Here is a 55,261-nt window from a genome sequence, read left to right on the forward strand (position 1 = left end):
GCTGATTTCGACGCTGCTGCAGGACTTCCCGGTGCCGAGCCTGATTATCCTGATCATCGGTCGGCTGCTGCTCGGCGTTGCACAGGGTTTGATCGGCGTCGGCACCATCAGCTGGTGCATGGGCCAGGTCGGCGTGGAGCACACGGCAAGGTCGATCGGCTGGAACGGCATTGCCTCCTACGGCGCGATTGCGATTGGCGCACCACTGGGCGTGGTGATGGTTGCCGACTACGGCTTTACCAGCCTGGGCATCGCCCTCTCGGTACTGGCGGCGGCCGCTCTGGTGATCATCCGTAATAAACCCTCGGTACCGGTGGTGCGCGGCGAACGGCTGTCTTTTTGGGCAGTATTCGGGCGCATCGCACCGTATGGGGCCAGTTTGAGTCTGGCGTCGATCGGTTACGGCACGCTGACCACCTTCATCACCCTTTATTACCTCAACCGTGGCTGGAGCGGCGCCGCGTATTGCCTGACGGTATTCGGCGTGTGCTTCATCCTGTCGCGGTTACTGTTCATTTCGGCGATCAGCCGTTTTGGCGGGTTCAATTCAGCGATCGCCTGCATGAGCATCGAAACCCTAGGCCTGGTGCTGCTGTGGCTGGCACCGTCGACCGCGTTCGCCTTGATCGGCGCGGGTCTGGCCGGGTTTGGCCTGTCGCTGGTGTATCCGGCGCTGGGGGTCGAGGCGATCAAGCAGGTGCCCAGTTCCAGCCGTGGCTCGGGGCTGGGGGCTTATGCAGTGTTCTTTGATCTGGCACTGGCGATTGCCGGGCCGTTGATGGGCGCGGTGGCGTTGAACCTGGGATATGCGTGGATTTTCTTCAGTGCGGCGCTGTTGTCGGTGCTCGGGCTGGGGTTGACCTTGTTGCTCAAGCGCCGGGCGATGAGCTGAAAAACGAAATCAAAAGGTCGTCCGATCGCGGCCCGAGCCTTCGGCAGCTCCTACAAAAATCTACTGTAGGAGCTGCCGAAGGCTGCGATCTTTTGATCTTTGATCTTTATTGGTCCGCGGTCTGCATCCCCGCCCGGCTCGGCCTGCCCAGCGTGCGCGAGAAAAACTGTCCGGCCTCGGAAATCAGGTTGCGGTGGATGTCTTCGCGATCCACGCCATCAGCGTCGGTGCACAGCGCCGGCATGGCGCGGATCTGCTCTTCGTTGCACGGCGCCATGAACACAAAATGCCCTGCCCCGGCCAATAACTTGAAGTCCGGCGCGGTTGGCAGTTTGCGCGCCAGCGCCGCGGCGTTTTTGTCGAACGCCACCAGTTTGTCGCCATCGCCGCTGTACAGCAGCACCGGCACATGCACGTCTGCGAGGGTGTGACGACCAAATTTGAGGCTCAGCGGCGCCATCAGCAACAGCGCATGCACGCGCGGATCAGCCACCGGTTGCAAGTCATCACGATCGACGATCAGTTCGCCCTGAGTGTTGCAGGCGTCACGGTCGTCCGGGCGCTCCTGACAGTAACGGCGCAGGCGATCCAGATCCGGCTGCGCGCCAGAGAGAATCAACGCGGTTTCGCCACCGGCCGAATAGCCGATCACCCCAACCTGATCGGCGTTGACGAACGGCGAGAGCATCGGGTCGCCGAGGGTGGCGGTGATCGCTTCGGAAATCTGGATTGGCCGCCCATACAGATTGCTCAGGGTACCGAGGCGGCTGTGGTCTTTGGAGTTGTCGCCGGGATGAATCACCGCGACCACCACAAAGCCCTTGCGTGCCAGCGAGGTGGCAAGGTCATGCAGCGCCAGCGGCGTGCCAGTGTTGCCGTGGGACAGCATCAGCATCGGGAAGCGGCCGATCGCGACCTTGGTGTCGGCGCCCGCCTCGACGGTGTAGCCCTCAAGCAGGCTGCTGTGCTCGCGGTCGCTGGAGGGATAGAAGGCGATGGCGCGCATCGGTTGCAGATCCAGCGGATCGAGGAATGTCATCTCGTGGTAACCGACACTCCAGACAGGGTGTCGCCCGGGCGCGGCATGCACTGAACCGAGGCTGCCAAGCAGGCAAATCAGTAACGTTGCACAAAGACGCATCATCGGATGGCCCACCCTGTGTTACTCAATCGAAAGATCCTTTGTGTTCCGACACGCCCGTAACCCTGAGGTTCGGTGATCCGGCGTGGCGTTGCACTCAGACGTTGATCGTTTGACTGCATAACCCGGGCCAGATTATGCAACAGTCTGAAACAAAAAACTCCGCACCTGGCCCTTGCAGAACCAGAATACAGAGTTTTTTGAGGCGCTACCTGAACGGCAGCTGGTCTTTACGCAATGCTTACGCAGCGGCGAACAGTTGCTCGGCGATCTTCGCCTGAGCGGCGCTCATTGCGTTGTTGCGCACTTCATCACCGTAGGCCAGACCTTCGGCACGGACGATTTCGATGTCGGTGATGCCGAGGAAACCGAGAACCAGCTTCAAATATTCTTCGTGGGCGATGCCGCTCGCCTGACCGGCATGGATGCCACCGGAGGTGGAGACGATCACCACTTTCTTGCCACCGCACAGGCCTTCAGGGCCGGCTTCGGTGTAGCGGAAAGTCTGGCCGGCAACGGCGACGCGGTCGATCCAGGCCTTGAGCTGGGTCGGCACGGTGAAGTTGTACATCGGCGCGGCGATGACGATGGCGTCGGCCGCGATGAATTCGGCCAGGGTCGAAGCGCTCAATTCGGCTTCGTGCTGTTGCGCGGCGTCGCGCAGTTCAGCGGTGGTACCGGCAGCCACCAGAGTGGTCGACGAGAAGTGGCTGATGGCGTCGGCGGCCAGGTCGCGGTAGGTCACCACGGCCGCAGGTTCTGCGGCTTGCCAGGCTTTGACGACCTGGCTGCTCAGCTGACGGGAAGCGGAGTTGTCGCCCAGAATGCTCGAATCGATGTGCAGCAGTTTCATGTGGAATCTCCTGGAAAGAATCGCCGGCGGCGACGGAATGGAGACAATCCTACGGAAGAAACCAATAGCTGATTAGCCGCCGACAATGCGATAGTTCGTCCCACTGATAGAACGGTGGGCTTTTCATGCAGGACCTCAACGATCTGTACTATTTCGCCAAGGTGGTCGAGGCCGGTGGCTTTGCGGCAGCCGGCCGCTTACTGGGCATTCCCAAGTCGCGGTTGTCGCGGCGCATTGCCGAGCTCGAAGAACGCTTGGGCGCCCGCCTCCTGCAACGCACTACGCGCCAGTTGAACCTGACGGCTGTTGGCGAGCGCTACTTGCGTCACTGTCAGGCGATGTTGCTGGAAGCGGAGATGGCCGACGAAGCCGTTGCCAGCATGTCCAGTGAGCCGCGCGGGCGCTTGCGGGTATCGTGTCCGACCGGGCTGGCGCGAGAAATGTTGCCATGGGTAATCAGCGAATTTCTGGGCAAATTCCCCCAGGTGCAGCTGGAGGTGGTGCTGCTCAACCGCCGCGTGGATCTGGTCGCCGAGGGCTTCGACGTGGCGCTGCGCGTACGTGAACTCGGCGATGAGGATCCATTGCTGGTCACCCGCCGTCTGCGTCAGGCGCAAATGGTGGTGGTGGCCAGCCCGGCCTTTGTCGAAGGCAAGACCATTGCCCACCCGCAGGATCTGAAAAACCTGCCGGTACTTGGCGCGCTGGAAGCCGACCGCATGGTGCACGTGCGTTTGCTTGATCAGCAAGGCAATAGCATCGAGCTGAATATGGAAGCGCGCCTGGGCATCGATGACTTTATCGTGCGCAAAGCCTGCGTACTCGCCGGCCAGGGCTTTACCCTGCTGCCGATGATGTATTGCGAAGCCGACCTTGAAAGCGGCGCGCTGGTGCAACTGTTGCCCGAGTGGTCGTTGCCCGGTGGCTGGTTGCAGGCGGTGTATCCGCATCGGCGCGGGGTGATGCCGGCGGTGCGGGCGTGGATCGACCATCTGGTCGAATCGTTCAATGCGTGCGGGGAGCGGCTGTTATGAGCAAGGGAAAGATGAACGAAGCGGATGTCGCCGCCTTCTGCCTGGCCTTGCCGGGCGCGCGGGAGGATTACAAATGGGGCGGCGTGCGGGTGTTCTCGATTGCCGGCAACAAGATGTTTGCCTTGCAGGGGCTGCGCGGGGATTCACTGGCTTTCAAGGTCGACAAGGATCTGTTTCTCGGCCATTGCGACCGCCCGGGTATTCACCCGGCGCCGTATCTGGCGCGGGCACAGTGGATCATCATGCACCCGCCCTACCCGCTGGGCGCCGAGGAACTGCAGGGATTGCTGACGCGTTCGCATCAGTTGGTGGTGGGCAAATTGCCCAAAAAAACTCAAATCGGATTACTGCTCTGAACCCGATCCCTGTAGGAGTTGCCGCAGGCTGCGATCCTTTGATCTTGCTTTTTCAAGATCAAAGTCAAAAGATCGCAGCCTGCGGCAGCTCCTACAGGGGGATTTGCGGTGATTCAGAAGAGTGACAGCAGGTTCGAACCCAGAAACAACTGGTCGATCCAGAACACCTGATGCAGCGCCACAATCACCCAGAACAGAATCTGGAACGACACCTTGCGCGTCTTGTGCCGGAACACTTGCTGGGCAATCAGCGCACCGGGCCAGCCGCCGGCCAGTTCCAGCGCATGCAGGATGTTCTCCGGCGTGCGCCAGGCATCGGCGCGGGCCTTGCGCTTGTCTGCCCAGTACATGAAAAACGCCAGCACACTGACAACCCCATAAGCCGTCAACGGCACCAACGAGATGCCGCGCAGCCACATCGACAGCGAGCCGAACAGCGGCAGCGCGCAGACGATCAGCAGCACTGCCAGTTTCAGTTTCAGATGCTGAATGCCGCCGCCCGACGGGCGTCCATCCGGGCGGCGTGCGCGGGAATCACTCATGGTTTGGCCGCCGACCAGTCCACCCAGCCGAACTGCCAGGTCGCCAGAATCACCAGACCGAAGACGATCCGGTACCAGGCGAACGCCGCGTAGCTGTGGCTGGCGATAAACTTGAGCAGACCGCGCACGGCAATCATGGCGAAGATAAACGCCGTGATGAAGCCGATGGCGAATACCGGAAAGTCAGCTGGCACGAACAGGTGGCGATACTTGTAACCGGAGTACACCGCCGCACCGACCATGGTCGGCATCGCCAGGAAGAACGAGAACTCGGTCGCGGTCTTGCGCGACAGTCCAAACAGCAGACCACCGATAATCGTCGAACCGGAACGCGAGGTGCCGGGAATCATCGCCAGACATTGGGCGAACCCGACCTTCAGCGCATCTTTCCAAGTGATCTCGTCCACGCTTTCGGCGTGCACTTCATGCTGGCGGCGCTCTGCCCACAACATGATCACGCCGCCCACCACCAGTGCGGTCGCGACGGTGATCGGGTTGAACAGGTACTGGTGAATCAGGTCGGCAAAAATCACCCCCAACACCACCGCCGGCAGAAACGCGATCAGCAGGTTGGCAGTGAACCGTCGCGCACTCGGCTGGGTCGGCAAGCCAATCACCACATCGAGAATCTTGCGACGAAACTCCCAGACCACCGCGAGGATCGCGCCGAGCTGAATAATGATGTTGAACGCCATGGCCCGTTCGCCGCCGAAGTCGAGCAAGTCGGCAACAATGATCTGGTGTCCGGTACTGGAAATGGGCAAAAACTCCGTCAGCCCCTCTACAACTCCAAGAATCAGTGCCTGCAAGGCGATCCAAAGATCCATCAGTCCCCCAAAGAGCGATGCACGCTGGCATGCCCCGATAATATTTTTACGTTCACTGCGATCAGCGTAGCTGTTTATTGCTGTACCGATTCCGCGCGCACAGCATCCACACGAAACGGTCAAAATTCCGTGAAATATCAACTTGGATTCAGGTTTTCGCGCGCGGGGCCGAAATCCTAACAGACAAGCCTTAATAGTGCTGCGGCGTTATACGACTTGGGTCGCGTATGCCCGACCACTCAAACGTGGTTGGATGCTGGCGTTGATTTATTACAAGAAAAAGAAATCGGAGTGGCAGCGTTATGAACAGCTTGCGCAGTGTGTCGATCAGCCGACGCTTGTGGCTCATTTTGATTGTGGCCGTGGTCATGTTGTTGACCTTGGGTGTGTTGATGCTCAAGCAGATCCACGATGACCTCTACCACGCCAAGGCGCAGAAAACCCAGCACGTGGTGCAGACCGCGAGCGGCTTGCTGAGCTACTACCACGACCTGGAAACCGCCGGCACCCTCACCCGCGACGCCGCACAGAAGCAGGCACTGACCGCCATTCGCGGCCTGCGCTACGACCAGAGCGACTATTTCTGGATCAACGACCTCATCCCCGTGATGGTCATGCACCCGACCAACCCCAAGCTCGAAGGCCAGAACCTCTCGGCGATCCGCGACCCGGACGGTTTCGCGGTGTTCAACGAGATGGTCGCGATCGCCAAAAGCAAAGGCGCAGGCATGGTCGATTACCGCTGGCCCAAGCCCGGTGCCAGCGAACCGGTGGCGAAAACCTCCTATGTAAAATTGTTCGAGCCGTGGGGCTGGGTGCTCGGTTCGGGCGTTTACGTCGATGATGTGCAGAGCGAATTCCGCGGTCAGTTGATCAAGGCTTCGGTGATTGGTTTGGTGATCGCCGTGATCATGGCCTTGCTGGTGATTTTGATTGCCCGCAGCATCGTCCGACCGTTGCAGGAAACCGTGAACGCCATGGCCAACATCGCCAGCGGCGAAAGCGATCTGACCCGCAGCCTCGACACCCACGGCCAGGACGAAGTCACGCAACTGGCGCATCACTTCAACGCCTTCACCGCCAAGTTGCGCCGGGTCATCGGTGATTTGCAGGTTTCGGCCAGTGCGCTCGGCCAGTCGTCCAGTGAACTGGGCAACGACGCGAACCAGGCCCAGCAGCGCAGCCAGCAGCAATCGCAGCAGATGGAGCTGGTGGCGACCGCGATCAACGAAGTCACCTACGGCGTGCAGGATGTGGCGAAGAATGCCGAGCATGCTGCCGCTGAAATGCGCGATGCCGAAGCCCAGGCGCAGCAGGGCCAGATCAACATCGACGGCAGCCTGCAACAGATCGACAGACTGTCCGGCACCATTGACCAGGCGGTCGAAGTGATCCGCACCCTCGCCGCCGAAAGCACGCAGATCGGCAGTGTGCTGGAGGTGATCCGCTCGATTGCCGAGCAGACCAACCTGCTGGCCCTCAACGCGGCCATCGAAGCGGCCCGTGCCGGTGAACAAGGCCGGGGCTTTGCGGTGGTGGCCGATGAAGTGCGACTGCTGGCGCAGCGCACGCAAAAGTCGACGGCGGAAATCCAGACCATGATCGAGCGCCTGCAGAACCATTCCGAAGCGGCCGTGAAGGTCATCGGTGACAGCAGCAAGGCCTCGCAACTGACCATCGAGCAGGCGGGACTGGCCGGCGCGAGCCTGAATGCCATCGGCCAGGCGCTGCGTAATCTCAACGGTCTGAACGCCTCGATTGCCAGCGCCACGCTGCAACAGGCGCATGTGGTCGAGGACATCAACCAGAACGTCACACAGGCGGCCGGCCTTTCTCACAGCACTGCGCTGGCGGCGGAGCAGTCAAGTGCGGCGAGCGTGAAGCTGGGGCAATTGAGTGAACAGCTGAACCAGCTTCTGCGCCAGTTCCGCGTCTGACCTAACCCCCTCTGTGGGAGCGAGCTTGCTCGCGAAGGCTTGGTGTCAGTCGATAGAGTCGTTACTGATAAAACGCTTTCGCGAGCAAGCTCGCTCCCACAGGTGGGCCAGGTGCCCCGTCAAAATCGGCAAGGCTCGCTCCCACAGGTTTTTGGGTACAATCCGCTCCCTCCTCAACTCCCTCAAGGAACCCCCATGTCCGGGCTTGAACTGTTTGCCGCCGCCCTCGGTGTGATTGCCGTGTGGCTGACGGTCAAACAGAATCCATGGTGCTGGCCGATCGGCCTGGTCATGGTGTTGCTGTACAGCTGGATTTTCTATGACGTGAAGCTGTACTCGGACATGTTGCTGCAAGTGATTTACGCCGCGCTGCAAGTCTACGGCTGGTGGCAATGGACCCGCGCCGGGACAATGCATGACGGACGCGACGTCACGCGTCTGGATCGGCGCTCGATCCTGCTCGGTCTGAGTGTGGGCGCACTGGGCAGCCTGCTGCTGGGCGCGGCCATGGCGCACTGGACCGACGCCGCACAGCCATGGCTTGATGCCGCACTGACTGCTTTCAGCCTCGTCGCACAACTCTGGATGGCGCAGAAACGCCTGCAATGCTGGGCGCTGTGGTTCGTGCTGGATGTGATTTTCGTCGGTCTGTTTCTTTATAAGGGCTTGTACCTTACCGCCGCGCTGTATGCCCTGTTCACCCTGATTGCGGTGCAGGGCTGGCGGGAATGGCGCGCCGATCCGGCGTTGCAGCGATGAAGGTGGTTGTCCTCACCGGCCCGGAATCCACCGGCAAGAGCTGGCTGGCCGCTGGCCTACAGGAGCACTTCGGCGGCCTGCGGGTGGACGAATACGTACGCTGGTTCATCGAGCAAAACCCTCGTGATACCTGCCTCGACGACATCCCCGCTATCGCTCGCGGGCAGTTGCAGTGGGAAGATCAGGCGCGGACGCAGCAACCGCAGTTGCTGATTCTCGACACCCATTTGCTGAGCAACATCCTGTGGAGCCAGACCCTGTTCGGCGACTGCCCGACATGGCTGGAGCCCCAGCTGCTGGCGCGGCATTACGACTTGCACCTGCTGTTGTCGCCGGAGCAGATCGACTGGACGGATGACGGCCAACGTTGTCAGCCCCAACTGAGCGCACGCCAGGCGTTCTTTCAGGCCACCCGCGACTGGCTGGAACAGCACAAGCAGCCGTTGCAGATCATTCAGGGCGATTGGGATCAACGCCGCGTTCAGACCTTTGAAGCCGTCGCCCGGTTATTGGCTGATGGATCCATCGAATAGCTCCGTTCAGGACGAAAGTGTCCATTCCTGAAACACCTCCCTGCGCGCAAAGAGGCCAGTTCAGTGGCCTTCATCATTTTGTCAGGACATCTGTTTCGCCAGTGAAACAGTCCCCGGCAAACCCTTGTCCCAGAGCTTTGCGCCGCCATGCAACCCGTGGGCGTCTGCACGACTGTTTCAGCGTTGAAACAGCTTTTGTATCAACCCTGCGCGGCCCATCGCCAACCCGTTGAAAATCAACAACAACTCAAAAGCGGCACAGCTTTCGCTCTCTCCTTCCCAACGCTGACAAGAGCCAGCCCACTGAAGAAGGAATTGCCGCCGTGGGGAATTTCAATAAAGGCCTGACCTGCCTTCTGCTGATTGGATCAGCCGCCAGCACTTTCATCAGTTTCAACGTTCAGGCCGAAGGCAATGGCGTGATCGTTCTCAACCGCGATGTCCAGCCCATTCCAATCGGACGCAGCGGTGGCAAAGACCCCTATCCCACCACGGTCAATGCCAACCCTTCCGATCGAATCCATCAAGCAATGACCAGCACCGAACTCAGTGACGGTGAGTTCGCCAGTGTCGCCAGTGGCGCTTCGATCCGCAGCAACATGATCACGCCGAACTCGGACATGCCCGGCATGAATGTGCTCACCAACCCCAACGGCCTGCCAGGCATGAGTGCCGGTCATGGCGGCGGCGGTGGCGGCACGATCTCCAACACGATCAATCGCTCGTTGAGTACCGGTCTGGCACCGCTGACCCGCATGGCTGGAGGTCAATGAGATGAATCGTTCCCTGCTGCTGCTTGCTCTCTTCGGCTGCGCCAGCGCCATGGCCGCCGAGCCCGGGTCAGTCAACAACGCCGACATTCAGGACACCGGTGTGCAGTACCGCGGCAACTTCAACGTCAACCAGGCCGCTGGCGACCAGATGCAACAGACCAATACCAAAGCGATCGCCATCGGCACCAACGCTAGCGCCACAACCATCGTCAGGCAAAAGCTGGATACCCCAGCCAACCCGTCGATGAACGCCAGCGCCACCATTGGCGGCACCTCTTTCAGTAATGGCAACGGAATCCTGGGCGTGAACCAGGGTGCCGGGGCCAACAACCAGATGGCCAACGTGACGCGCGTCAGCATCAGTGCTGCCCCGCAAAGCGTTGACGACAGCGCCCTGTCGCAACAGAACGTGGCGCTTTTACCGAGCTCAGGAGCAACTGGTACCTCACCCGGCAGTCGCCAGGTCACGACAAGTGATCAGGCCTTCACCGGCAGCCGAGGGGTAATCCAGGTGAACCAGAGTGCCGGGGTGGGGAACCGTATGGCTAACACCCTGAGCATCCGGGTCGCTGACTGACCCAAACAACAAAAGCAGTGCAATTAGAAAGTACCAACACTTAACCAACTAATAAGCACGATGGAGAAACACCATGAAAACTACAATGGCTCTCAAACCACTGGTTTTCGCACTTGCAGCAGTAATGGCAATGGCGGCTCAAGCAGGCGGTAATGATCATGGTAACAATGGTGGTCACGGTCACAACCCTCCTCCACCAAAAGGCCCTACCCTGGAAGAACTGCTGCAAATCGGCGCAGGTGCCGGTGCCGCAGTACTCGACGTGCAGAACAATGCCGACAACACCGTCCTGAACCAGGGCACTCAAAACAACGCCGGCATCAGCGGCTCGCTCAACGGCGCCAACGGTAACGTCGGCGCAAACAACGTGGCCGGTGACGGCAACCAGCAAGACAACGCCGCTGCACTGGCAACTGCCGACGAAAGCTTCATCTTCGGCTCTGCGGTGTCCGCTTCCAGCGCCACTCAAGTCAACAGCAACAACGCCGTTAGCAACTACTCCGCCACCAACAACGCTAACATGAACAATGTCGGCAACAGTGGCTCGGGTAATATTGGCGTGAACAACGCTGCCGGCAACTTCAACCAACAGAAAAACAACCTGGCAATCGCTGTGTCCGGTGGCCGTGTAGCGCAAGCCGCTGCCGCTGCCAACCAAAGCACTACCGGTCTGCAAGTCGGCAACAACGGCACTCAGACCTTCAAGAAAGATACCCTCACTGGCACCGTCGCCGCCGTCGGCGTGTTCGGCGCCGTGGGCGAAGCTACCATCAAGGGTGACAGCCACGGCGGTGGCGGTTACGGCAATGACGACAGAGGCCATGGCGGCAATGGCGGTAGCAAAGATCAAAAAGCTACCTTCGAAGCTGTCGGTGCCTTCGGCCTGGCGGGTGTGACCACTCAACAAGTGCTGACCCCAGACGGCTGGAAAAACCCTGTCACCAACACTGCCAGCATGACCAACGTAGGCAACAACTGGTCGGGCAACGGTGGCTTCAACAACGCCTCCGGTGTGGGCAACCAACAAAGCAACTCGCTGTCCATCGCTGCAGGTTGCAAAGCCTGCATGTAATCGCGATCGAAACGAAAGCCCCGGAAACGGGGCTTTTCCTCAGTCCGCAAAGGCGTATCGATCATGCGTAAGACTGCCTTTATCGCCCTGCTTTGCCTGTCCGGCCTGACCCAGGCTGCCCAGATGCCCGTCGCTGCCCTGCCCGGCGGCGTACTCGTCTACAAAAACGTGCAAAGTATCCGTGAGCGCAAGTTTGCCGACATTGTCGAACAGAAAACCGATTTCAGCTGCGGCGCCGCCGCACTGGCCACGGTATTGCGCCAGGCCTATTGGCTCGACGTCGATGAGGAGCACATCATCAAAGGCATGCTGGTCAACGCCGACCAGGACCTTGTTCGCACTCAGGGTTTTTCCATGCTGGACATGAAGCGCTACGTAGAAAGCATCGGCATGCGCGCCAGGGGTTACAAGATTCCACCGGAGAAGCTCGACGCAGTCACAATCCCGGTGGTGGTACTGTTGGAAATTCGCGGCTACAAGCATTTCGTGGTACTGCAGCGTTCGGACAAGGATTGGGTTTACATCGGAGATCCCGTCTTAGGCCACAAACGCTACACCCATGATGACTTTGTCAAAGGTTGGAACGGCATCGTCTTCGCCATCGTCGGCCCCGGTTATGACAAAACCAATGCATTGCGCTCACCACCGACCCCGCTGACGGCCAAGAACAAGCTGGATAACTTCAACCCTGTCAAAGATGCTGAATTGATGGACTTCGGGTTCATACAGAGCGACTTCTTTTAATCGCCGATTATAAAGAATGGGGCTGGATGTCCCGGGAGCAGCAGATGAAAACCTCATACTGGCTGGCCGCCGCCTGCCTGGCAGCGAGCGCGTCAGGCTATGCCAATGCAGGGTTCAAACCTATCGAAATCCAGGATCAGGAGCTGTCACAGCTTCGAGGTCGTTACGTCATGCCGGGGCGGATCATCAGCTTCGGCATTGTCATGAGCAGTACCTGGCGCAACGCCAGCGGTGATCTGATCGGCGCTGCGACGTCGATGCAAATCCAGGCCGCCACGATCAAACCGGAATTTTATGTCTCGACCATCAAGGAACAGGGCAACGGCAGCACCCCGACGCCGGGTACTGGCAATGTGATTGGTGGTGCGGCACTCAACAGCAGCCAGGGCGTAACCCAAAGCGTACGCGCCGCCGGCGACGGCAACACCGCCAACAACAACGTGGCGATCAACGTAAAAGAGGCCAACACCCCTCCTCCACTGGCCCCTGCACAAGGCCAGGCCCTGATCGCCGGGCAAACCATCGGTGCCAGCAATGCCGCTGGCAACGTCGCCGTTTCGGCCAGCAGCAGTGGCGTGCAAATGGCGATCCAGGCCTCGGGAAATCAGGGCACTGCCCTGCAACAAATCGCCCAGGGCGGCCTGCTGCAGAACACACGCCTGCTGGGCAGCGCCAACGTGGTCAACAACATGACCCAACTCAATGTTGTACTTAATAATAACGGCATCAGCCCCGGCGCACTGGACTGCAACCTGACTCAACTCAGGGCACTACGCAATATCGGATATTGAACTACGCTGAGTCTCGATCATTGGGCTTAAAGGGACGGCTTATTCATGTATCGATCAGTATCACTGCGTGCCGCTGTATGTCTGAGTACTCTTCTACCTGCGGCGATGCTGCAAGCAGCACCCGACGCAGATGTGGAGACCCTGAAACAGGAACTTCTGGAGCTGAAGCAACGATACGAAGTACAACAAAAGGCCCTGGCGGTGCTCGAACAAAGGGTCCGTCAGGTTGAAGATCAACCGGCAGCGCCGCAACCCAAACGGCTGGCCAAGTCGCCGTCTGACATGAAAGGCAATCCAAGAGTCGCTACCAGCACCGGCGCGCCCGGGACTGGGGCGGCAGCAGCGTCGGGGGGCGCAGCAGGGGGTAGTGGCGCGTCTTACGGCCAGTCGCTGGCCGACGATTCGCAACCGGCACAGAGTGTGTCCAACCTCTACGACGAGGCCAGCGGCTTCTTCGGTGGTGGCAAGTTCAGCTTTGAAACCGGTGTGACCTACTCGCGTTACGACACCCGGCAGCTGATTCTCAACGGCTTCCTCGCACTGGACTCGATCTTTCTGGGCAACATCAACCTCGACCGGATCAAGGCCGACACCTGGACGCTGGACCTGACCGGCCGCTACAACTTCGACAACCGCTGGCAGTTCGACGTCAACGTACCGGTGGTCTACCGCGAGTCGACCTACCAGTCCGGCGGCGGCAACGGTGGTGCGTCGAACGTCACGACGGAACAGGATGTTTCGCGTGATCCAACCATCGGCGACGTCAACTTCGGTATCGCCTACAAGTTCCTCGACGAGTCGGTCAACACCCCGGACGCCGTGGTCACCCTGCGAGTCAAGGCGCCAACCGGCAAGGATCCGTTCGGGATCAAATTGCGCCAGACCGATGCCAACTCCAACCTGTTCGTGCCTGATACCTTGCCCACCGGTAACGGCGTCTGGTCGATCACCCCCGGGGTTTCGCTGGTCAAGACGTTCGACCCGGCCGTGTTGTTCGGCAGCCTGTCCTACACCCACAACCTGGAGGAGTCGTTCGACGACATCAGTGCCACCGTCAATCAGAAAACGCCAGGCAAGGTCAGCATTGGCGACAGCTTCCAGATCGGCGCCGGTATCGCGTTTGCACTCAACGAAAAGATGAGTATGTCGTTTTCGATGTCTGATCTGGTGCAACGCCGCAGCAAACTCAAACCCGATGGCGGGGATTGGCAATCGGTGGTGTCCAGTGACGCCAACGCGGGTTACTTCAACGTCGGCATGACCATTGCCGCCACGGACAACCTGACCATCGTACCCAACCTGTCGATCGGCATGACCCCGGATGCCCCGGACTTCTCCTTCAGCCTGAAATTCCCGTACTACTTCTAACGCGAAAGATCGCAGCCTGCGGCAGCTCCTACAGGGATTACAACTGTAGGAGCTGCCGCAGGCTGCGATCTTTTGATCTTTGGTTTCTAGCGAATCTGATGTTTGTGCAGCAGGCGATAAAACGTTGGCCGGGAGACCCCAAGCACTTTCGCTGCGACGCTGAGGTTGTCGCTGTGCCGGTTCAATACATCGCACAAGGCCTGGCGTTCGGCCCGGGTCTTGTAGTCTTCAAGCGTGCCCATCGGCGTGGCGATTGAGTGCTGACTGATCAACCCCAGATCCCGGGCTTCAATTTGCCGCCCCTCCGCCAGCACCAGACCCCGTCGCACGCGATTGGCCAGCTCGCGCACGTTACCCGGCCAGTCGTGCTTGCCCATGGCGATCAACGCATCCTCGCTGAAGCTGCGTGGACGGCGGCCGGTTTCATGACTGTAGAAATGAGAAAAGTGGTTGGCCAGCATCGACAGATCACCGTGTCGCTCGCGTAATGGCGCGGTCACCACTTGCAGCACATTGAGACGGTAATACAGGTCTTCGCGAAAACGTTTTTTCTCGATGGCGGCTTCCAGGTCGACGTGGGTGGCCGCGAGGACGCGCACATCCACCGGAATCGGCTGGCTGCCACCGACACGCTCAATGTGTTTCTCCTGCAGGAAACGCAGGAGGTTGGCCTGCAACTCCAGCGGCAAATCACCGATTTCATCGAGAAACAGCGTGCCACCGTTGGCCGCTTCGATGCGCCCGACCTTGCGCTGATGGGCACCGGTAAAGGCACCTTTTTCGTGGCCAAACAGTTCGGACTGAATCAAGTGTTCGGGAATCGCCCCGCAATTGATCGCCACAAACGGCTTGCTGTGGCGCTGGGACTGGCGGTGCAGCGTGCGCGCAACCAGTTCTTTGCCGGTACCGCTTTCACCGCGAATCAGTACCGGGGACTCGGTCGGCGCCAGTTTGCTCAACAGTTTTCGCAGTTCGCGGATCGGCTTGCTGTCGCCGAGCAACTCGTGTTCCGGCTGATCGACATGAATCGTGCCTTGTCCACGCAAGCGCGCCATGCCGAACGCGCGCCCAAGGGTCACCTGGACCCGCGAGACATCGAACGGCAATGTATGGAAATCGAAAAACCATTCGCAGACGAAGTCGCCAACGTTCTGCAACCGCAGGACCTCCTGATTCAACACCGCGATCCACTCGGTGCCGCTGCGGCTGATCAGTTCCTTGACGGCTTCCGGGCGCTCGAGGTGAAAAGGTTGCAGTCTGAGCAGGCCGACGTCGCATGGCCGATCGGCGGCATTTTCCAAGGTACAGCTGTCGACATCCCAGCCGACCGCGCGCAATCCGGGTAACAGGCGGTGGCAGTCGTCACAGGGGTCGACTACCAATAAACGTCGTAACGCTGGCGCTTCGATCATGACTGTTCCTTGGCGCCAAATTTAAGGAAATTATTGTAAAAACAGTCATTTGGCAGACCCGACTGTAACATTAGCAAGAAATTGACAGGGGCTTGTATCGATTGCTTATAGGCGTACAAGCTAAAGAGTTATAAGAAGCCGGGTTATTAGTTAGCTATCGAGTTGCTCTCTTTCGCCAGGCTTTCAAAAACTGTCGAAATCTTGAGCATAAGCAATAAAGTTGAAATTTCTCCGTTTCGTGTGTGACCTGCTTCGGGGTTGCGTGCATCAGTACAAGTAACCAGCCGAACGGTAAGCCCAACCGACGGCACATCACTTGATTGGGCACGACAGAGAGAAGACCCCATGACCGCCCCGCTCCGTATCAACGAAGCTCTTTTGATTGCCAACCACGCATTTAAACCTTTCCAGTGCGTGGCCTGGGCCCCACAAGACGGCAACGGCGAACTGAACCTGACCGTCATCGACCGTACCAACTCGCACATCGGCCGCAAGCAGATTCCAAGCAGCGCTTACTCCGATCCGGCGCAACTGGAACAACTGCTGCAGCAGGCACGCGCCGAACTCAGCGAAGAAGGTTACCTGTTGCAATCGTGGTCGATGCCGCACTGATCAGAAGGTAATGCGGACGACTTCCAGTCGTCCGCCCCGCTCTTTTTATTGATCTATTGCTGTTTATCTCCAGTACTTTTGTACAACTTTCCTTAAAGCGTCAGGCGACACTGCTTGGCAGGCTTTCATTTGGTTCAAAAAGACACTGTTCTGGCACAGTGCGACCCTCCACCTGTTAGTTATGTCAGTTGTACTTCGGCGTATTCAGGGATTGAATGTTTCGCTCATGCAGTTACCCGCCCGATTCGGACCTGGTCAACTTGCAAGGAGAAGCATGCATGTCCCCCGAGAACGCCATTGCGCTCCCGCCGCCAAAGACTAACGCCGGGCAACTCGACAGAGATTTTGCCCACTTCGGCATTGCTCAAGTGTATTTCGCCGGCAGCGTGTCGAGCATGACTCAAGGCCTGGCTCTGGATTCACAAGGCCGGGTGTTGGTGGCTGCCAAGATTGGCACTGCCGATGGCAGCCGTTTTGGGCTGGCGCGAATGCTTCCCGACGGTTCTGCCGATCTCGGCTTCGGCGCTCAAGGCAGTGTGATCGGCGAATTCGCCCCCGGATTCGAAGCCATGGGCGCAAAGGTGCAAGTGTTGCCAGACGGACGCATTCTGCTGGCCGGTCTGCATTATGAGAACGCTCACCGCACCCTGCCCGCCTTCGCCCGATTCACGGCTGACGGCTTGCCCGACCCATCGTTTGGCGACAATGGTCGACAAGTCGTGCGCCTGCCGGGTGACCTGTCCGTCGGCTCTCGGGATAGCTGGCTTCCGCCCGGCGTGCCGGGGGCCGAAGCATGCGACTTCGCGGTGCAGGACGACGGGCACATTCTGTTGATCGCCAATCACCACTTCGAATTGGCCGACCATGCCGGCATGCTGATTCGTCTGACTCCAAACGGCACCCTCGATCCCGGCTTCAATGGCCGTGGATTCGTGATGATCCGTCACCTGCTGCTCAACACCTGGCTCAACAGCCTGCTGCTGCAAGAGGATGGGCGCATCATCGTTGCCGGCGCCATCGACTTTCCTCAGGAAGGTCTGGTGGCACGTTATCTACCTGACGGACGTCTGGATGAGCGCTTCGCGGTGGACGGTTTCCTCGCCTTCAAGGCCCACGGACAAAGCGCGATGGTCAGTCAGGTGCTGCATTCGATGGAACACCTGCACTGCTTTGGCAGCAGCCGCGACCCGATCCGCTGCATGGCGCTGAGCCTGCACCCCAACGGTCGCCCGGAGTTGCGCAACAATGCCGGCCACCCGCATCTGCTGGAGATCGGCCCCAGTGGCTGCCAGTGGAGCGCGGCGCAGTGCATGACCGATGGCCGCATCATCGCGGTGGGCGCGACGATTGGCGGTATCGAGGCCGATTTCATCGTCGCGCGCTATCTGGCCGACGGTCAACTCGACCGCGAGTTCGGTAACGGCCACGGCTGGTTGCGCACGCGACTGGGACGCAGCCTGGATATCGCCAACTCACTGGCGGTGCAGGCCGACGGACACATCCTGGTCGGCGGCTATTCTCTGGACGGCAACTACCGGGCCATGGTTGCCCGCTATCTGAATCAATAATCCCCCGAGACTTGAACTTGCCAGTCACTTGCGGCACTTTGCGCGCTTCTTAATACAAGGAGCAACCGATGTCCGGTTCACTGGCCCAGGCCTTCGCGCATAATTTCCTCGGGCATTCGCCCCGCTGGTACAAGGCGTGCATCGTCGGGTTCCTGATCCTCAATGCCGTGGTGCTATTTACCGTCGGCCCGGTCGCCGCTGGCTGGCTGCTGGTGATCGAATTCATTTTCACTCTGGCCATGGCCCTCAAGTGCTATCCGTTGATGCCCGGCGGCTTGTTGTTGATTGAAGCCCTGCTGCTGAAGATGACCACGCCGCAGGCGCTATACGATGAGTTGGTGCACAACTTCCCGGTGATCCTGCTGCTGATGTTCATGGTCGCAGGCATTTACTTCATGAAGGATCTGCTGCTGTTTCTGTTCTCGCGGCTGCTGCTGGGCGTACGCTCCAAGGCGATTCTGGCGCTGATGTTCTGCTTCCTCTCGGCGTTTCTGTCGGCGTTTCTCGATGCCCTGACCGTGACGGCGGTGATCATCAGCGCCGCCGTCGGCTTCTATTCGGTTTACCACCGTGTGGCCTCGGGCAACGATCCGCGTCAGGACAGTGAATTCAGCGACGACCGACACTTGCCGGTGCTGCACCATGACGACCTGGAACAGTTTCGGGCGTTTCTGCGCAGCCTGCTGATGCATGGCGCTGTGGGCACCGCACTTGGCGGCGTCTGCACCTTGGTGGGCGAACCGCAGAACCTGTTGATCGGCCATGAGATGGGGTGGCACTTCGCGGCGTTCTTCCAGAAAGTCGCACCGGTCTCGTTGCCGGTGCTGGTGGCGGGGCTGGCAACCTGCGTACTGCTGGAAAAACTGCGCTGGTTTGGCTACGGCACCCTGTTGCCGGACAACGTGCGTGCTGTGCTGGCCAATTACGCCGCCGAAGATGACGCCGAACGCACTCCACGTCAGCGTGCCGCGCTGCTGGTGCAAGGCACTGCTGCGTTGATTCTGATTGGCTGCCTGGCGTTTCACGTTGCCGAAGTCGGCTTGATCGGCCTGATGGTGATCGTGTTGATCACCGCGTTTACCGGCATCACCGACGAACACCGCCTGGGCAACGCATTCAAGGACGCCATGCCGTTCACCGCGTTGCTGGTGGTGTTCTTTGCCGTGGTGGCAGTGATTCATGATCAACAGCTGTTTGCCCCGTTGATCCGATGGGTGCTGGCACTGCCGGCGGATCAACAGCCGGGCATGCTGTTCATTGCCAACGGTCTGCTCTCGGCGATCAGCGATAACGTGTTCGTCGCCACGATCTACATCACCGAAGTGAAACAGGCCTTCCTGTCCGGGCACATGAGCCGCGAGCATTTCGAGACGCTGGCCATTGCGATCAACACCGGCACCAACCTGCCGAGCGTGGCGACGCCAAACGGTCAGGCTGCGTTCCTGTTCCTGCTGACCTCGGCGATTGCCCCGCTGGTGCGACTCTCGTACGGGCGCATGGTGTGGATGGCGCTGCCCTACACCGTGGTGATGGGCCTGCTGGGTTGGTATGCCGTCAGCTACTGGCTCTGACAACAACCTCATGCAGGAGCTGCCGCAGGCTGCGATCTGTTGATCTTGCTGCATAAAAAAACAAGATCAAAAGATCGCAGTCTGCAGCAGTTCCTACAAGTGTTACGGGAGGATGTACTTCTCGATCGCCAGGGCTACGCCATCTTCGGTGTTTGGCGCAGTCACCACATCAGCCTGCCGCTTGACCGCCTCCTCCGCCTGCCCCATGGCTATCGACAATCCCGCGCAATGGAACATCGCCGGGTCGTTACCGCCATCGCCAATCGCCGCCGTCTGCACCAGCGGGATGCCCAGATGCGCAGCAATCGTCGACAGCGCGGTGCCCTTGTTGGCCTCCAGCGCCGTCACGTCCAGATAAACCGGCTGCGAACGCGACACCTGAGCCATGCCGTTGACCTTGGGCAGCAGGCGCGCCTCAAGTTCAATCAGCAAATCCGTGTTGTTGCTGGTCGCGACGATCTTGTCGATGCGCTCCAGAAACGGCTCGAAACTCTCGACCACCACCGGCGGATAACCGAGGCCGTGCTGTTCGCGCGGCACCATCGGCCCGTGCGGATCCTTGAGCAGCCAGTCGCCACCGCTGAACACCCAGATTTCCACTTCCGGCTGATCGGCGAACAACGCCAGGGCAATCAACGCCGTCGGTACCGGCAGGTAATGCGCCACCAACACGCTGCCGTCCGGATTGACGATGGTGCCGCCATTGAAGGCGGCGGTCGGCAGATCGACCCCCAAGGCTTCGATCTGCTGCAGCATGGCCTTGGGCGGGCGCCCGGTGGCCAGGCTGAACAACACGCCCGCCTCGCGCAGCGAACGCACCGCATCGATGGTGCGCTGACTCAGGCTGTGATCGGGCAGCAACAGCGTGCCGTCCATGTCACTCAATAAAAAACGGATCGACTCACTCATCCCAGACCATGCCAGACGCGACCATCGCGAGTCAGCAGATCGTTGGCGGCTTGTGGACCGTCTTCCCCGGCGGCGTAAGTCTGCACGCTCGCGTCCTGCTGCCAGGCATCAAGGAACGGTTGCACCGCGCGCCAGCCGTTCTCGATGTTGTCGGCGCGCTGGAACAGCGTCTGGTCGCCGGTCAGGCAGTCGTAGATCAGCGTTTCGTAACCGGTGGACGGCTGCATTTCGAAGAAATCCTTGTACGCGAACCCCAGCTCGATGTTGGCCATGTTCAACGCCGGTCCCGGCCGTTTTGCCAGCAGGTCGAACCACATGCCTTCGTTGGGCTGGATCTGGATACGCAGATAAGTCGGCTGCAGTTCATCGACTTCGGTGTCGCGGAACTGCGCATACGGCGCCGGTTTGAAGCAGATGACGATTTCGGTATCGCGCACGCTCATGCGCTTGCCGGTGCGCAGGTAGAACGGCACGCCCACCCAGCGCCAGTTGTCGATCATGACTTTCAGCGCGACATAGGTTTCGGTGTTGCTGTCAGGCGACACGTTGGCTTCCTGGCGATAGCCATTCAACGCTTTGCCATCGACTTCGCCGGCGCTGTACTGACCGCGTACCGAATTGGCCCGCGCCTCTTCGACGCTCCACGGGCGGATCGCGCCGACCACTTTGGCCTTTTCACCGCGCACAGCGTCAGCGCCAAACGCGGCCGGCGGCTCCATGGCAACCATCGCCAACAACTGGAACAGATGGTTGGGCACCATGTCGCGCAGCGCACCGGTGTGCTCGTAAAAACTGCCACGGGTTTCAACGCCGACGGTTTCCGCGGCGGTGATTTGCACGTGGTCGATGTAATGGTTGTTCCAGAACGCTTCGAACAAGCTGTTGGAGAACCGGCTGACCAGAATGTTCTGCACGGTTTCCTTGCCCAGATAATGGTCGATCCGATAGATCTGTTTCTCGGACATGACCTTGAGCAGGCAGGCGTTCAAGGCTTCGGCAGTGTGCAGGTCGGAACCGAACGGTTTCTCGATCACCACCCTTCTGAACGCTTCGGGGGTTTCTTCGAGCAGTTTGGCGGCGCCGAGACGGCGCACCACTTCACTGAAAAAACGTGGCGCGGTGGCCAGGTAGAACACCGCGTTGCCCGTGCCGCTGTCGGCGATTTTTGCCGCCAGCGCGGAATAAGTGCTGTCGTCCAGGAAATCGCCCTGGACGTAGCTGATACCTTTGGCGAGCTTGGCCCACAAGGCCGGATCAAGCATCTGATCGCCCTTGCCGACCTTCGCCGCCACTTCGGTACGGATGAAGTCTTCGAGTTTTTGCGCGAAGGCCTCATCGGTAATGGCGTTGTGATCAACGCCGACGATCCGCAGATTTTCGTCAAGCAAGCCGTCGCGACTGAGGTTGTACAGCGCCGGCATCAGCAAGCGCTTGACCAGGTCGCCGTGGGCACCGAACAGAAACAGCGTGGTCGGTGGTGCGGGTTCTGCCTTGGATTTTCTGCGGATCGTATGGGTCATTTCTTCGGTGTCTCCACGTGGCCGCCGAAGCCGAAGCGCTGGGCCGAGAGAATCTTGTCGCCAAACGTGCCCTGGCCGCGCGAGCGGTAGCGCGAGAACAGCGAGTTGGACAGCACCGGTACCGGCACCGCTTGTTCCATGGCCGCTTCGATGGTCCATTGACCTTCGCCGCTGTCCGCCACCGAACCGGAGAACCCGTCGAGCTTCGGATCGCTGGCCAGCGCGTCGGCGGTCAGGTCGAGCAGCCAGGAGGAAACGACGCTGCCACGACGCCAGACTTCAGCGATGTCGGCCACGTTCAGGTCGAAACGCTGATCTTCCGGCAGGCGTTCGCTGGATTTGGTCTTGAGGATGTCGAAGCCCTCGGCGAAGGCAGCCATCATGCCGTACTCGATGCCGTTGTGAATCATCTTCACGAAGTGCCCGGCACCAGCGGGACCGGCGTGGATGTAGCCGTGTTCGGCGCGGTGATCCTCGGACTTGCGGTCCTTGGTGCGTGGAATCTCGCCCATGCCCGGCGCCAGAGCGGCGAACAGCGGGTCGAGACGGTTCACGGTCTCGGCATCACCGCCGATCATCATGCAGTAACCGCGCTCCAGGCCCCAGACGCCGCCGGAGGTGCCAACGTCGATGTAGTGCAGGCCTTTTTCGGCGAGGGTCTTGGCCCGGCGAATGTCATCCTTATAGTTGGTGTTGCCGCCATCGATGATGGTGTCGCCGGCTTCCAGCAAATCGCTCAGGGTGTTGATGGTGTCTTCGGTCGGCGCACCGGCCGGCAGCATGACCCACACGGCACGTGGCTTGGCCAGGCCGGCGACCAGCGCAGGCAGATCGGCAACGCCTGTGGCGCCCTCGGCGGCCAGGGTGTCGACAAAGGCGGTATTGCGGTCGTAAACAACGGTGGTGTGACCGTTGAGCATCAGACGCCGCGCAATATTGCCGCCCATGCGGCCCAGTCCAATAATCCCGAGTTGCATGTGCTGATGCTCCTTACTACAAATAAATGTGTGTCATTGGTTATAGCCCAACGCGACTAATGGAGGTTAGTCCAGAGCGTCGGGCCGAAGTTTCCGGGCATTGTGCCCGATCCAGACTGATAACGCCCCGAATCATGCCGAAGACACACCGACCATGAAAAATAAAAAAGTTCCATTCATGGGCAAAAGAAATCAAAATTGGCGCCGATAGCAGATCAGTAGCCCGGCACCGGGACAATCTGCAGTTGAGACACGCCATTTGCGAGGTGAGCAATGGGCACAGTACACACAGCAATGCCGCCACAAACCCTGTATGTCACGATCCGTCGCGATGAATTGCGCCAGTTGAAGGACGAGCGCGACCAATTGAAGCAGGAGCTGGCGCAACTGCGCTCGCTGACCCAGGGCGCTCAGCCCAAACCTCTGCCGGTAGTCCAGCGTCAACCGCACGCCTGACCTGCCCCGCCAGCTTCGGGAACGGCGCCCGTCGTTCCCGTCATGATCCGCTCCTGCCAACAATCAGCAACTAACGAAGTTTTCACATTACGTTCGTGATACTCGCGCCCATTCTGGCCGTGCGTTTGCGCGCGGCTTCCGTTCGTCGGTTTGATGTAGTGTTCCGGCGGTGGTTAGTGACGATGAGCTGGAGTGCTGAATGGCATTGTTCAAACGCAGCAAAACGACTGCGACAGGTTTCGACTGGGCCGGGGTTCTCTGGCTCTTTGCTTTTTTCTGGTACTTCTCGGGCATCACCCAACTGTTGATTCAACTGACAGGGACCTCCGGTTTCAGCGGTTTCCGTCAGGCCTTCGTGATGAGTGCGCTGTGGCTCGCCCCGATGCTGGCGTTCCCCAAACGTACCAAATTGCTGGCTGCGCTGATCGGTATCGTCCTGTGGGCCTGCTCCATGGCCAGCCTGGGCTACTTCTTCATCTATCAGCAGGAGTTCTCGCAAAGCGTCATCTTCATCATGTTCGAGTCGAACGTGTCGGAAGCCGGCGAGTACATGACCCAGTACTTTGCCTGGTGGATGATCCCGGCGTTCCTCGCCCATACCGCTTTCGCCTATTTCCTGTGGACCCGCCTGCGCCCGGTGTACATGCCCCGAGGCCGTGCGTTCGTGGCTGCGATCGCGATCGTCTTCGCCGTAGTCGGCTACCCGCTGATCAAACAGACCCAGCGTACCGGCAGTTTCGCCGGCGGCTTCGAGAAGTTCGAAGACCGCATCGAGCCAGCGGTGCCTTGGCAAATGGCCGTGGCTTACCACCGATACCTCGACACTCTGGCCGGCATGCAGGACATGCTGCACAGTGCAAGCAAGGTCCCGCCGCTGCATAACCTCAAGGCTGCCGACGCGGATAAACCGTCGACGCTGGTACTGGTGATCGGCGAATCGACCAACCGCCAGCGCATGAGCCTGTATGGCTATGGCCGCAAGACCACGCCGGAACTGGACAAGCTCAAGGATCAGCTCGCGGTGTTCGACAACGTCATCACCCCGCGCCCGTACACCATTGAGGCGTTGCAGCAGGTGCTGACCTTCGCCGACGAAGAGAATCCGGACTTGTACCTGTCCACGCCGTCACTGGTCAGCATGATGAAGCAGGCCGGCTATAAGACCTTCTGGATCACCAACCAGCAGACCATGACCAAGCGCAACACCATGCTCACGACCTTCTCCGAACAGGCCGACGAGCAGGTGTACCTGAACAACAACCGCAACCAGAACGCCGCGCAGTACGACGGTGACGTGATTGAGCCGTTCAACAAGGCGCTGAGCGACCCGGCGCAGCGCAAGTTGATCGTCGTGCATCTGCTCGGCACGCACATGAGCTATCAGTACCGCTATCCGCCGACCTTCGACAAGTTCCAGGACCGTACCGGCGTGCCGGCCGGTGTGCGTGACGATCAGGTGCCGACCTACAACAGCTACGACAACGCCGTGCTGTACAACGATTTCGTGGTATCGAGCCTGATCAAGGACTACGCCAAGTCCGATCCGAATGGTTTCCTGCTGTATCTCTCCGACCACGGTGAAGATGTGTTTGACTCGGTCGGCCACAACACCCTCGGCCGTAACGAGAACAAACCGACGGCACCGATGTACACCATCCCGTTCATGGCCTGGGCTTCGCCGAAATGGCGCGAGAACCATGACTGGAACTTTGCCGCCGACCTGAGCCGGCCGTACAGCAGCTCGCATCTGATCCACACCTGGGCGGACATGGCCGGTCTGAGTTTCGATGAACTGGACCGCAGCAAGAGCCTGGTCAGCGACAGCTTCAAACCGCGTCCGCTGATGATTGGCAACCCGTATGAACGCGAGCAGCGCGCCCTGATCGACTTCAGCCTGATGAAGCCGAAAAAGGTCGAGCCCACCGCAGCGAATGTCGTGCAGCAGTAACCGCCTGGAAGGCGCCGGTTACGAGAGATCGCAATCGGAGTAACGCATAAAGAAAAAGCTCCGTATCGCAAGATACGGAGCTTTTTTCGTTCTGGGCGGTCAGGTTGCCTGCTTTTACGGGGCTCTGCTGTGCCGCCTGCGGGAAATCGGAGCGGCCAGCATGTTCGCACGCCCCCTCCCCCTTGAAAAAGCAGCCAGCGCGCCCACAGGGCGTCAGCCAATCGCGCCGCCAGGTCCAAGGTTTTTTCCAGCACAAAAGCAAACGCCCCGAACAAGTCGGGGCGTTTGTGGGTGCATTCGCTTGGGTGCTTTCACACCCTTCGCGTTGCAGATCCGGCGCGATCAGTAAGCCTTACCGGTCTTGTAGAAGTTCTCGAAGCAGAAGTTGGTCGCTTCGATGTAGCCTTCAGCGCCACCGCAGTCAAAACGCTTGCCCTTGAACTTGTAGGCCATGACGCAGCCATTCTGGGCTTGCTTCATCAGGGCGTCGGTGATCTGGATTTCACCGCCCTTGCCTGGCTCGGTCTGCTCGATCAGGTCGAAGATGTCCGGCGTCAGGATGTAACGACCGATGATCGCCAGGTTCGACGGCGCATCTTCCGGCTTTGGCTTCTCGACCATGCTGTGGACGCGGTAGATGTCGTCGCGGATCATCTCGCCGGCGATCACGCCGTACTTGCTGGTTTCCTGCGGGTCGACTTCCTGAATGGCGATGATCGAGCAGCGGAACTGCTTGTACAGCTTGACCATCTGGGTCAGTACGCCGTCGCCCTCGAGGTTGACGCACAGGTCGTCCGCCAGTACCACAGCGAAGGGTTCGTCACCGATCAGCGGGCGACCGGTGAGGATCGCATGGCCCAGACCTTTCATTTCGGTCTGACGGGTGTAGGAGAACGAGCACTCGTCCAGCAGCTTGCGGATGCCGACCAGGTATTTCTCTTTGTCGGTGCCCTTGATCTGGTTTTCCAGCTCGTAGCTGATGTCGAAGTGGTCTTCCAGAGCGCGCTTGCCACGACCGGTCACGATCGAGATTTCAGTCAGGCCAGCGTCCAGAGCTTCTTCAACGCCGTACTGGATCAGTGGCTTGTTTACCACCGGCAGCATTTCTTTGGGCATGGCTTTAGTCGCTGGCAGGAAGCGAGTACCGTAACCGGCTGCTGGGAACAAGCATTTCTTGATCATATAAGTCCTTGAAAGGGCTGTGTGTACGAGTTTCGGCGCAGTCTAATCAGGCGGCGTGCACCTTACAATGCCCCGCACTGGCTAACCGATGCCAACATAGAGAAATATTCTCGCCGATAGTTCCGTTGGCGACTTCGACCCGCGAAAACAGAGTAGCTCAAACACGCAAATGCGCCGCATCACTCTACGCTCATCATCCCCCAATGTGAGGATTTGTCGGTATCATGGCGCCTTTGAACCAGCGAACGAGACAGATAGATGGCCGCGGTAAAAATCATCAATGGGTATGTGATCGACAAGAAAGACGGCAAGTGGAACCTGACCACAACCAATGGCGAACACATCGCCGGGCCTTTCGACAGCGAGCAGCTGGCGACTGATGTGGCGTCGGTGTTCACTGACACCCCTGCGTCGTCCAAACGCCGTGGCAAAGATCAGGACTGACCGGTTGCGACACGCGCCGAGCCCTGCCCTTGCGCAGGGCTTTTTTGTGGCCGCTCGCAAACCCGATGAAAACAAGTGGCCAATCGCTATAACCTTTTCACTCCGGCGCTGTCAGAGCGTTTAGCCCCTCCCTCGCTGAAGACGACACACTTATGAACATGAACAGATTGCTGCCGCTGATCGCGGTATTGGCCCTGGGTGGCTGTGCCACCTCGCAAACCACCTACCTGAACAACGGCGAACAGGGTTTGAGTATCGACTGCTCCGGGGAAGCCAACTCCTGGGCCACCTGCTACGAAAAAGCCGATGCCTCCTGCGCGGGCACCGGTTATCGCATTGTCGGTACCGACGGCACGCCTGCACCCAAGGACAGCGACAAGACCTTGGGAGTCGATGTCGGCAACTACAAGAATCGCAGCGTGGTGGTGGTCTGCAAATAGACCTACATGTGGATCTCGGCGAATTTGATCCCGAGCCCGCGCACGATCTCAATCAGGTCATCGAGCCGGGCGAAGGATTCGACTTCGTCGTTATCGTCGACCAGAAAATAGCTGCGACCGGCGCTCTTCTTGAAAAACACGATCCACTCACCCGAGTTCGCCGGATTCTGAATCACATGCGTGGCAGAGATAAGGCCCTCTGCATGCCGTTCCCGTACTTGCTCTCGCTTCATGCGCGACTCCGAAAATGAAAATGCCGCCACAGCATGACTGTGGCGGCACTGGTGCTGATGGCCGCTATTCTATCAGCCGGAAATGCAGGCATTGGCGGCGTTTTGCACGTCGCGAGGACGAATCGGCACATTGGACATGCGCTCATGCAACTTGATGCTGCTGCCGCCGGAACGATCGTCGATATCAAACACCGCTGCCGCGCCAGTGGAAAATTTCCCGGGAACAATCACCCGCACGCCATCCTTGTGCGGCTGCATCTGCAGTGCGCCGCGACTGTTGGCCAGCTTGTCCGCCAGGCACTGCGCATACTCATGGGGTTTCTTGCCGGAAATCACGCTCATGGTGGGCAAGGTTTCATTGATTTCGGAAACACTCGCGCAACCACCCATGACCAACACCAACGGCAGACACACCACACCCCACTTCATACAAATACCTCCCATAAAGACCCTCGGACAGCAGTAATGCCATTTTTCTCCGAGGCTTACTCCATTAAACCCGCAGCGAATCGCGAATAACCGTTTTTAATTGTCAAAGCAGCGCTCGACGGCGGGATAATAACCCGTTCGGGCTGATAAACTGCGCCAATCGCACATGCTATCGTTTTGATTTAGTAGAAAAAGCCCTTCTGGAGGCGCCCATGAAATTCATTCACCAGCGCGAGCACCTCAACGAAGACGACATTGTCGTCATCCAATGCTCGCAAACCTGCAACATCCGTTTGATGAACGACGCCAACTTCCGCGCGTTCAAGAACGGCGGTCGCCACACCTACCACGGCGGTGCTTTCGACACGTTTCCTGCGCGCATCACCGCGCCGAGCACCGGTTTCTGGAACATCACCATCGACACCGTCAGCCGGCGCGCCATCAGCGTCACGCGCAAACCGACCCTGACCCACTCGATCAAGATCATCCGCCGCTCCAGTTCCAAACTGAGCTGAGTTGCCCCAACGCAAAGGTAAGCATGACCGTGGCCCAAACGACCAAATACGTCATCAAATACAAGCTCAACGGTGAACGCCGCTTCGAGTTCGCGCAACTGCAAAACGGCACCGTGGAAGAAGCCAAGGCTGCACTGGATGCCATCCACGGCCAGACTGAAGATGTGATCAGCGATATCGCCGTCAGCAAAGCCCTGTAACCAATCAACCCGGATTCGACCGCAAGCGACGGAGTGTTCTGCCGCCGGGATTTGCCCAGACTGACAGCCTCGACCAAAGGGTTCAGGAGTCAGAATGTCAATGTCCCCGTCTCGGCTGGATGCGCTCGATTGGGCGTGCCTCGAACAGCATCTGGATCAATATGGCTATGCCATCGTCCGCTCGCTGCTGTCGGCGCAAACCTGCGAGCGCTTGAGCGCCCTGTATTCGCAGACCGAACCGTTTCGTTCGCAGGTCATCATGGCCCGCCACGGTTTCGGTCGCGGGGAATACAAGTACTTCAGCTATCCCCTGCCGACAACCATCGAACGTCTGCGCACTGCGCTTTACCCGCGCCTGGTGCCGCTGGCCAACCGCTGGTACGAACGCATGAATCTGCCCGTGCGCTTTCCCGCAACCCATGCCGGGTTTGTGCAGCGCTGTCACGATGCCGGCCAGCTGCGGCCGACGCCATTGCTGTTGCAATACGGCCCGCAGGACTACAACTGCCTGCATCAGGATCTGTACGGAGAACTGGTTTTCCCACTGCAAGTGGCGATTCTTCTGTCGGAGCCCGGACAGGATTTTACCGGTGGAGAGTTCGTCCTGACCGAGCAGCGTCCACGCCTGCAGTCGCGACCACACGTCGTGGACCTGCAAAAGGGTGACGCAGTTATATTCGCGGTCAACCAGCGCCCGGTCAGCGGCACACGCGGCGATTATCGAGTGACCATGCGTCATGGCGTCAGTCGCCTGCACAGCGGAAACCGGCATACTCTGGGCATCATCTTCCACGACGCAATATGAGCAGCATGCGACCAAGCCACTTCGACCTGTTCGCCGACCACGAACCCGAGCAACAACCCCGCGCCGAGCAAATCGGCGAACAATCGTGGGTGTTGCGCGGGTTCGCCCTGCCGATGATCGATCAACTGTTGCCGGCACTGGACGGCGTTCTCGCCGCAGCGCCATTGCGTCACATGATGACCCCGGGCGGTTTCAGCATGTCAGTGGGCACCAGCAGCTGCGGAGCGCTGGGCTGGATCACCGATCGCAGCGGTTATCGCTACAGCTCCTTGGATCCGCTGAGCGGCAGACCATGGCCGGCAATGCCCCAAGTGCTGTTCGAACTGGCACAGAGAGCGGCGCAGCGCGCAGGATTTGCCGGATTTCACGCGGATTCCTGCCTGATCAACCAATATGTCCCCGGCGCCAAGATGTCTTTGCACCAGGACAAAGACGAACATGCCTACGCGGCGCCGATCGTTTCGCTGTCATTGGGGTTGCCGGCAATGTTCCTGTTCGGTGGTTTTGTCCGCAGCGACAAGAGCCAGCGCATTCCTCTGTTGCACGGCGACATGGTGGTCTGGGGCGGGGTCGATCGCCTGCGTTTTCACGGTGTGCTGCCGATCAAGCCCGGCCAGCATCCGCGTCTGGGCGAGCGGCGAATCAATCTGACCTTCCGGGTCGCCGGGTGATCTGAAAAGTTTGACCGCAAGGCCCGGAGTGTTACCCACATTGCAGCTGGTTAACCTGAATCAAACAGGTCAACGGACTACTCGCCATGAAAAAGCTTTCACCGATCATCAATGTTGAAACCGATCCACGCTGGGCCGCCGTGATCGCGCGGGATCCGCGAGCCGACGGGCAGTTTGTCTATGCGGTAAAAACCACCGGCATCTATTGCCGCCCGAGCAGCCTTTCGCGTTTGCCCAAGCCGCAAAATGTCGAATTTTTCGACAGCGCCGAAGCTGCCGAAGCGGCGGGCTACCGCCCAAGCAAACGCACGAGCAAGGATCAGACTGACGTCGCCAGCCAGCACGCCGCGACCGTGGCGATGGCCTGTCGGCAGATCGAGTCGAGTGAAACAGTGCCCGCGCTCAATGAACTCGCCGAAACCGCCGGCCTCAGTCCTTTCCATTTTCATCGGGTGTTCAAGGCCGCAACCGGCCTGACACCAAAGAGTTACGCGGCGGCGCATCGCTCGCGCCGGGTGCGGGAACGGCTCGCGAATGGCGGCTCGGTGACCGATGCGCTGTACGACGCAGGCTTCAATTCCAACAGCCGCTTTTACGAATCGGCCGACAAGCTACTGGGCATGAAGCCCGGTGATTATCGCGCTGCAGGGCGCAACAACGACATTCACTTTGCGGTTGGCCAGTGCTCACTTGGCGCGATTCTGGTGGCGCAAAGCGAACGCGGGGTGTGTGCGATCCTGTTGGGCGACGATCCGCATCAACTGGTGTGCGATCTGCAGGATCAGTTCCGTCAGGCCAACTTGATTGGCGCCGACGCCGGGTTCGAACAGTTGATTGCCAAAGTGGTGGGCTTCATCGAAGCCCCAGCACTGGGCCTCGACTTGCCACTGGATGTGCGTGGCACAGCGTTTCAGGAACGGGTGTGGCAGGCGTTGCGGGAAATCCCGGTGGGTCGCACCGCCAGTTACGCCGAAATCGCACAACGCATTGGCGCGCCGACGTCCATGCGCGCGGTGGCGCAAGCCTGCGGCGCCAACCGTCTGGCCGTGGCAATCCCTTGCCATCGCGTGGTGCGCAGCGATGGCAATCTCTCGGGGTATCGCTGGGGTGTGGAGCGCAAGCGCCAGTTGCTGGATCGCGAAACCCAGCCTTAGCGCACGCTGATGTAGACCGACACGGACTCGGGGCCGGTATAGGCCTCGTAGTCGGTGGCATAACGGCGCTGAATCTGAGGGTTCTCCTCAAAGAAGGTCCAGATCCGTCCCCAGGTCGCAATGACCGCGTCGGGCAATGGGCCCTGCGCCTCGAACACCAGATACTCGCCGGCTTCGATCTGTACGGTCTCATAGCCTTTTGGTCGTGCATTGACCGCGACCCCCGCGGTGACATCGAACGCACCCGAGGCATCGGATTCATAGGCCGAATACACACCATAAATTGCTGAGCCGGGGATCTTGCCGGGAATACTCTCGGCCTGTTCTTCACTGAAAAACCGGCCCCACATCGGGCCGATCTTTGCGCTCTGGGGCTGGTGCTCTGCGGCGTTGGTCGTGCGCACCCGCAGGCCGGCCACGGAGAAGGCGTCGATTTGCTGTCGTTTCAAATCCATCGAAAATGCCGCTCCCTGTAATAGAAGTGCGGCCACACAGGGCCGCAATGGTGCTCACTCTGTCAGCGATTGACGTCGACCACAACCCTGCCACGCAGCTGTCCGGCGAGCAATTTGGGTGCCGCGTCGATGGCTTCGCTCAGGGCGATTTCGTGGCTGATCAAAGGCAACAAGGCGAAGTCCAGATCCTTGGCCAGACGTTTCCAGGCCTCGATCCGCCGGGCCTTGGGTTGGGTCACGCTGTTGATGCCGGCCAGGGTCACGCCGCGCAGAATGAACGGCGCCACCGACGCAGGAAAATCCATACCCTGGGCCAGACCGCAGGCCGCCACCGTGCCTTCGGCGCGGGTGCTGGCACAGGCATTGGCCAGGGTGTGGCTGCCGACCGAGTCGACCACGCCGGCCCAGCGTTCCCTGGCCAGCGGTTTGCCCGGTTCCGACAAGGATGCGCGGTGGATGATCTCGCTGGCGCCCAGTTGCTTCAGGTACTCATGCTCGGACACCCGGCCGGTGGACGCCACCACGCGATACCCAAGTTTGTTGAGCAAGGCGATGGCGAAACTGCCCACCCCACCATTGGCTCCGGTCACCAGCACTTCACCCTGATCCGGCGTCACGCCGTTACGCTCCAGCGCCAGAATGCACAGCATCGCCGTGTAGCCGGCGGTACCGATGGCCATCGCTTGCGCGGCGCTGAAGGCCTCGGGCAAGGGAATCAGCCAATCGCCACGGAGGCGCGCCTTTTGTGCCAGGCCGCCCCAGTGACTTTCGCCCACGCCCCAGCCATTGAGCAGCACCTGATCACCCACCTTATAGTCAGGATGCGAACTGACCTCGACCGTGCCCGCCAGGTCGATCCCAGGCACCATCGGAAACTGGCGTACCACCGGGCTGCTGCCGGTAATCGCCAGACCATCCTTGAAGTTCAGCGTGCTGTACGCCACCTGCACCGTCACGTCGCCTTCGGGCAACTGCGCTTCATCGATCTGTTGCAGGCTGGCGCGGTAACCGCTGTCGTCTTTGTCGATCAAAATGCCGTTGAACATGGCTGCCTCTCACTCAATGGATTCAAATCCTCGCGCCTTGAAATAACACAAAGCAACGCATTGCCCCACCCGACTTTGCGCCAATTCGCAAATCCGCCCAGTGATTCCAGAGCGGGCGACTATGCTTTTTCGACGGTCGTGCTTTCGCTGCCCCCCTGCTGAAAGCGGCCTCTGTCGATGGAGCTGACAATGCCTTACCCGCGCTCATGGCTTGCAATCCTCATGCTGTGCCTGCTGACCGCCGGCAACCCGTGGGCCGCCCCGGCCACTGCCGACAAACGCGCCGCTGCCGACGCCGCCCCCAGCGCGCCGACGTGGCCGCAAGTGATCACCAGCGGCAAGGCCAGGCTGACCGTGTACCAGCCGCAACTCGACAGCTGGGATGGCTACACACTCAATGCCCGGGCGGCGGTCGAAGCCACCGGCGCCGACGGCAAACCCACCTACGGTATTGTCCAGTTCAGTGCGCACACGCTGGTCGACAAAGCCACGCGCTGGGTCGCACTGGATCAATACAAGATCATCAAGGCCGACTTCCCCGCCGATGCCAGTCAGGCGGATGTCTGGCTCGCGGCACTGCAAAAGGATGCCCAGAGCCGCAAGAAGACCATTTCCCTCGATCAGCTCGAGGCCGCCGTCGGTGTGCTGTCGGCAGAGCAGAAAGCCGACAGCGCGCCACTGGAAAATACCCCGCCGGCGATCATCAGTTCCGACGTCCCCGCCCTGCTTGTCTATATTGACGGCGACGCGGCGTATCGCGCGGTCGAGGGCACCGCGTTGCAGCGGGTGATCAACACCCGCCCGTTATTGCTCAAGGACGCCGAGGGCAAGCACTACTTGCATGTGTTTGATGGCTGGATGGTCGCTGACAACCTCAGCGGCGAATACACGCGTCTGACCACACCGCCGGCCGATCTGGAGAGGGCCAAACAGGCGGCGATCCAGAGCCGTCAGGTCGATCTGCTGACCGGGCAGAGTGATCCGAAAGACAAGGTGCCAAATCTGGCCAAGCCGCCGCAGCCGAAAATTTTCATCGCCACCACCCCCACCGAGCTGATCGTTACCGACGGGGCTGCGCAGTGGTCGCCGATCCAGGGCACCAGCCTGCTCTACGTGAGCAACACCACAGGGCACATCTTCAAGGAAATCGGCGACCAGAACAGCTACGTGCTGATTTCCGGACGCTGGTTCCGGGCCGCCGACATGAACGGGCCGTGGACGTTTACTCCGGCGGACAAATTGCCTGCCGACTTCGCCAACATCCCCGACGACAGCCCGAAAGAGAACGTCAAGGCCTCCGTCGCCGGTACGCCGCAGGCCAAGGAAGCCGCGATTGCCGCCACCATTCCGCAAACCTCGGCGATCAAGAAAAGTGCAGTGAAAATGACCGCGCCGCAGTTCGACGGCGAGCCGCAACTCAAACCGATCAACACCACGTCGCTGCAATATGTGGTCAACAGCGCGACGCCGATCATTCGTGTCGACAACGACAGCTGGTATGCCGTGGAGAACGGCATCTGGTTCAGCGCAACGACAGTCAGCGGACCGTGGGTCGTCGCCAGTTCGGTTCCGTCGGTGATCTATTCAATCCCGCCGAGTTCGCCGATGCATTACCTCACTTACGTCAAAGTCTATGAGTCCAGCGGCGACACGGTGGTGGTTGGCTACACCCCGGGGTATCAAGGGTCGAACCTGGATCCGGCCACGGGTGTGGTGGTTTACGGCACCGGATACCCGTACACGCCGTGGGTTGGCAGTGTCTGGTATGGGCCGCCCGTGACCTACGGTTTCGGCGTCGCGATTCGCTATACACCCTGGACCGGCTGGACCTTCGGTTTCGGCTTCGGCTGGAGCTGGGGCGGCAACACCGTGGCAATGGGTTGGGGCTGGGGCGCTTATCCGTGGTGGGGCAATTACGGCTGGGGTTATGCCTGGGGGCCGCGCTTGTATCCAGCGCCGCTGGCCTGGGGCGGCGCCGCTTACGGCTATCGCGGCGGTGCCGTGGCCTGGGGGCCCGGTGGCTGGGCCGGCACCACCGGCAACATTTATCGTCAGTGGGGCGACCGCGCGACCGTCAGTCGTTACGGCGCCGGCTACAACGCCTGGACCGGCAATCGCTGGGCCGGTCAGGTCGGCTCGTCCTATAACTCGCGCACCGGGATTGCCGCGGCGGGCCAGCGCGGCGCCGTACACAATGCGTACAACGGCAACTACGCGGCCGGACGCAGCGGTGAGGTGGTCGGGCCGAACGGTGGCGCCATTGCCGGCGGCCGAGTGACGGCGGGCAACGCACGCAACGGCACGCAAGTCACCGCCAACCGTGGCGCGGTGTACAACCCCAACACCGACAAGACCACGCAATATGCTGGGGTCAAGGGACGCAACGGCGGCGCCGCACGGGTTGGCGACAACGTCTATGCCGGGCACGACGGTAACGTCTACAAGAAAACCGACAACGGTTGGCAATCAATGGTCAAGGGCAGCCCGACCCGCACGGCACCGGTCAACAACACTGCCCAGCTGCAAAACCTCAATCGTGAATCTGCAGCGCGCAACTTCGGCAACCAGCGCACCAACAACTTTCACAACTCCTCGCAAGTCATGAACCGTTCATTTGGCGGCGGTGGCGGTGGTTTTCATCGACGCTGACGGCGCATGGCTGTCCGTGCGCGGAAATTCGCGCTGGCCCTGAGTCCGGTTTTGCTGTTAAAAAACCGGCTCTGCCGTCCCTGCCCCGTTTCATCGTTCGGAGAACCGCTTCCATGAGCCAATGGCCTGACACTCGCATTCTTGACCTGCTCGGCATCGAGCTGCCGATCATCCAGGGCCCAATGGCCGGTGCCACGAACTCAGCCATGGTGATCGCCGTGTGCAACGCCGGCGGCCTGGGTTCGATGCCCGCCGCAATGCTGAGTATCGAGCAACTGCGCGAAGAACTGCAGACCATTCGCGAGCACACTCGCAAGCCGTTCAACGTCAATTTCTTCTGCCATCAGCCACCGGCTGCCGATGAACAGCGCGCGCGGGACTGGAAAAACCTGCTGGAGCCGTACTACCGCGAACTGGGTGTCGATTTCGATGCACCGACGCCTGTGTCCAACCGGGCACCCTTCGATGCGGCAGCGTGCGCCGTGCTGGAAGAGTTTCGTCCTGAAGTCGTGAGTTTTCACTTCGGCCTGCCGGAGAAATCCCTGCTGGATCGAGTCAAGGCCACGGGTGCGAAAATCCTCTCGTCTGCCACGACTGTCGATGAAGCAGTGTGGCTTGAACAAAACGGTTGCGACGCGATCATCGCCATGGGCTACGAGGCAGGTGGTCATCGCGGGATGTTTCTCAGCGATGACCTGAGCAGTCAGGTCGGTACCTTTGCCCTGGTGCCGCAGATTGTCGATGCGGTGAAAGTACCGGTGATCGCTGCCGGCGCCATTGCCGATGCGCGCGGGGTGGCCGCGGCATTCATGCTCGGTGCATCGGCAGCGCAGGTCGGTACCGCGTATCTGTTCACCCCGGAAGCGAGAGTCAGCGCCTCCCATCACCAAGCGCTGCGCACCGCCAAGGAAAGCGAAACCGCGATTACCAACCTGTTCACCGGCCGCCCGGCTCGCGGCATTCTCAATCGGGTGATGCGCGAAATCGGCCCGATGTCAGCGAAAGCCCCAGCCTTCCCGCTGGCCGGCGGAGCGCTGATGCCCTTGCGTGCAAAAAGCGAAGCGCAGTTCAGCAACCTCTGGGCCGGTCAGGCTTTTCCGTTGGGCAAGGAGCTGAGCAGCGCCGAACTGACCCGGGAACTGGCGCAAGGCGCGCTGATAAAACTGGTCCGACACTGACCCGATCCAGGATGAGGCACGGCGCAGCCTCATCCTGCATACAACAGCACTTCCTGTTTAGCGGCATTTCGCTATATATTTCGCTATATAGCGTTTCACCCTTCGCATCGGTGCAGTCCACCTCCAACAATAACTGCCCTCTGCACTCGCCAATAACGGAGCTGTTATGACCATTCGTGCCTCACGTTTTGCCCCCACTTGCCTGGCTTCTTTGCTGGCGGTATTTGCCTTTGGCGCCGCTCACGCCGATGAGGTGCAGGTGGCGGTTGCCGCCAACTTTACCGCGCCGATCCAGGCCATTGCTGCCGACTTCGAAAAAGACACCGGGCACAAACTGGTCGCCGCCTACGGGGCCACCGGCCAGTTCTACACCCAGATCAAGAACGGCGCGCCGTTCGAAGTGTTCCTCTCGGCGGACGACACCACTCCGGAAAAACTGGAAAAAGAAGGCGATACCGTCAAGGGCTCGCGCTTCACCTACGCCATCGGCACCCTGGCGCTGTGGTCGGCGAAGGAAGGTTACGTCGATGGCAAAGGCGAAGTGCTGAAGAAAAACGAATACCAGCACCTGTCCATCGCCAATCCGAAAGCCGCACCGTACGGGCTGGCCGCCACTCAGGTGCTGGAAAAACTCAAGCTGACTGAAGCGACCAAAGCCAAAATCGTCGAAGGCCAGAACATCACCCAGGCTTACCAGTTCGTGTCCACCGGTAATGCGGAACTGGGCTTCGTAGCACTGTCGCAAATCTACAAGGACGGCAAGGTCACCAGCGGATCGGCGTGGGTCGTTCCAGCGAACATGCACGACCCGATCAAACAGGACGCGGTAATCCTCAACAAAGGCAAAGACAGCGCCGCCGCCAAAGCGCTGGTTGACTACCTCAAAGGCCCGAAAGCCGCTGCGGTGATCAAGTCCTACGGTTACCAGCTCTAAATGTCGCTCTCGAGTGCCGACTTCGCGGCGATCTGGCTGACCCTGAAACTGGCGTCCCTGACCACCGCGATCCTGCTGGTCGTCGGCACTCCGATTGCCCTGTGGCTGGCGCGCAGTCGTTCCTGGCTACGCGGCCCCATTGGCGCAATCGTCGCCCTGCCCCTCGTGCTACCGCCGACCGTGATCGGCTTCTATCTGCTGCTGGCAATGGGGCCCAATGGCTTTCTCGGCCACTTCACGCAATGGCTGGGCCTGGGCACGCTGACCTTCAGTTTTACCGGGCTGGTGATCGGTTCGGTGATCTATTCCATGCCGTTTGTGGTGCAACCGTTGCAGAACGCGTTCGCGGCCATCGGCACCCGTCCACTGGAAGTGGCCGCAACCTTGCGCGCCAATCCCTGGGACACTTTCTTCAGCGTGATCCTGCCTTTGGCCCGCCCCGGTTTCGTGACGGCGGCGATCCTCGGGTTCGCGCATACCGTCGGTGAATTCGGTGTAGTGCTGATGATCGGCGGCAACATTCCCGACAAGACCCGCGTGGTCTCGGTGCAGATCTACGACCATGTCGAGGCGATGGAATATGCTCAGGCCCATTGGCTGGCCGGGGCGATGCTGGTGTTTTCGTTTCTGGTGTTGCTGGCGCTCTACTCCAGCCGCAAGACCCGCGCGGGCTGGAGCTGATCGATGATTGATGCACGTCTGAAAATCACTTATTCGGGTTTCAATCTGGATGTTGATCTGCATTTGCCGGGGCGTGGCGTGACTGCGCTGTATGGTCATTCCGGGTCGGGCAAAACTACTTGCCTGCGCTGTATCGCCGGGCTTGAGCGCGCCGAGCAAGGTTTCATCCAGATCAACGACGAAGTCTGGCAGGACAGCGAACGCCGGATTTTTGTCCCGCCGTACAAACGGGCGCTGGGTTACGTGTTCCAGGAAGCCAGTCTGTTCCCGCACCTGTCAGTGCAGGCCAATCTGCAGTTCGGTCTCAAGCGCATTGCCAAGGCCCAGCGCCGGGTCGACATGGCGCAAGCCACCGAACTGCTGGGCATCGGCCATCTGCTGGAGCGCCATCCGCAGCACCTGTCCGGCGGCGAACGCCAGCGTGTCGGTATCGCCCGCGCGCTGTTGACCAGCCCGAAACTGCTGCTGATGGATGAGCCGTTGGCGGCCCTCGACAGCCAGCGCAAAAACGAAATCCTGCCGTACCTGCAACGCCTGCATGATGAACTGGACATTCCGGTGCTCTATGTCAGCCACGCGCAGGATGAGGTGGCGCGGCTGGCCGATCATCTGGTGTTGCTTAGCGACGGCAAGGCCCTGGCCAGCGGCCCGATTGGCGAGACCCTCGCGCGGCTGGACCTGCCAATGGCACTGGGCGATGACGCCGGGGTGATCATCGAAGGCCAGGTCAGCGCCTACGATGCCGAGTACCAACTGCTGAGTCTGCAATTGCCGGCCACGGCCATGAACATCCGCGTGACGCACGCGCCGATGGCGGTCGGTCAAGCCTTGCGCTGCAAGGTGCACGCCCGCGACATCAGTCTGGCCCTGCACAACAGCGAAGCCAGCAGCATCCTCAATCGCTTGCCGGTGACCGTGGTCAGCGAGCTGGCGGCGGACAACGCCGCGCACGTGCTGATTCGTCTGGATGCCGGCGGCACACCGCTGCTGGCACGGATCACGCGATTTTCCCGGGATCAGCTCGGCATCCACCCGGGCCAGCATTTGTGGGCGCAGATCAAGGCCGTCGCCGTGCTGGCCTGAATTGGTTGGCACGACGGCTACGGCCCGCGGTCAATCGCTGTAACAGAGCGATTCGCCAAGGACACCGCCATGCCCGACACCGTACTAACCGACGTCTTACCGCCCGACCTGCATTACGTCGACGACACCCAACCCGGCATCCGCCGTAAAAAACTGCGTGGCAAATTCGCCTACTTCGATCCGGCCGGGCAGCGCATCAACGACCCCGATGAGATCAAACGGATCAATTCGCTGGCAGTGCCGCCGGCCTATACCGACGTGTGGATCTGCGCCGATCCGCGTGGCCACTTGCAGGCCACCGGCCGCGATGCCCGTGGCCGCAAGCAGTATCGCTATCACCCGCGCTGGCGCGAGGTGCGCGACGCCGACAAGTACTCGCGCCTGCGGGAGTTCGGCCTGGCGCTGCCGAAGTTGCGCAAACAGCTTGAAACCCTGCTCGACGCCCCCGGTTTCAGTCGCGACAAGGTCATGGCCACGGTCATCACGCTGCTCGACGCCACGCTGATTCGTGTCGGCAACACTCAATACGCGCGGGACAACCGCTCCTATGGCCTGACCACCCTGCGCAGCCGGCATGTCGAGGTCAACGGCAGCGCGATCCTGTTTCAGTTTCGCGGTAAAAGCGGCATAGAACACCAAATCACCGTCAAGGATCGTCGCCTGGCGCGCATCATCAAGCGCTGCCTGGAAATCCCGGGGCAGAATCTGTTTCAGTATCTGGATGAAAATGGTGAGCGGCACACCGTCAGCTCCCACGACGTCAACAGCTACCTGCAAACCCTTACCGGTGCCGACTTCACTGCCAAGGATTACCGCACGTGGGCCGGCAGCGCGCTGGCCCTGGCGGTATTGCGCGAACTGCAATGGGAGTCGGAAGCCGAGGCGAAACGGCATGTGGTGGAGATGGTCAAGAGCGTGTCCAAACAGCTGGGCAACACCCCAGCCGTTTGCCGCAAGTGCTACATCCATCCGGCCGTGGTCGAGCGCTTCCTGCTCGGTGCACTGGCCGAACTGCCACGCCCGAGGGTGCGCAAGGGCTTGCGCGCCGAGGAAGTGGCGCTGGCGATGTTTCTCGAGCAAATGATGGACGCGTCTTGATCGCACTGGTAGCCGAGCAATCAATCGCGGTTTCTCACGATCCTGAGTTTCTACAGGCGTTGAAGCCGACGCATCGCCTGGATTGACATGCCACAGAGTGGCGGCTGCAACCGACGAACTGACTGGCTATTTTTTGCACGATCGGCCAAGGCTTCTATAGTTGATCTGACACCTATTTGCTGTGGTGACGCCATGGAAGACATCTTTGTCGTGAAGCGCTGCAACAAGATCATCATTCACGGCCGTCGCGCCGGGGAAAGTCAGCATGAACCTGCCGAATCCAGCAGCTGGTTTCGGATCAATGACACCCGAACCGGAGGCTTCATCGGTGACGGCTATGATCTTGAAGAAGATGCCCGGCGCGAATGCCAAAGGCTCAATGCGGCCAGCTCGCCGCGACCGGCGCGACAATCGGCCGGCTGATGCAATTGACAGGCGGGGTCTATACTCAAAACAGCTGACGGACCAGCGCCCCAACGGCAGAGAGCTCGCAGCCTGCGGGCTTTTTGCTGCCTCTCAACGGTTTTCTGAACGGAGGTGCTCCATGTCCGAAAAAGAGTCCATCACCACCCTCCTCACCCTACTTGACTCCCGTCAGGCGCGCCTGGCTGCGGCCTGCAAGGAAATTGCCGACTGGGTCGATCATCAAGGCGGCCATCCGACCGCCCTGCGCATACGTGATCGCCTGAACGACATCGAAAAAGATACGCCGCTGATTCGCAGCACCCTGTCTTCGCTGCAACCTGTCGAGCGGCCACTGCCTCGTTTCAGATGACCGGATGGCAATAAACGACAGTCTCAACGCGTACCGCCTGGCCGACCCGGCGAACACCCGCAGTCGTGGGAGGTCATAACCTGTACACGTCACCAGGAGACTGATCCATGGTTATCCATTTCAAAGTAGACGGACACCTGGCTTGTGGTCACAAAGGCAACAACCTTGCCTCGAGCCAGGAACTCAATCGCGTCAAATGCCGCAGCTGCCGTAACACCGATGCCTACAAAAATGCGCGCAAAACCCAGCGCAATGCTGCTCGACGCGTAGCGCGCCACACACAGGCTGATCACGGTGCATCGAACTGGCGCTCGGAATGGATCGCACGCTTGACCGCTCTGGCGGGTCCGCAACGCCTGCCACGGGGCTTTTTCGGGCAAGCGTTTGTGTAACCGCTTGATGTCTTGGTTTTCGTCCATCACTCAGCGCGAATTGCCACGAGTTCACCGCTCGAAACCATCAATGCCCTGACCTTATCGTCAGGGCATTTTATTGAAAACACCGTTTCGAGCAGCCCTTCACCCTGAGTCAAGCTTGCAAATAGCCAACGCGCCCTCATAACCAGATCCGTATCCACCGTCACCGAGAGGCAAAAAGATCATGACCGGAAAGACCGAAACCGCGATTCTCGCCGGAGGCTGCTTCTGGGGCATGCAGGACCTGCTGCGACGCTATCCCGGCGTGCTGCAAACGCGAGTCGGCTACAGCGGTGGCGATGTACCGAATGCCACGTACCGCAACCACGGCAACCACGCCGAGGCCATCGAAATCGTCTTCGACCCTGCCGTGATCAGCTACCGGCAAATCCTTGAGTTCTTTTTCCAGATCCACGATCCCAGCACACCCAACCGACAAGGCAACGATCTCGGCCCCAGTTATCGCTCGGCGATTTACTACCTTAACGAACAGCAACGCGACATTGCTGAAGACACCGCGGCCGACGTCGATGCATCCGGGCTGTGGCCGGGGCGCGTGGTCACTGAAATCGAACCGGCGGGCCCCTTCTGGGAAGCTGAACCCGAGCACCAGGACTATCTGGAGCGGATACCGAATGGTTACACCTGCCATTTCATCCGCCCGAATTGGAAGCTGCCGAAACGCAGCTGAAAACACACCTGCGTAATCACTTCACGCACGGCGCTGGCCTCTGCTGAGGCCGGCGCTTGCGCAGCTCTGGAATTGATCATTTTGGTGAGCCCTCCGTAGCACAGTTCAAGCGCCCGAGGATGAACATACGTTCATCGCAAGCATGGCTCTAAGCGTCTAGCCTGCGGGTTCCAACATAGTGCCTACAGGAGTACCCCACCATGTTCTCGCACGAAAGCATCCCGCTGATTGCCATTTTCACCATCATGCTGCTGTGCGTACTGGCTGCGTTTTTGCACCCGGTACATGCATTCTTCAGCTGGCTGCGCAGGCGCAAGGAACGATTAAACGCCCAGGCTGCAAAAGAGGTTGATTCGCGCTGAATGTATTCCCTAAACCGGCCCGGGCATGCCTGGGCTTGTTGTTTTCTGCCTGAACAGCAGATACAAAAAAGCCCAGCACGGGGCTGGGCCTGATTGTTCGTCAACGTTAAAACATGCAGGCTTTTCAGCCACAAGAGTAGAACTCAAGTGACTTACGCAAGAGCCCTTTCGTGCTCGCTTTCATGCACGTAAACCCATGAAATTCCGGATGGCGAGGTCTGGTCGAGGCGCATAAGCGCCGAATCGACTTTCTTTTTGGTGATGCCGTCTTTGACAAGATCGAAGACGGCCAGGAAGCAGTCCCCTGGAAGCGATGTGATCGAGAGGTTGGTGATGTGCGATTCAGGGCTTCCAGCACGCTTGCCATACAAACCCCAAAGTCGCTCCCAATAATCCGCTCGACTCATGATCTGTCCGTCGGTGAGTACCACACGAAAGTCATTCGCCAACGCGTCGTACAGGGGTTTGATGGCCCCTTCCGACCGGGAAGACATACCGCGCGACCACGGAAAGAAGAGATTGTACCAACGGTACACCTCGGCTTCGACGAGAGCGGTTTTATCGGTTGCTGCGTGCACTTGATTGATTGCCATCGGTGTTCTCCTTAACACGTCAAAAATGGCGGGTCTGGCGTAACAGACAGGCCGTCTGAATGCCCATCGCCTGAGCGATGTACCGCGCCTTGATCAAGATCCATCCTGATATCAACGCCATCGGGTCAAGCTCAAATGTTCACTCAATAACTTTTGATATCTTCGACCAAGCCACAAACGTAGACGCTCGCAGGATTGATTGCATCAAGAAGTGACCAACGGTCTTTGCAAACAGGAAGAAGAGGACATGGAAGAATTGACGACGAGCCATTTAAAAATGGTGCCCTGAAAACAAACAAGGGTCTGCATCAGCTTTCGCCCGCAAACCCTTGATTTAAGATGGTGCCCGAAGCCGGAATCGAACCGGCACGCCCTTACGAGCGGGGGATTTTAAGTCCCATGCGTCTACCAGTTTCGCCATTCGGGCGGTAGCGCGGTGTAGTGCTCAAAGCAGTCGATCAGCAAACCTGACAGCGTTAAGCCTTGTAAAGCAGAGCGGGAAATATATACATCACGTCCCGGTGAAGCAAGTTCACAGTGGTTGATTTCAAGACTAAATCTTGCAGCGCACTGGAAATAAAAAAGCTCCGTAAATCATGGATCTACGGAGCTTGTTTATAGTGGAGGCCGAGGTCGGAATCGAACCGGCGTAGGCGGATTTGCAATCCGCTGCATAACCATTTTGCTACTCGGCCTCAAACGATCGCTGTTTAGTAGCACCACAACAACCGCGTACAAACTTGGAGCGGGAAACGAGACTCGAACTCGCGACCCCGACCTTGGCAAGGTCGTGCTCTACCAACTGAGCTATTCCCGCTTGGTGTGGCGCATTCTATAGATTTCAGAAGCCCCGTCAACCCTTTGATTCAAAAAAGTTTTATTTCTTTTCAACGTCGGTTTTCAGATGCGGCCAGGCGGCCCGCAAGTATTGAACCATCGACCACAACGTCAGGCCTGCCGAGATCATCAACAAGGCATAACCCAGCAAGACCCAGAAACTGAAGTCTCTTGGATTGGCCAGCAGGATCACCAGCGCCAGCATCTGCGCTGCGGTTTTCCACTTGCCGAGATTGGACACCGCTACATGAGCGCGGGCACCGAGTTCTGCCATCCACTCACGCAAGGCCGAGACGACAATCTCACGGCCAATGATGACCGCTGCGGGAAGTGTCAGCCACAAATTGCCGTGTTCCTGAACCAGCAATACCAAAGCGACAGCCACCATCAGCTTGTCGGCAACCGGATCGAGAAAGGCTCCGAACGGCGTGCTTTGTTCAAGGCGACGAGCCAGATAGCCGTCGAGCCAGTCAGTGGCCGCCGCAAAGGCGAACACCGAGGCGGAGGCCATGTAGCTCCACTGATAAGGCAGGTAAAACAGCAAAATGAAGATCGGGATGAGCAGAACGCGTAGAACGGTAATCAGATTCGGGATATTCATCGGCACAACTGGCTACGAGGTGAGTTGGCATTCTACTCGCTATGCAGGTTTGCATAAATCGACTCTGCGAGCTTTTTACTGATCCCCGGTGCTTTGGCGATCTCTTCGATGCTTGCACGAGACAGCTCCTGCAATCCACCAAAATGTTTCAACAAGTCCCTACGCCGGGTCGGCCCTACGCCTGCAACGCCTTCCAGCGTCGACGTCCGGCGGGTTTTGCCGCGCCGCGCACGGTGGCCAGTGATCGCGAACCGGTGTGCCTCGTCGCGAATCTGCTGGATCAGGTGCAGCGCGGGTGAGTCGCCACGCAAAGTGAACTCATGGGCGGCATCATTAAGATACAAAGTTTCGAACCCTGCCTTGCGGGTTGCGCCCTTGGCCACACCCAGCAGGATCAGATCCGGTACTGCCAATTCGTTGAGCACGTCGCGGGCCATCGACAATTGTCCCTTGCCGCCGTCCACCAGCAAAATATCCGGCAGCTTGCCCTCCCCGTCCTTCAGTTTGCTGAAGCGCCGGGTCAGGGCCTGGTGCATGGCCGCGTAGTCATCGCCCGCTGTGACGCCCTCGATGTTGTAACGACGATAGTCGGATTTGATCGCACCTTCCGGACCGAACACGACACAAGAGGCGACAGTCGCCTCGCCACTGGAGTGGCTGATGTCATAGCATTCGAGGCGCTGCGGTGGTTCATCCAGGTTCAGTACTTCTGCCAGCGCGTCGAAGCGCGCAGCCGTGTGTTGACGGTTGGCCAGGCGTGCGCCCAGCGCTTGCTCGGCATTGGTGACCGCCAGCTGCTGCCAGCGCGCCCGCGTGCCACGCACCCGGTGGCTGATGCTCAGCTCGCGACCGCGCAACTCGTGGATGGCATCGATCAGGGCCGTGGCGTCTTCGGGCACGACGTTGACGATCAGTTCGCTCGGCAGGTCGCGCTCCGGGCTGCTGATATAGTACTGGCCGAGGAACGCCGCCATGACTTCGGCCACCTCCTCTTCAATACCCACCTGTGGAAAGAAGTTTTTGCTGCCCAGCACTCGCCCACCGCGCACGCTGATCAAATGAACGCACGCGCCGCCCGGGTTGACGAAGGCTGCGATGACATCGATGTCGCCGGTACCGCCTTCCATGCTTTGCTGATCCTGGACCCGGCGCAGCAAGGCAATCTGGTCACGCAACTCGGCGGCGCGTTCGAACTCGAGATTGATCGCCGCCTCTTCCATCGCCGTTGACAGCTCATTGGTCAGCGCGTGACTGCGCCCTTCAAGAAACATCACCGAGTGACGCACATCCTCGGCATAAACTTCCGGTTCGACCAGGCCGACACAAGGTGCCTTGCAGCGTTTGATCTGATATTGAAGACAAGGGCGCGTACGGTTCTTGTAGTAACTGTCCTCACACTGCCGGACGAAAAAGGTCTTTTGCAGCAGGCTGAGGCTTTCGCGAATGGCCCCGGCGCTCGGATATGGGCCGAAATACTTGCCCTTCGCCTTCTTCGCGCCACGATGGATGCTCAGCCGCGGGAACTGGCCGTCAGACAGAAATACATAGGGATAAGACTTATCGTCGCGCAACAGAATGTTGTACGGCGGCCGCCACTCCTTGATCAGCGTCTGTTCAAGCAGCAACGCCTCGGTTTCATTGGCGGTAATGGTCGTTTCGACCTGTGCGATACGCCCCACCAGAGCAGCGGTCTTCGGCGCCAGCCCGGTCTTGCGGAAATAGCTGGCAAGTCGCTTCTTGAGGTTCTTGGCCTTGCCGACATACAGCAGGCGTGCCTCGTTGTCGAACATGCGATAGACGCCGGGACGCCCACTGACAGTCGCCAGGAAGGCGCCGGAATCGAATATTTCAGTCATGATCAGGCGCTGGCATCAACCATGCCGTGGCGCACGGCCAACAACGTCAACTCGACATCGCTGCTGATCGACAGTTTTTCGAAGATCCGGTAGCGATAGGTATTAACGGTTTTCGGCGACAGACAGAGCTTGTCGGAGATGATCTGCACCTTCTGGCAGCCGACAATCATCAACGCAATCTGGATTTCCCGTTCGGACAAGGCATCGAACGGTGAGTCATTGGTTGGCTGGAACGATTTGATCGCCAGTTGCTGGGCTATCTGCGGGCTTATGTAACGCTGGCCGGCAAACACCAGGCGGATGGCCTGAACCATCTCCGGCAGACCCGCGCCCTTGGTCAGGTAGCCCGCGGCACCTGCCTGCAACAGACGTGTAGGGAATGGATCCTCCTCACACACCGTGACAGCGACAACCTTGATGTCCGGATGACTGCGCAACAGCTTGCGCGTGGCCTCGAGACCACCGATACCGGGCATCTTGACGTCCATCAGGACCACATCGGGTTTCAACTCACGGGCCTTGATCAGGGATTCTTCCCCGGACTCGGCCTGTCCAACCACCTGCAAGCCATCGATATCGGCCAGCATCCGTGTAATGCCTGTACGAACGAGATCATGGTCATCGACCACTAGCACCCTAATCAAGCAGACACCTCGCGATATGGTCTTATTGGGATGCCGGACACCTTAGCAAAAAGTGCCAGACAGACCTAGCGGCAAGCGTCATTTAAAAAGTTTCAATTCATCATCGAAGGCTTGCCGGCCGTGGGTTTCAGAGCACAGGTGTACCGAAATCGAGCTGCATCCTCAGGAAACACTCGTCCTCGCCACACACATGCAAGCCTTTTCTCTTATACAGGCTTTGCGCAGGATTATTTTTGAATACGGTCAGACGCAGCGCCGGCAGTCCGTCAGCGCGGGCCATGGCGATAACCTGATCAATCGCCCAGGATCCAGCACCCTGCCTGCGAAACGCCTCGCCTACTTGCAGCTCGCGGAGATACAACGCCCGGCGATCCCGACTGAGGCTGAAAAATCCCACAGGAACTTCGCCAAGCATGATCAGCCAATTGTCCCGTCCATCCCAGGCAACCTCGAACGCTTGGTCCTGCCACAGCAGATCGTGGCCAATGTAATAGCGCAGCATGTTCTGGCACGTCAGCTCTCGGGCAAATACCCGATCAGCCAGTTCGGCGCGACGCAAATGGTAGGTCATTGCCCCGCCACCACCGGAACTACCCGCCCCTGCCATGCGCCGGCATCACGTCGCGCAACGACTAACAATTCACCAGGCCCTGGCGCGGCGGCAACCAGCGTGCCGTCTTCAGACCAGACGGCACTGCGACCCGCCGATTGCCATCCACCCGTGAGCCCGGCGTGATTGGCCATCAGAACCGCCATCGAGTGCTTTTGTGCATAGCCCTGCAATATCGCGCTATCCACGCCATAACCTTTTTCGCCAATCAGCACGCCTGCTGCGTACAGGTCGGCGCCAGCAACGGCAGCCGCTGCCGCGTGGCTGGCGTGGGTAAAATCAGCGCAGACCGCCAGCGCGACGGTATCGCCGCCTATGCGCAAGGACGAACCACCAGCACCTGTGGCATAGAAAAGCTCTTCGCCACTGTGCAGATGTTGTTTGCTGTAAACCTCAAGAGAACCATCCCTGCCTAACGTCAGCGCGCCGATCAATACCTTCGAACTGTCCTTATGGCGAATCGGCATCCCGACCACCGCAATGAGACCCAGCTCGCGCGCGCAATCACGCAAGGGTTGCAGCACCGAATCCTGCGGATCGATTGCCATGTCTGCAGCCATCTGGCCTTCATAACCAGTCAGCGACAGCTCCGGAAACACCAGCAGTTCGACGCCCTGCTCCGCCGCCACGGCCATGAAGCGCAAATGACGGGCGATGTTCGCCGCCAGATCACCGGCAACGGAGAACGATTGAGCTGCAGCGATGGTGAACGTTGACATTATTCATCCTTGGGATTTTGCCAAATACGCAGTGTGTCACAACGCCTGCGGCACTCAAGCAATAGGAAATGTCATGTAAGCGCGATAGCAATTTCTGATTGCTCAGGCGCATGGGCCTCTAGTAAGCTCGGCGCACTTATTGGAGACAAACCATGTTCAACGCCCTCTCACAGCTTCGTTCCGCCAGCGCCTTGCGCTCGGTTGCGGCTGCCCGGGCGAATGACGCTTGTGCTCCTGCCAGCTTTTATTTTGGGTATTGGTTTAGCCACTGGCGCGCCTGATACCCAAACGGCGCCCATGAAAACGGGTCGCCTACCAGAGAATTCTCACCCCCGGTCGGCCTCCCGACCGGGGGTTTTGTTTTTTCAGGCCCCAACTTTTTCAGCAACACACCAGACACTTTGAGGAATCACGACATGAACTACGCCACTTATTACCGTTACGACACTTTTAGCGCCTGGCGATTTAGCAGCCTCCGCTCGGGACAGCCTGCCGCCTCCGATCGGTCACCCACAGGTGGCAAGCACACACACGCAGCCAATACGGCCAATTGTCGAACACCCCAGTAGGGCCGAGTGAGCGGGAAGCACCCGCCACCAGCCCAGGAATCCTGAATATGAACTCGTCTGTTTCTGCTCTGCCACTGTCCACCCTCGATTCTGCCAACGAAGCGCTGACCCTGCGTCTGCCCAGCTCGTTGCAACTCAAACAGCAATTGCCCCTGAGCAATGCCCTCGCCCAGCAAGTCGCAGCCCACCGCCAGGCGGTCCGCGCGATTCTCAATGGCGAAGACCATCGCCTGCTGGTCGTCGTCGGCCCTTGCTCGATTCATGACCCGCGCTCCGCACTCGAATACGCCGAAAAGCTTTCCCGCCTCGCACATCAAGTCAGCGACGAGATGCTGCTGGTGATGCGCGCCTACGTCGAAAAACCACGCACCACCGTCGGTTGGAAAGGTCTGGCCTACGACCCGCATCTGGATGGCAGCGACGACATGGCTGCCGGCCTGACCCTGTCGCGCGAATTGATGATCGAGATGATCCGCCTGGGCTTGCCTGTCGCGACCGAACTCCTGCAGCCCATGGCTGCCGGTTACTTCGACGACCTGCTCAGTTGGGTTGCCATCGGTGCACGCACCACCGAATCGCAGATCCACCGGGAAATGGCCAGCGGTCTGAACATGCCCGTCGGCTTCAAGAACGGCACTGACGGCGGCGTCTCTGTAGCCGTCGATGCCATGCGCTCAGCAGCCCACCCGCATCGACACTTTGGTGTCGACAGCCAGGGGCACCCGGCGATCATTCAGACCCCGGGCAACCCCGACACGCATATGGTGCTGCGTGGTGGCCATCACGGCCCGAACTACGATCACGAAAGCATTGCCCGGGTCCGTGCCGACTTGAAACGCCTGAAGATTCCGGCGCGGATCATGGTTGACTGCAGTCACGCCAACAGCGGCAAGGATCCTCTGCGCCAGCCCGAGGTGTTCAATGCAGTGCTCGAACAACGACTGCTGGGGGATCGTTCCTTGATCGGGATGATGATTGAGTCCCACCTGTTCGAAGGCTGCCAGCCTTTAGGCCCCGCCCTGCGTTACGGCGTGTCGGTGACCGATGGTTGCCTTGGGTTCAATGCGACAGAGCTGTTGCTGTCGAGCGCAGCCGAACGTCTTCGAGCCTGTTGATCGGAACAGCCTTTGCGGAATTGTCAAAATCCCGCAAAGGCTGGATCGTCGTTCAGCTTTCACCACAGGTTATGCCCGCACCCGAATACGGGTCACCTCAGAGGCCTGGCTGACATCATCCAGCCGTTCCACCGAATACGACACCTGCACCACAGTTTCCCGATGCTCTCGCCAGAAACGGTGAGGCACAATGAATACCACGGGCTGACCTGCGGTTTCCCGGGTGATATCCCGATCATCGCGATGACTGAAATACTCACCATCACATTTCAAGTAAACCAGCTCCCCCTCCTCAGCCTGGGCATTGTCGATCACTACGGTAATGCCATCCTCGGCATCCACTACCTCCAGCTCGCCGTCTTGCGCCTCCAGTACCTGCGGAGCTGCAAGATCACCTCGCATCAATGGTGCGATCAGAACGCGCAGGTTTGCAGACTGCCTTACCTGAGCCGAGCCTGACTCCACCCGGTAGCTGACGCTCACCTCGTGCATGCGATGTGGGGCGATGCAATGCGCGGGTATCCAGAAAGACAGCGCTTCGCCCACAGCAAACTGTTCCACGTGCAATACATCATTGATGACCGGCAGTCCGTCATCACCTTGCCAGGACAGGATGACCCGGTCCCCGACAGCCATCCGGGCGTAAGGTCGCACGATCACGCCAGTCCCTTGCGGAACACGGTCCGGGTCAAGCGTCCCACCCACCGTCTCTTCAAGGATTGGCGCCAGCAGATCGGGTTCCGGATCGCCCACATCCAGTTGCAAGCGCCTGGATGACAGCGGCTCCGGCAGCGCGACGCTGTACAGCGTCCAGAAAACCTCCAGTGAGCCACGCTCCAGCGCTGCTATGTGCAATCCCTTCACGACAAAGACAAGTTCCTGCCCCACCTGGCCTTCACTGACCGTGCGAGTGATTTCGTGGATGTAGGACAAACCTTCGTCATCCAGCCCTTGCCAGTGCAGCACAAGTTTGTCGCCGCACACCATGTTCGGGTAAGGCGCAACCCTGACGAATGCCTGGTTCAGTGAGGGATCAAGCATTCCGCCCTCCATAACCTCAAGCATCGGTGCAGGCAGCGACGAGACTGGAGCGGGTACCGGTGCAGACGCAGGTCGATAGCAGAACTCGAAGTTCTCGCCGTCCACCTTCAAACTCAGAAAACCGCGTCCACCGGAGTCATCCGCTACAGGAGACGTAATTGACGCGGTCGCCACAGAGGTGTCGCCATTGACTTCGTATATAGGCATTCAGTAGCTCCATTCCTTGGATAAAACGCCGCCATGAAGGCAACGTCGAACGAACTCCATTGAACACCATCCAGCCATCGCCAGAAGTCAGCACAACGCCTTCCATCGGCAGGGTAAATGCACCGCATGACGTAGGCATACGAAGCAGAATCAAGCGATACCGCTCAAAAGATTGCCAGATGTTCCGACTACCCCCTCAAGCAGAAGCGAATATTCGTACCGCTTTTATTCCAGTTTCCTTTCAGTACCGAGGAGCTTTCAGACATCGCCGACCCGCAGGCCTGTTTTACAGTGGCACGCACCAACCACTGACAAGCATCTGCAGAAAGAGGCAGAAACATGCAACGGAATGCGACAACCCGCTACCCCATCCTATTGGTCCATGGCCTGTTCGGGTTTGACCGTATCGGCCATTTCGAGCTTTTTCATGATGTCAAGCAAGCGCTGAGGGAAGCAGGCGGCCAAGTGTTTGTGCCGCAGCTGTCTGCGACCCATGACAACGAAGTACGCGGCCAGCAATTGATGTTTCAGATCGAAAGCGTTCTGCGAGGAACCGGAGCCGGCAAGGTCAACCTGATCGGGCATAGCCAGGGCGCGCTGGCGTGCCGTTACGCCGCTGCGCTGGCGCCAGAGAAAGTCGCCTCGGTCACGTCGGTAAGTGGCCCCAATCACGGTTCGGAACTGGCTGACGCCTTACGCCTGGCCCTGATACCGGGTGGCCTGCCGGAGCACGTGGCGGAGCACGCTGCAACACAGTTTGCCCGCCTCCTCTCGCTGCTCAGCGGGCAACCGGGACTGCCGCAGAACGCTGTCGCCGCACTCAGTGCCCTGACGACCGCAGGTGTTGGGCAATTCAACAGAAAGTACCCGCAAGGTCTGCCTTCCAGCTGGGGCGGCCAGGGTGCGGAGCGGGTCAATAACGTTCACTACTATTCCTGGAGCGGCACGCTGCAGGACAACTTATTGCAGGCACTTGATCCGGTGCATATCGTCTGCCGGGGATTATCAGAGCATTTTGTCGCAGAGACCGGACAAAACGATGGTTTCGTGGGACGCTTCAGTTCCCATCTGGGCCGGGTCATCCGTTCCGATTATCCTTTCAGCCACCTGGGCAGTCTGCGTCGCCCTGACGGAGTGAAAAAAACCGGCCAGGATCCCGTCGCTCTCTATGTCGAGCACGCTGCACGCTTGCGGGCTGCGCACCTGTAACCGTGCGCCAATGCGCCGAGCGGAACTTTGCCGAGAAATCGCTTACTGATTCCGGTAGGCTCCACACTTTACTGAAATAGATTGGAGAATTTCCCCATGGCTAAAGCCACTGCCCGCCACATCCTGGTTTCCAGCGAAGACAAGTGCAACGAACTCAAGGCCCAGATCGAAGGCGGTGCTGATTTCGCCGAAGTCGCCAAGGCCAACTCCACCTGCCCGTCCAGCCGTCAGGGCGGCGACCTGGGTTCGTTCGGTCCTGGCCAGATGGTCAAGGAATTCGACACTGTGGTCTTCAGCGCGCCGATCAACGTCGTGCAAGGCCCGGTGAAGACCCAGTTCGGTTATCACTTGCTCGAAGTCACCAGCCGCCAGGACTGATCCGTCGCCTGATTGCTGCCCCAACGGCCCGCCTTCTGGTGGGCCGTTGTGTTTTGGTTACAGGATGCGGCTGGCGACTGACGCGCCGCTCGCGTACAAATTGCGCTTATCGATCACCCGGCTTTAAGGCTGACAATGCGACTGGCTTTCCCTTATCTGCTGTTCACTGCCGTGGCCTTGCTTTTAGGCGCCGCCGGTGTGGACGCCACCCCGCAACACGCGTTGACCGTCTATGGCGAACCGGCCAAATACCCGGCCGGCTTCAGCCACTTCGACTACACCAACCCGCAGGCGCCCAAGGGCGGCACCATGCGCCGCTCGGCGATAGAGATCGGGCATTTCGATCACATCCTGCCTTATATCGATAAGGGCATCGGCGTCACCCAGATTGACGGCATGCTCTATTCGCCGCTGGCCCAGCGTTCGATGGACGAGCCTTACACCGTCTATGGCCTGGTGGCACAAAAAATGGAACGCGCGGAGGACGGCCTGTCCCTGCGTTTCTTCATCAACCCCCAGGCGCGTTTCGCCGACGGGAAGCAGATCACAGCCGAAGACGTGCGCTACACCTATGACTTGCTGATGACCCAGGGCAGCCTGCGCTATCGCACGCAGTTCGCCGATGTCAAAGGTGTCGAAGTGGAAGCGCCGCTGACCGTGCGCTTCGACTTCAAGAGCAACGAGAACCGCACCTTGCCGCTGGACATCGCCACCCTGCCGGTGTTTCCCGAGCATTGGTGGAAAACCCGCGACTTCGCCGGTGGCGGCGGCTATGAACCGCCGCTGGGCAGCGGCCCGTATCGGGTGGGCAAGGTCGACTCCGGGCGCAGCATCACATTCGAGCGCAACCCCGACTGGTGGGGCAAGGACCTGCCGGTCAGTCGCGGCCTGTACAACTTCGATCACTTCAGCATCGAGTATTTCGGCGACACCGATGTCGCACGTCAGGTGCTGCGCGGCGGCGCCTATGATTACAACCGCGAGTTTTCCGCCACCGGGTATTCGATCGGTTACGACAGCCCGGCGCTAAGTGACGGCCGACTGCAGAAAGCCCACCTGGCCACCGAGGCCCCGCAATCGGCACAGGGCTTCGTGTTCAACCTGCAGAAACCGATGTTCCAGGATCGTCGGGTGCGCCAGGCACTGGCGATGCTCTGGGATTTCGAGTGGAGCAACCGGCAGATGATGCGCAACATGTACATCCGCCAGCAGAGCTATTTCTCCAACACCGCCCTGGCCGCCCGCGAGCTGCCGGATGCCGCCGAACTGAAAATCCTTGAACCGTTGCGCGGGCAGGTTCCCGACGAGGTCTTCACTCAGGTCTTCGAGGCGCCGAAAACCGATGGCAGCGGACTGATCCGCGACAAGCAACTGCAAGCCCTGCAACTGCTCGAACAGGCAGGTTGGAAACCCGATGGCGACCAACTGGTCAACACCGAGGGCGAACCGCTGAGTTTCACCTTTCTGGTCAGCCAGAACGGCATGGACCGCCTGCTCTTGCCTTACAAACGCACGCTGAAACAGATCGGCATCGAGCTGAATATCCGCCGCATCGATTCCTCGCAATACGTCAATCGCCTGATGAGCCGCGACTACGACATGATCGTCACCGGCTACCCGGTCAGCACATCTCCGGGTGGCGAGTTGCTCAACTACTTCGGCTCGATTTCGGCCAACGACCCCGGCGCCAACAACTACATGGTGCTGAAGAATCCCGCGGTCGACACCTTGATCAACGGCCTGATCCGCGCCTCGACCCAGAGTGACATGCTGCACTACGCCCACGCGCTGGATCGGGTGTTGCAATGGAACTACTACTGGATTCCCAACTATTACCCGCCGGGCACCTCCACCGTCTGGTGGAATCGGTTCGGCATGCCGGCAACACAAGCCAGCAATGACGAAGCCATCGAGAGCTGGTGGGAAATCAGCAGCACGCCGCTGACCAACCAGCAGATGACCGCCGAAAAAATCGGTCGTGGCAGACCCGGAGGACCGCACTGATGTGGGCTTACATTCTGCGGCGTCTGCTGCTGATCATTCCGACCTTGGTGATCATCCTGCTGGTGAATTTCGTGATCATCCAGGCGGCACCCGGCGGCCCGGTCGAACAAGCCATCGCCCATCTGCAAGGCATCGGCGGAGCGAGTGTCGGTGGCAGTTCCAGCGAAACCATGAGCAGCACTTCGCGTGCCAGCCGTGGCCTCGACCCGCAACTGATCAAGGACATCGAAAAACAGTACGGTTTCGACAAGCCGGCGCATGAACG

Annotated in this window: 60 protein-coding genes and 3 tRNA genes (2 of these 63 only partly in view); 40 read left to right on the plus strand and 23 right to left on the minus strand. The window is 59.6% G+C overall.

The window, feature by feature from the left end:
- Nucleotides 1-892: the 3' portion of an MFS transporter gene (locus OC71_RS03795; protein WP_041064402.1), read on the plus strand. It extends 296 nt beyond the left edge of the window; 892 of the gene's 1,188 nt are visible here — the last part of the coding sequence; its start codon lies off the left edge, out of view; the stop codon is at nt 890-892.
- A gap of 106 nt (nt 893-998) precedes the next feature.
- On the opposite strand, the gene OC71_RS03800 is transcribed toward OC71_RS03795, so the two are convergent.
- Nucleotides 999-2,036 (minus strand): dienelactone hydrolase, encoded by a 1,038-nt coding sequence (locus OC71_RS03800; protein WP_041064406.1) that lies wholly within the window; start codon nt 2,034-2,036, stop codon nt 999-1,001.
- A 238-nt stretch (nt 2,037-2,274) separates the two neighbouring features.
- Nucleotides 2,275-2,886: an FMN-dependent NADH-azoreductase gene (locus OC71_RS03805; RefSeq protein WP_041064409.1), complete on the minus strand. Its 612-nt coding sequence runs from the start codon at nt 2,884-2,886 to the stop codon at nt 2,275-2,277.
- Between the two features lie 125 nt (nt 2,887-3,011).
- Between OC71_RS03805 and OC71_RS03810 the strand changes: the two genes are divergently transcribed.
- Both OC71_RS03810 and OC71_RS03815 read left to right on the plus strand, forming a co-directional pair.
- Nucleotides 3,012-3,920, plus strand: coding sequence for a LysR substrate-binding domain-containing protein (locus OC71_RS03810; RefSeq protein ID WP_041064412.1), 909 nt, complete (start codon nt 3,012-3,014; stop codon nt 3,918-3,920).
- Complete coding sequence (locus OC71_RS03815) at nt 3,917-4,276, plus strand: MmcQ/YjbR family DNA-binding protein (RefSeq protein WP_041064415.1); 360 nt, start codon at nt 3,917-3,919, stop codon at nt 4,274-4,276. Before OC71_RS03810 ends, OC71_RS03815 begins: the two co-directional genes overlap by 4 nt.
- Before the next feature lie 113 nt (nt 4,277-4,389).
- On the opposite strand, the gene OC71_RS03820 is transcribed toward OC71_RS03815, so the two are convergent.
- Nucleotides 4,390-4,818: a DUF1294 domain-containing protein gene (locus OC71_RS03820; protein ID WP_041064418.1), complete on the minus strand. Its 429-nt coding sequence runs from the start codon at nt 4,816-4,818 to the stop codon at nt 4,390-4,392.
- The gene (locus tag OC71_RS03825) at nt 4,815-5,645 is read right to left on the minus strand and encodes an undecaprenyl-diphosphate phosphatase (protein WP_041064421.1); all 831 of its coding nucleotides are present in this window, start codon (nt 5,643-5,645) and stop codon (nt 4,815-4,817) included. The genes OC71_RS03820 and OC71_RS03825 overlap by 4 nt, the downstream gene beginning before the upstream one ends.
- Nucleotides 5,646-5,947: 302 nt before the next feature.
- On the opposite strand from OC71_RS03825, the gene OC71_RS03830 reads away from it, so the two are divergent.
- The 9 genes from OC71_RS03830 (at nt 5,948) to OC71_RS03870 (ending at nt 14,199) form a co-directional block, all read left to right on the plus strand.
- The gene (locus OC71_RS03830) at nt 5,948-7,582 is read left to right on the plus strand and encodes a methyl-accepting chemotaxis protein (RefSeq protein ID WP_041064424.1); all 1,635 of its coding nucleotides are present in this window, start codon (nt 5,948-5,950) and stop codon (nt 7,580-7,582) included.
- Between the two features lie 195 nt (nt 7,583-7,777).
- Nucleotides 7,778-8,341, plus strand: a complete 564-nt coding sequence (gene pnuC / locus OC71_RS03835; protein WP_041064427.1) for a nicotinamide riboside transporter PnuC — start codon at nt 7,778-7,780, stop codon at nt 8,339-8,341.
- The gene (locus tag OC71_RS03840; protein ID WP_041064430.1) at nt 8,338-8,874 is read left to right on the plus strand and encodes an AAA family ATPase; all 537 of its coding nucleotides are present in this window, start codon (nt 8,338-8,340) and stop codon (nt 8,872-8,874) included. The genes pnuC and OC71_RS03840 overlap by 4 nt, the downstream gene beginning before the upstream one ends.
- Before the next feature lie 323 nt (nt 8,875-9,197).
- The gene (locus OC71_RS03845; RefSeq protein WP_041064432.1) at nt 9,198-9,647 is read left to right on the plus strand and encodes a hypothetical protein; all 450 of its coding nucleotides are present in this window, start codon (nt 9,198-9,200) and stop codon (nt 9,645-9,647) included.
- A 1-nt stretch (nt 9,648) separates the two neighbouring features.
- Nucleotides 9,649-10,224, plus strand: a complete 576-nt coding sequence (locus OC71_RS03850; protein ID WP_041064433.1) for a hypothetical protein — start codon at nt 9,649-9,651, stop codon at nt 10,222-10,224.
- A gap of 73 nt (nt 10,225-10,297) precedes the next feature.
- The gene (locus tag OC71_RS03855) at nt 10,298-11,296 is read left to right on the plus strand and encodes a hypothetical protein (RefSeq protein ID WP_041064436.1); all 999 of its coding nucleotides are present in this window, start codon (nt 10,298-10,300) and stop codon (nt 11,294-11,296) included.
- A gap of 63 nt (nt 11,297-11,359) precedes the next feature.
- Entirely contained in the window at nt 11,360-12,040 is a 681-nt protein-coding gene (locus tag OC71_RS03860) for a C39 family peptidase (protein ID WP_041064439.1), read from the plus strand.
- A 44-nt stretch (nt 12,041-12,084) separates the two neighbouring features.
- Nucleotides 12,085-12,831, plus strand: coding sequence for a hypothetical protein (locus tag OC71_RS03865; protein WP_041064441.1), 747 nt, complete (start codon nt 12,085-12,087; stop codon nt 12,829-12,831).
- 45 nt (nt 12,832-12,876) lie between these two features.
- The gene (locus OC71_RS03870; protein ID WP_041064443.1) at nt 12,877-14,199 is read left to right on the plus strand and encodes a hypothetical protein; all 1,323 of its coding nucleotides are present in this window, start codon (nt 12,877-12,879) and stop codon (nt 14,197-14,199) included.
- A gap of 86 nt (nt 14,200-14,285) precedes the next feature.
- On the opposite strand, the gene OC71_RS03875 is transcribed toward OC71_RS03870, so the two are convergent.
- Nucleotides 14,286-15,611, minus strand: coding sequence for a sigma-54 dependent transcriptional regulator (locus OC71_RS03875; protein WP_041064445.1), 1,326 nt, complete (start codon nt 15,609-15,611; stop codon nt 14,286-14,288).
- A 345-nt stretch (nt 15,612-15,956) separates the two neighbouring features.
- Here OC71_RS03875 and OC71_RS03880 point away from each other — a divergent pair, with 345 nt between their 5' ends.
- The 3 genes from OC71_RS03880 (at nt 15,957) to nhaB (ending at nt 19,362) form a co-directional block, all read left to right on the plus strand.
- On the plus strand, nt 15,957-16,223 hold the full coding sequence (locus OC71_RS03880) for a hypothetical protein (RefSeq protein WP_041064446.1): 267 nt from the start codon (nt 15,957-15,959) through the stop codon (nt 16,221-16,223).
- A gap of 278 nt (nt 16,224-16,501) precedes the next feature.
- The gene (locus tag OC71_RS03885; RefSeq protein ID WP_041064447.1) at nt 16,502-17,791 is read left to right on the plus strand and encodes a hypothetical protein; all 1,290 of its coding nucleotides are present in this window, start codon (nt 16,502-16,504) and stop codon (nt 17,789-17,791) included.
- Nucleotides 17,792-17,859: 68 nt separating this feature from the next.
- Nucleotides 17,860-19,362, plus strand: a complete 1,503-nt coding sequence (nhaB, locus tag OC71_RS03890) for a sodium/proton antiporter NhaB (RefSeq protein WP_041064448.1) — start codon at nt 17,860-17,862, stop codon at nt 19,360-19,362.
- A gap of 102 nt (nt 19,363-19,464) precedes the next feature.
- Here nhaB and OC71_RS03895 read toward each other — a convergent pair whose 3' ends face one another.
- Genes OC71_RS03895 through gnd form a run of 3 tightly spaced genes read right to left on the minus strand, consistent with a single transcriptional unit; the run spans nt 19,465 to nt 22,792 of the window.
- Nucleotides 19,465-20,271 (minus strand): Cof-type HAD-IIB family hydrolase, encoded by an 807-nt coding sequence (locus tag OC71_RS03895; RefSeq protein ID WP_041064449.1) that lies wholly within the window; start codon nt 20,269-20,271, stop codon nt 19,465-19,467.
- Nucleotides 20,268-21,791 (minus strand): glucose-6-phosphate dehydrogenase, encoded by a 1,524-nt coding sequence (zwf, locus tag OC71_RS03900; protein WP_041064450.1) that lies wholly within the window; start codon nt 21,789-21,791, stop codon nt 20,268-20,270. The genes OC71_RS03895 and zwf overlap by 4 nt, the downstream gene beginning before the upstream one ends.
- Nucleotides 21,788-22,792 (minus strand): phosphogluconate dehydrogenase (NAD(+)-dependent, decarboxylating), encoded by a 1,005-nt coding sequence (gene gnd / locus OC71_RS03905; protein ID WP_305809626.1) that lies wholly within the window; start codon nt 22,790-22,792, stop codon nt 21,788-21,790. The genes zwf and gnd overlap by 4 nt, the downstream gene beginning before the upstream one ends.
- Before the next feature lie 249 nt (nt 22,793-23,041).
- Between gnd and OC71_RS03910 the strand changes: the two genes are divergently transcribed.
- On the plus strand, nt 23,042-23,224 hold the full coding sequence (locus OC71_RS03910) for a DUF6026 family protein (RefSeq protein ID WP_041064455.1): 183 nt from the start codon (nt 23,042-23,044) through the stop codon (nt 23,222-23,224).
- A gap of 199 nt (nt 23,225-23,423) precedes the next feature.
- On the plus strand, nt 23,424-25,172 hold the full coding sequence (locus OC71_RS03915) for a phosphoethanolamine transferase CptA (protein WP_041064457.1): 1,749 nt from the start codon (nt 23,424-23,426) through the stop codon (nt 25,170-25,172).
- Between the two features lie 342 nt (nt 25,173-25,514).
- Here the strand turns inward: OC71_RS03915 and galU are convergent, their stop codons facing one another.
- Nucleotides 25,515-26,354: a UTP--glucose-1-phosphate uridylyltransferase GalU gene (gene galU / locus OC71_RS03920; RefSeq protein ID WP_007912230.1), complete on the minus strand. Its 840-nt coding sequence runs from the start codon at nt 26,352-26,354 to the stop codon at nt 25,515-25,517.
- 258 nt (nt 26,355-26,612) lie between these two features.
- Here galU and OC71_RS03925 point away from each other — a divergent pair, with 258 nt between their 5' ends.
- On the plus strand, nt 26,613-26,798 hold the full coding sequence (locus OC71_RS03925; RefSeq protein ID WP_007964653.1) for a hypothetical protein: 186 nt from the start codon (nt 26,613-26,615) through the stop codon (nt 26,796-26,798).
- 152 nt (nt 26,799-26,950) lie between these two features.
- Nucleotides 26,951-27,238 carry a hypothetical protein gene (locus OC71_RS03930; RefSeq protein WP_084234123.1) on the plus strand — a complete coding sequence of 96 codons (288 nt, stop codon included), beginning with the start codon at nt 26,951-26,953 and terminating at the stop codon, nt 27,236-27,238.
- A 2-nt stretch (nt 27,239-27,240) separates the two neighbouring features.
- On the opposite strand, the gene OC71_RS03935 is transcribed toward OC71_RS03930, so the two are convergent.
- A complete protein-coding gene (locus OC71_RS03935) occupies nt 27,241-27,471 on the minus strand; it encodes a hypothetical protein (protein WP_027612691.1) in 231 nt (76 codons plus the stop codon).
- Between the two features lie 72 nt (nt 27,472-27,543).
- Nucleotides 27,544-27,900 (minus strand): hypothetical protein, encoded by a 357-nt coding sequence (locus tag OC71_RS03940; RefSeq protein ID WP_041064469.1) that lies wholly within the window; start codon nt 27,898-27,900, stop codon nt 27,544-27,546.
- A gap of 212 nt (nt 27,901-28,112) precedes the next feature.
- Between OC71_RS03940 and OC71_RS03945 the strand changes: the two genes are divergently transcribed.
- The 5 genes from OC71_RS03945 to ada all read left to right on the plus strand — a co-directional run bounded on the left by OC71_RS03945 (nt 28,113) and on the right by ada (nt 31,245).
- Complete coding sequence (locus OC71_RS03945; RefSeq protein WP_041064472.1) at nt 28,113-28,415, plus strand: DUF1883 domain-containing protein; 303 nt, start codon at nt 28,113-28,115, stop codon at nt 28,413-28,415.
- 23 nt (nt 28,416-28,438) lie between these two features.
- Nucleotides 28,439-28,615 (plus strand): hypothetical protein, encoded by a 177-nt coding sequence (locus OC71_RS28315; protein ID WP_162531605.1) that lies wholly within the window; start codon nt 28,439-28,441, stop codon nt 28,613-28,615.
- Between the two features lie 94 nt (nt 28,616-28,709).
- Nucleotides 28,710-29,420, plus strand: coding sequence for a 2OG-Fe(II) oxygenase (locus OC71_RS03950; RefSeq protein ID WP_041064475.1), 711 nt, complete (start codon nt 28,710-28,712; stop codon nt 29,418-29,420).
- Nucleotides 29,421-29,425: 5 nt separating this feature from the next.
- Nucleotides 29,426-30,091: a DNA oxidative demethylase AlkB gene (gene alkB / locus OC71_RS03955; protein WP_041064678.1), complete on the plus strand. Its 666-nt coding sequence runs from the start codon at nt 29,426-29,428 to the stop codon at nt 30,089-30,091.
- Between the two features lie 86 nt (nt 30,092-30,177).
- Nucleotides 30,178-31,245 (plus strand): bifunctional DNA-binding transcriptional regulator/O6-methylguanine-DNA methyltransferase Ada, encoded by a 1,068-nt coding sequence (gene ada / locus OC71_RS03960; RefSeq protein ID WP_041064478.1) that lies wholly within the window; start codon nt 30,178-30,180, stop codon nt 31,243-31,245.
- Here the strand turns inward: ada and OC71_RS03965 are convergent.
- Nucleotides 31,242-31,700, minus strand: a complete 459-nt coding sequence (locus OC71_RS03965; RefSeq protein WP_041064481.1) for a GyrI-like domain-containing protein — start codon at nt 31,698-31,700, stop codon at nt 31,242-31,244. The two genes, ada and OC71_RS03965, sit on opposite strands and share 4 nt — an antisense overlap.
- Before the next feature lie 62 nt (nt 31,701-31,762).
- Nucleotides 31,763-32,746, minus strand: coding sequence for an MDR family oxidoreductase (locus tag OC71_RS03970; RefSeq protein ID WP_041064484.1), 984 nt, complete (start codon nt 32,744-32,746; stop codon nt 31,763-31,765).
- Nucleotides 32,747-32,935: 189 nt separating this feature from the next.
- Here OC71_RS03970 and OC71_RS03975 point away from each other — a divergent pair, with 189 nt between their 5' ends.
- From OC71_RS03975 to OC71_RS28340, 11 genes are all read left to right on the plus strand, one after another.
- Entirely contained in the window at nt 32,936-35,395 is a 2,460-nt protein-coding gene (locus OC71_RS03975) for a hypothetical protein (protein WP_041064487.1), read from the plus strand.
- Between the two features lie 113 nt (nt 35,396-35,508).
- Nucleotides 35,509-36,573, plus strand: coding sequence for a nitronate monooxygenase family protein (locus tag OC71_RS03980; protein ID WP_041064490.1), 1,065 nt, complete (start codon nt 35,509-35,511; stop codon nt 36,571-36,573).
- Nucleotides 36,574-36,739: 166 nt separating this feature from the next.
- Entirely contained in the window at nt 36,740-37,507 is a 768-nt protein-coding gene (modA, locus tag OC71_RS03985) for a molybdate ABC transporter substrate-binding protein (protein ID WP_041064493.1), read from the plus strand.
- Nucleotides 37,508-38,188 carry a molybdate ABC transporter permease subunit gene (modB, locus tag OC71_RS03990; protein WP_041064496.1) on the plus strand — a complete coding sequence of 227 codons (681 nt, stop codon included), beginning with the start codon at nt 37,508-37,510 and terminating at the stop codon, nt 38,186-38,188.
- Nucleotides 38,189-38,191: 3 nt separating this feature from the next.
- A complete protein-coding gene (modC, locus tag OC71_RS03995; RefSeq protein WP_041064499.1) occupies nt 38,192-39,271 on the plus strand; it encodes a molybdenum ABC transporter ATP-binding protein in 1,080 nt (359 codons plus the stop codon).
- A 69-nt stretch (nt 39,272-39,340) separates the two neighbouring features.
- Nucleotides 39,341-40,369, plus strand: a complete 1,029-nt coding sequence (locus tag OC71_RS04000) for a DNA topoisomerase IB (RefSeq protein WP_041064502.1) — start codon at nt 39,341-39,343, stop codon at nt 40,367-40,369.
- Between the two features lie 192 nt (nt 40,370-40,561).
- Nucleotides 40,562-40,792 (plus strand): hypothetical protein, encoded by a 231-nt coding sequence (locus OC71_RS04005; RefSeq protein WP_041064505.1) that lies wholly within the window; start codon nt 40,562-40,564, stop codon nt 40,790-40,792.
- 121 nt (nt 40,793-40,913) lie between these two features.
- On the plus strand, nt 40,914-41,144 hold the full coding sequence (locus OC71_RS04010) for a hypothetical protein (RefSeq protein WP_007964939.1): 231 nt from the start codon (nt 40,914-40,916) through the stop codon (nt 41,142-41,144).
- A gap of 107 nt (nt 41,145-41,251) precedes the next feature.
- The gene (locus OC71_RS28465; protein ID WP_041064512.1) at nt 41,252-41,536 is read left to right on the plus strand and encodes a hypothetical protein; all 285 of its coding nucleotides are present in this window, start codon (nt 41,252-41,254) and stop codon (nt 41,534-41,536) included.
- Between the two features lie 208 nt (nt 41,537-41,744).
- On the plus strand, nt 41,745-42,251 hold the full coding sequence (msrA, locus tag OC71_RS04020) for a peptide-methionine (S)-S-oxide reductase MsrA (RefSeq protein WP_041064515.1): 507 nt from the start codon (nt 41,745-41,747) through the stop codon (nt 42,249-42,251).
- Nucleotides 42,252-42,451: 200 nt separating this feature from the next.
- Nucleotides 42,452-42,613, plus strand: coding sequence for a hypothetical protein (locus OC71_RS28340; RefSeq protein WP_174376922.1), 162 nt, complete (start codon nt 42,452-42,454; stop codon nt 42,611-42,613).
- 152 nt (nt 42,614-42,765) lie between these two features.
- On the opposite strand, the gene OC71_RS04025 is transcribed toward OC71_RS28340, so the two are convergent.
- From OC71_RS04025 to OC71_RS04065, 9 genes are all read right to left on the minus strand, one after another.
- Nucleotides 42,766-43,206 carry a hypothetical protein gene (locus OC71_RS04025; RefSeq protein ID WP_041064518.1) on the minus strand — a complete coding sequence of 147 codons (441 nt, stop codon included), beginning with the start codon at nt 43,204-43,206 and terminating at the stop codon, nt 42,766-42,768.
- 340 nt (nt 43,207-43,546) lie between these two features.
- Nucleotides 43,547-43,633, minus strand: a tRNA-Leu gene (locus tag OC71_RS04030).
- Between the two features lie 194 nt (nt 43,634-43,827).
- Nucleotides 43,828-43,901, minus strand: a tRNA-Cys gene (locus OC71_RS04035).
- Nucleotides 43,902-43,947: 46 nt separating this feature from the next.
- A tRNA-Gly gene (locus OC71_RS04040) sits at nt 43,948-44,023 on the minus strand.
- A 60-nt stretch (nt 44,024-44,083) separates the two neighbouring features.
- Nucleotides 44,084-44,644 (minus strand): CDP-diacylglycerol--glycerol-3-phosphate 3-phosphatidyltransferase, encoded by a 561-nt coding sequence (gene pgsA, locus OC71_RS04045; RefSeq protein WP_003225417.1) that lies wholly within the window; start codon nt 44,642-44,644, stop codon nt 44,084-44,086.
- Between the two features lie 32 nt (nt 44,645-44,676).
- Nucleotides 44,677-46,500 (minus strand): excinuclease ABC subunit UvrC, encoded by a 1,824-nt coding sequence (uvrC, locus tag OC71_RS04050; RefSeq protein ID WP_041064521.1) that lies wholly within the window; start codon nt 46,498-46,500, stop codon nt 44,677-44,679.
- 2 nt (nt 46,501-46,502) lie between these two features.
- A complete protein-coding gene (gene uvrY / locus OC71_RS04055) occupies nt 46,503-47,144 on the minus strand; it encodes a UvrY/SirA/GacA family response regulator transcription factor (RefSeq protein WP_024012761.1) in 642 nt (213 codons plus the stop codon).
- 127 nt (nt 47,145-47,271) lie between these two features.
- Nucleotides 47,272-47,715: an N-acetyltransferase gene (locus OC71_RS04060; protein WP_041064530.1), complete on the minus strand. Its 444-nt coding sequence runs from the start codon at nt 47,713-47,715 to the stop codon at nt 47,272-47,274.
- Nucleotides 47,712-48,473: a carbon-nitrogen hydrolase family protein gene (locus OC71_RS04065; RefSeq protein WP_041064533.1), complete on the minus strand. Its 762-nt coding sequence runs from the start codon at nt 48,471-48,473 to the stop codon at nt 47,712-47,714. The genes OC71_RS04060 and OC71_RS04065 overlap by 4 nt, the downstream gene beginning before the upstream one ends.
- A 616-nt stretch (nt 48,474-49,089) precedes the next feature.
- On the opposite strand from OC71_RS04065, the gene OC71_RS04070 reads away from it, so the two are divergent.
- The gene (locus tag OC71_RS04070; protein ID WP_041064536.1) at nt 49,090-50,157 is read left to right on the plus strand and encodes a 3-deoxy-7-phosphoheptulonate synthase; all 1,068 of its coding nucleotides are present in this window, start codon (nt 49,090-49,092) and stop codon (nt 50,155-50,157) included.
- Nucleotides 50,158-50,226: 69 nt separating this feature from the next.
- Here OC71_RS04070 and OC71_RS04075 read toward each other — a convergent pair whose 3' ends face one another.
- A complete protein-coding gene (locus OC71_RS04075) occupies nt 50,227-51,405 on the minus strand; it encodes a hypothetical protein (protein WP_041064539.1) in 1,179 nt (392 codons plus the stop codon).
- Nucleotides 51,406-51,744: 339 nt separating this feature from the next.
- On the opposite strand from OC71_RS04075, the gene OC71_RS04080 reads away from it, so the two are divergent.
- The 4 genes from OC71_RS04080 to OC71_RS04095 all read left to right on the plus strand — a co-directional run.
- Nucleotides 51,745-52,614 carry a triacylglycerol lipase gene (locus OC71_RS04080; RefSeq protein ID WP_041064542.1) on the plus strand — a complete coding sequence of 290 codons (870 nt, stop codon included), beginning with the start codon at nt 51,745-51,747 and terminating at the stop codon, nt 52,612-52,614.
- Nucleotides 52,615-52,710: 96 nt separating this feature from the next.
- Complete coding sequence (locus OC71_RS04085) at nt 52,711-52,992, plus strand: peptidylprolyl isomerase (RefSeq protein ID WP_007912303.1); 282 nt, start codon at nt 52,711-52,713, stop codon at nt 52,990-52,992.
- A 135-nt stretch (nt 52,993-53,127) separates the two neighbouring features.
- Nucleotides 53,128-54,996: an extracellular solute-binding protein gene (locus OC71_RS04090; protein ID WP_041064549.1), complete on the plus strand. Its 1,869-nt coding sequence runs from the start codon at nt 53,128-53,130 to the stop codon at nt 54,994-54,996.
- Nucleotides 54,996-55,261: the 5' end (the start) of a microcin C ABC transporter permease YejB gene (locus OC71_RS04095; RefSeq protein ID WP_003225430.1), read on the plus strand. 796 nt of this gene lie beyond the right edge of the window; the window shows 266 of its 1,062 coding nt (coding positions 1-266); its start codon is at nt 54,996-54,998; the stop codon falls past the right edge of the window. The genes OC71_RS04090 and OC71_RS04095 overlap by 1 nt, the downstream gene beginning before the upstream one ends.

It is taken from the genome of Pseudomonas sp. W15Feb9B (assembly GCF_000828175.1).
In the GTDB taxonomy this organism is placed as follows: Bacteria; Pseudomonadota; Gammaproteobacteria; order Pseudomonadales; family Pseudomonadaceae; genus Aquipseudomonas; species Aquipseudomonas parakoreensis.

Bases quoted from the DNA above. Each gene is read 5' to 3' on its own strand.
- OC71_RS03870 (WP_041064443.1), top strand. From the start codon at position 12,877: ATGTATCGATCAGTATCACTGCGTGCCGCTGTATGTCTGAGTACTCTT.
- pgsA (WP_003225417.1), bottom strand. From the start codon at position 44,644: ATGAATATCCCGAATCTGATTACCGTTCTACGCGTTCTGCTCATCCCG.
- OC71_RS03925 (WP_007964653.1), top strand. From the start codon at position 26,613: ATGGCCGCGGTAAAAATCATCAATGGGTATGTGATCGACAAGAAAGAC.
- OC71_RS04085 (WP_007912303.1), top strand. From the start codon at position 52,711: ATGGCTAAAGCCACTGCCCGCCACATCCTGGTTTCCAGCGAAGACAAG.
- OC71_RS03930 (WP_084234123.1), top strand. From the start codon at position 26,951: ATGAACATGAACAGATTGCTGCCGCTGATCGCGGTATTGGCCCTGGGT.
- OC71_RS03975 (WP_041064487.1), top strand. From the start codon at position 32,936: ATGCCTTACCCGCGCTCATGGCTTGCAATCCTCATGCTGTGCCTGCTG.
- OC71_RS03875 (WP_041064445.1), bottom strand. From the start codon at position 15,611: ATGATCGAAGCGCCAGCGTTACGACGTTTATTGGTAGTCGACCCCTGT.
- OC71_RS04075 (WP_041064539.1), bottom strand. From the start codon at position 51,405: ATGCCTATATACGAAGTCAATGGCGACACCTCTGTGGCGACCGCGTCA.
- OC71_RS03895 (WP_041064449.1), bottom strand. From the start codon at position 20,271: ATGAGTGAGTCGATCCGTTTTTTATTGAGTGACATGGACGGCACGCTG.
- OC71_RS28315 (WP_162531605.1), top strand. From the start codon at position 28,439: ATGACCGTGGCCCAAACGACCAAATACGTCATCAAATACAAGCTCAAC.
- galU (WP_007912230.1), bottom strand. From the start codon at position 26,354: ATGATCAAGAAATGCTTGTTCCCAGCAGCCGGTTACGGTACTCGCTTC.
- nhaB (WP_041064448.1), top strand. From the start codon at position 17,860: ATGTCCGGTTCACTGGCCCAGGCCTTCGCGCATAATTTCCTCGGGCAT.
- OC71_RS04010 (WP_007964939.1), top strand. From the start codon at position 40,914: ATGTCCGAAAAAGAGTCCATCACCACCCTCCTCACCCTACTTGACTCC.
- OC71_RS03800 (WP_041064406.1), bottom strand. From the start codon at position 2,036: ATGATGCGTCTTTGTGCAACGTTACTGATTTGCCTGCTTGGCAGCCTC.
- zwf (WP_041064450.1), bottom strand. From the start codon at position 21,791: ATGACCCATACGATCCGCAGAAAATCCAAGGCAGAACCCGCACCACCG.
- OC71_RS03980 (WP_041064490.1), top strand. From the start codon at position 35,509: ATGAGCCAATGGCCTGACACTCGCATTCTTGACCTGCTCGGCATCGAG.
- OC71_RS03825 (WP_041064421.1), bottom strand. From the start codon at position 5,645: ATGGATCTTTGGATCGCCTTGCAGGCACTGATTCTTGGAGTTGTAGAG.
- modC (WP_041064499.1), top strand. From the start codon at position 38,192: ATGATTGATGCACGTCTGAAAATCACTTATTCGGGTTTCAATCTGGAT.
- OC71_RS04000 (WP_041064502.1), top strand. From the start codon at position 39,341: ATGCCCGACACCGTACTAACCGACGTCTTACCGCCCGACCTGCATTAC.
- modB (WP_041064496.1), top strand. From the start codon at position 37,508: ATGTCGCTCTCGAGTGCCGACTTCGCGGCGATCTGGCTGACCCTGAAA.
- OC71_RS03935 (WP_027612691.1), bottom strand. From the start codon at position 27,471: ATGAAGCGAGAGCAAGTACGGGAACGGCATGCAGAGGGCCTTATCTCT.
- OC71_RS04070 (WP_041064536.1), top strand. From the start codon at position 49,090: ATGAACTCGTCTGTTTCTGCTCTGCCACTGTCCACCCTCGATTCTGCC.
- OC71_RS04090 (WP_041064549.1), top strand. From the start codon at position 53,128: ATGCGACTGGCTTTCCCTTATCTGCTGTTCACTGCCGTGGCCTTGCTT.
- OC71_RS03805 (WP_041064409.1), bottom strand. From the start codon at position 2,886: ATGAAACTGCTGCACATCGATTCGAGCATTCTGGGCGACAACTCCGCT.
- alkB (WP_041064678.1), top strand. From the start codon at position 29,426: ATGCGACCAAGCCACTTCGACCTGTTCGCCGACCACGAACCCGAGCAA.
- OC71_RS03815 (WP_041064415.1), top strand. From the start codon at position 3,917: ATGAGCAAGGGAAAGATGAACGAAGCGGATGTCGCCGCCTTCTGCCTG.
- OC71_RS03820 (WP_041064418.1), bottom strand. From the start codon at position 4,818: ATGAGTGATTCCCGCGCACGCCGCCCGGATGGACGCCCGTCGGGCGGC.
- OC71_RS03865 (WP_041064441.1), top strand. From the start codon at position 12,085: ATGAAAACCTCATACTGGCTGGCCGCCGCCTGCCTGGCAGCGAGCGCG.
- OC71_RS04080 (WP_041064542.1), top strand. From the start codon at position 51,745: ATGCAACGGAATGCGACAACCCGCTACCCCATCCTATTGGTCCATGGC.
- OC71_RS03945 (WP_041064472.1), top strand. From the start codon at position 28,113: ATGAAATTCATTCACCAGCGCGAGCACCTCAACGAAGACGACATTGTC.
- OC71_RS04005 (WP_041064505.1), top strand. From the start codon at position 40,562: ATGGAAGACATCTTTGTCGTGAAGCGCTGCAACAAGATCATCATTCAC.
- modA (WP_041064493.1), top strand. From the start codon at position 36,740: ATGACCATTCGTGCCTCACGTTTTGCCCCCACTTGCCTGGCTTCTTTG.
- OC71_RS03850 (WP_041064433.1), top strand. From the start codon at position 9,649: ATGAATCGTTCCCTGCTGCTGCTTGCTCTCTTCGGCTGCGCCAGCGCC.
- OC71_RS03915 (WP_041064457.1), top strand. From the start codon at position 23,424: ATGGCATTGTTCAAACGCAGCAAAACGACTGCGACAGGTTTCGACTGG.
- uvrC (WP_041064521.1), bottom strand. From the start codon at position 46,500: ATGACTGAAATATTCGATTCCGGCGCCTTCCTGGCGACTGTCAGTGGG.
- OC71_RS03950 (WP_041064475.1), top strand. From the start codon at position 28,710: ATGTCAATGTCCCCGTCTCGGCTGGATGCGCTCGATTGGGCGTGCCTC.
- ada (WP_041064478.1), top strand. From the start codon at position 30,178: ATGAAAAAGCTTTCACCGATCATCAATGTTGAAACCGATCCACGCTGG.
- OC71_RS03840 (WP_041064430.1), top strand. From the start codon at position 8,338: ATGAAGGTGGTTGTCCTCACCGGCCCGGAATCCACCGGCAAGAGCTGG.
- OC71_RS03910 (WP_041064455.1), top strand. From the start codon at position 23,042: ATGGGCACAGTACACACAGCAATGCCGCCACAAACCCTGTATGTCACG.
- OC71_RS03810 (WP_041064412.1), top strand. From the start codon at position 3,012: ATGCAGGACCTCAACGATCTGTACTATTTCGCCAAGGTGGTCGAGGCC.
- OC71_RS03855 (WP_041064436.1), top strand. From the start codon at position 10,298: ATGAAAACTACAATGGCTCTCAAACCACTGGTTTTCGCACTTGCAGCA.
- OC71_RS04065 (WP_041064533.1), bottom strand. From the start codon at position 48,473: ATGTCAACGTTCACCATCGCTGCAGCTCAATCGTTCTCCGTTGCCGGT.
- OC71_RS03830 (WP_041064424.1), top strand. From the start codon at position 5,948: ATGAACAGCTTGCGCAGTGTGTCGATCAGCCGACGCTTGTGGCTCATT.
- OC71_RS03885 (WP_041064447.1), top strand. From the start codon at position 16,502: ATGTCCCCCGAGAACGCCATTGCGCTCCCGCCGCCAAAGACTAACGCC.
- OC71_RS28340 (WP_174376922.1), top strand. From the start codon at position 42,452: ATGTTCTCGCACGAAAGCATCCCGCTGATTGCCATTTTCACCATCATG.
- OC71_RS04025 (WP_041064518.1), bottom strand. From the start codon at position 43,206: ATGGCAATCAATCAAGTGCACGCAGCAACCGATAAAACCGCTCTCGTC.
- OC71_RS03860 (WP_041064439.1), top strand. From the start codon at position 11,360: ATGCGTAAGACTGCCTTTATCGCCCTGCTTTGCCTGTCCGGCCTGACC.
- OC71_RS03880 (WP_041064446.1), top strand. From the start codon at position 15,957: ATGACCGCCCCGCTCCGTATCAACGAAGCTCTTTTGATTGCCAACCAC.
- OC71_RS28465 (WP_041064512.1), top strand. From the start codon at position 41,252: ATGGTTATCCATTTCAAAGTAGACGGACACCTGGCTTGTGGTCACAAA.
- OC71_RS04060 (WP_041064530.1), bottom strand. From the start codon at position 47,715: ATGACCTACCATTTGCGTCGCGCCGAACTGGCTGATCGGGTATTTGCC.
- OC71_RS03965 (WP_041064481.1), bottom strand. From the start codon at position 31,700: ATGGATTTGAAACGACAGCAAATCGACGCCTTCTCCGTGGCCGGCCTG.
- msrA (WP_041064515.1), top strand. From the start codon at position 41,745: ATGACCGGAAAGACCGAAACCGCGATTCTCGCCGGAGGCTGCTTCTGG.
- OC71_RS03970 (WP_041064484.1), bottom strand. From the start codon at position 32,746: ATGTTCAACGGCATTTTGATCGACAAAGACGACAGCGGTTACCGCGCC.
- pnuC (WP_041064427.1), top strand. From the start codon at position 7,778: ATGTCCGGGCTTGAACTGTTTGCCGCCGCCCTCGGTGTGATTGCCGTG.
- OC71_RS03940 (WP_041064469.1), bottom strand. From the start codon at position 27,900: ATGAAGTGGGGTGTGGTGTGTCTGCCGTTGGTGTTGGTCATGGGTGGT.